The sequence below is a fragment of the Sphingomonas sp. P4_G3 genome (assembly GCF_056401105.1).
Window position 1 is genome coordinate 342879 of the sequence record NZ_JBFUJZ010000003.1, and the last position, 57671, is coordinate 400549.

Sequence of the window (57671 nt, forward strand, 5' to 3'; positions counted from 1 at the left end):
TGGATGAGAGCGCGAGCGGCACCTGGCGCGTGGAGGGCAATGTTGTCCTCCTGACGAGCGATCCAGTCACGCCGCCGAAGTTCACGCTGCTGGAGCAAAGACCCGCATCCGACGGGAAGACGCATCTCGTGCTCGATTTGCCCAAGGGCTGGACGAGGCAATATTTCGATGCCGAAATTAGGTTGGCCGACGGCCGCGTCGTCGGCGGCCAATTGTCCGACGACAGCGACGCGTTTCCGCTGGCGCCCGGCGATCGGCCGGTATCGCTGCGTCTGGCATTGGGCGTGTACGACCTCCGCAGCGACCCCTTTCATCTCGACGGCACGGCGGCCTCGCGTATCCACGTCCGGTTCGAGCCGCACGACCTCGGCAAGGTTGCGTTCGCCAAGACGCCGCTGCGGATCGATAACGGCAATTTGCTGCTCGAACGCTATGGCAGGTCAATCGTCTTCAAACGGGTGTACACGAGTACCGAAGCGAACTGACCGTCGCCTCTGCCGGCGACCGAGCCCGCCGCACCGTCGGCAACATTTCCTTACGCCCGCGCTGCACTGCGGCAAATTCAACACCCTAGCTCTTCCCGGCAACCAGCCAAGAGGAGCATCTGCCGTGAACGATCTGATCGGACGCGTTTTCGATTTCGAAAAGCGCGTTTTTCCCAGCAACGACCTCTATGCCAAGCTCGCGGTGGACGGGCAGAGCCCAAAGGCATTGATCATCTCGTGCGCCGACAGCCGCGTGGTGCCCGAGCTGATCATGCAGGCCGAGCCCGGCGACCTGTTCGTCTGCCGCAATGCGGGCAACATCGTCCCGCCGTTCGCGACACAGAATGGCGGCGTGTCGTCGACCGTCGAATATGCCGTGCTCGCGCTCGGCGTGCGCGACATCATCGTCTGCGGCCATTCCGACTGTGGCGCGATGAAGGCGCTGATGAACCCCGAATTGCTCGAGGGCATGCCTAACGTCGCCGCCTGGCTGCGCCACAGCCATGCCGCCGAAAGCGTCGTGCGCGCCGGCTATGGCCCGCTCACCAACAACGAGCGCGTTCGCGCCGCCAGCCTGGAGAATGTCGTCGTCCAGCTCGCGCACCTTCGCACGCACCCGGCAGTCGCGGCGGGGATCGCGCGTGGCGAAATCTCGCTCCACGGCTGGTTCGTCGATATCCATGAGGGCGTGATGCTCGGGCTCGACGGCGATACCGGGCGCTTCCTGCCGATCCGCGACGATCGCCCGCTTCCCGTGGCGCTGGCCGCCGCGCAGCGCCTGGCGATGGACGAGGATTTCGCGGAGGCGGCGGAATGAGCCTGGCCAAGCCGGCAAGCGGATTCCTCGTCCGCGACTTCACTGCCTCGATCGTCGTTTTCCTCGTCGCGATGCCGCTGTGCATGGGCATCGCCATCGCCTCGGGCGTGCCGCCCGAAAAAGGACTGATCACCGGCATCATCGGCGGCCTCGTCGTCGGCATGCTGGCGGGATCGCCGCTCCAGGTCAGCGGCCCTGCCGCCGGCCTGGCGGTGATCGTGTTCGAGCTTATCCGCGATCAGGGCCTGTCCGCGCTCGGTCCGATCCTGATCCTCGCCGGGCTGATCCAGGTCGTCGCGGGCATTTTCAAACTCGGCGGCTGGTTCCGCGCGATCTCGCCTGCCGTGGTCCATGGCATGCTCGCCGGAATCGGCGTGCTGATCGTGGTCGGTCAGTTCCACGTCTTGTTCGACGCCAAGCCACTGTCGAGCGGGCTCGAGAATCTCGCCGCCATGCCCGGCCGCCTGCTCGGCCTTGACCCAGCCAATGCCAAAGCCACTGAGCTCGCGCTGCTCATCGCGCTGCTGACGATCGTGGTGATGATCAGCTGGGAGAAATTGCGCCCAACCGCTTTGCGCCTCGTCCCCGGCGCGTTGCTCGGGGTGATTGCCGGCACGCTGGCTGCCTATCTGTTCGGGCTCGACGTCACCCGGGTCGACGTGCCGCAATCGATCGCCGCCGCGGTGTCGCTGCCCGACGCGTCCGTGTTCGCCACCTGGCTCAAGCCGTCGACGCTGGCCGCCGCGCTGGCCATTGCCTTCATCGCCAGCGCGGAAACGCTGCTGTCGGCAGCTGCGGTCGACAAGATGCACAACGGCGTCCGCACCGATTACAACAAGGAATTGCGCGCGCAGGGTATCGGCAACCTGCTGTGCGGGGCGGCCGGCGCCTTGCCGATGACCGGCGTCATCGTGCGCAGCTCGGCCAACGTTCAGGCAGGCGCGGTGACGCGGCTGTCGGCGATCCTGCATGGCGTCTGGATCCTGGGTTTCGTCGCCCTTCTGCCCTGGCTGCTGCGCGAGATTCCGATGGCTACGCTGGGCGCGGTGCTGGTCGTCACCGGCTGGAAACTGGTCAACGTGAAGCATGTTCGTGAGCTGTTCCGCCATCACGGCGTGCTGCCCGCGGTGATCTGGGCAGCCACCCTGGTGATCGTCGTCGCCGAGGATCTATTGACCGGCGTGCTGGTCGGCATCGCACTGTCGCTGATCGAAGTGATCCCGCACATCAAGCGCCTCAAGCTCGGCGTCGATCACCAGGAAGTGGACGAGCATGCCGCGATCAGCCTGTCGGGCACCGCGACCTTCGTCCAACTGCCGCGACTGAGCGACGCGCTCGACAAGGCGCCTGCCGACAAACCGCTGACGATCGACGTCCGCAGGCTGGCGGCGGTCGATCACAGTTGCGCGGAACTGTTCCGCGAGTGGCTGGCACGGCGCCGCGCGAGCGGGGCCAGTGTCACCCTGCTCGGCGCCGACGGACGGCTCGCTCGCCTCGCTGCGTAGGATTGCTCCAGCAATCTTTCGTTACGACCGGGACATGCGGCGCCGACCTCCCGCCGTTATCCCGGTTGTATCGGAACCGCCCACCCCAGCTTCCCTTTTGCATCGCAAGGGTGGGCGGTTCCGACCCCCAGATTGTTTGCCGGCAGTCTGAATACCCTAGTCCAGAGCCGAGCCTCCCTTTAGCATCGGCTTCCTTAGAGCGGGACATGGCGTTATCCGACGCCATGTCCCCTTTTTCTTCCGCCAGCGATCTGGTCGCCCGCGCCCGCGCCGCGTTTCAGTCCGGGCGCCATGCGGAGGCGGAAAAGCTGGCGGCCGAAGCGCGGTCGCAGGATCGAGCATCGCTCGATGCGATCGAAATTCTCGCTTTGACCCATAGCGGGCGCGGCGACGTGGCCGGTGCCGAACGGCTGTTGCGCGAAGCGATCGCGATCGACTCCCGCCCGCGCTGGCCGCATGACGACCTTGCCATGATGTTGTTCGACAGCGGACGCGTGGTCGCGGCGGAGGCAGCCTGCCGTGCCGCCATCGCCGCGGATCCCGGCAATCCGCAACCCGAAATGATGCTCGGCAATATCCTGTCCGAACGGGAGGAGCTGGTCGCCGGCGCCACCCATCTGCGCCGGGCGATCGCGCTGGCCGGCGAGCATCCGCAATTGCTCGCCAATCTCGGCCGCAATCTGCAGCGGCAGGGAGCGCTGTCGGACGCCGAGCCGCTGCTGCGCCGCGCCGTCGCCGCGATGCCCGACGCGTTGCCGCCGCTCGCCTGGCTGGCCGAGTTGCTCGAACAGGCCCGGCGGTTCGACGAGGCGGCGGCGATGCTCGACCGCGCCGAGCGGCTGGCACGAGCACAAGGCAGCGACGTTACCTTGCAGCGCGCAGCATTGCTGTCGCGCACCGAGGATTGGCGCGACGGGCTGGCGCTGCTCGATGCGGAGCCCGGCCTGTCGGGTGCCGCCCTGCTCCAGCGCGGGCGCATGCGCGATCGCGCCGGCCGCCACGCCGAGGCCTGGCGCGACTTCACCGACGGCAAGGCCGCGCTTTCCGCTGCGTCAGCCCGCCGCTATGCGCGCGCCGAGGTCGAGCGCCTGATCGCCGATCTCACCTCGTTTTTCCGGCCCGAGCGGTTTGCCGCACTGGCCCCCGCATCGGTCCGCGACGATGTACCGCAACCGATCTTCATCCTCGGCTTCCCGCGCTCGGGCACCACGCTGACCGAACAAGTGCTGGCGAGCCATTCCGGCGTCCGCGCTGGCGGCGAGCTGCCCTTCGCCGCCGAATTGGCGGCGATGGCGACGGAACGGACCCGCGGCGCCTTTCCCACGCATGTCAACGACCTCGACGCCGCAACCCGCGCCACATTGGCGATCGATCTGCGCGACCATTATGTTGCCCGCGCCGAAGCGTTCGGGCTGCTCGCACCCGGAACATCGTTCTTCACCGACAAGATGCCGCTCAACGAACTGTATCTGCCGCTGCTACGCCTCGCTTTTCCCGCAGCGCCTTTGGTCGCCGTCGGGCGTCATCCGCTCGACGTGATGGTGTCGGCGATGAGCCGCGATTTCACCCATGGCTTCAATTGCGGCTATCGGCTCGAGGATGCCGCGCGCCATTATGCGCTGATCGACACGCTGATGGCCGAGTGGCGGAAACTGCCGGGGATTGCGCCGCATCAGCTCCGCTACGAGAATTTCGTCGCTGCGCAGATGGGCGAAACCGAAGCGCTGATGGCGCATATCGGTCTGGCGATGGAGCCTGGTCAGCTCGCTTTCCACGAAAGCCAGCGCTTCGCCCCGACCCCGAGCTATGCGCAGGTCCAGGAACCGCTCAACGATCGTTCGATCGGGCGCTGGCGGCATTATGCGCGCGAACTCGAGCCGGCACGCGCCATCCTGGCCGAGGCAATTGCCAGGGGCGGCTACGCCGCCTGAAGCCCCGCCGCGACCGACGCGGCATCGGCGCCCAAAATCAGGTGCAGCGCATTGGCCGAGGGCCGTGCGATCATCCGCACGCCGAGTTGCCGCAGCGCCGCCTCGTCGGCGCGCGCCGGATCGGCGAGATCGACCCACAATCGGCTCGATGCCGCGCCAGATGCGGAAATATTGCCGCGTCCGCCCAACGCAGCGAGCCACGGCGCCGGATCGGCGGCCGTCACTGTCGGCCGGCTTTCGGCCACCGCTAGGGCAGCGGATAACGGCCCCGCCGCCGCGCGCATCTCCATCGCCACCGAATCGGCGATCGGACCGAGCACCACCTGCAGTCCCTGCGCGCTCGGGCGGATGAAGCCCCTGGCGCCGAGCTTCTTGAGCCGCGCTTCACTGACCTTCGCCTGATCGTTGACCACCAGGCGGAGCCGCGTCGTGCAGGCATCGATACTGGCGAGATTGCCCGCCCCGCCCAGTGCCTCGACGAACGCCAGTCCACGTTCGGCCGGCAGCGGGGCGGCACCTTCTTCCTCCGCCTCCTCGGGCTCGCGGCCTGGCGTCTTGAGGTCGAACTTCACGATCGCCCAGCGAAAGGTGCCGTAATAGATCGCGAAATAGGCCAGCCCGACCGGGAGCAACAGCAACGGCCGCGTCGACTTGGAGAAATTGAGCACGTAATCGAAGAACCCGGCCGAAAAGCCGAACCCCAGATGCACGCCCAGAATGTGCATCAGCGCCATCGCCACGCCGGTCAGGATCGTGTGCATGAAATAGAGCAACGGCGCGAGGAACATGAAGGTGAACTCGATCGGCTCGGTCACCCCGGTCAGGAAGGCCGTCAGTGCCATCGAGGTCAGCATGCCACCCACCGCCTGGCGCCGCTCGGGCAAGGCGGAGCGGTACATCGCCAGGCAGGCGGCGGGCAGGCCGAACATCATCACCGGGAAGAATCCCGACATGAACCCGCCCGCGCTGGGATCGCCGGCGAAGAAGCGGTTGAGGTCGCCGGTCTTGCCGTGGAAATCGCCGATGATGAACCAGGCGACGTTGTTGAGCACATGGTGCAGGCCGGTCACGATCAGCAGCCGGTTGAGCACGCCATAGACGAACAGCCCGATCGTTCCCGACTGGACGACGCCATAGCTCAGCCCGTCCACGCCCGCGTCAATCGGCGCGAAGCCGAAGCCGACGAAGGCCGCGAGCGCCAGCCCGGCGAACCCCGCCAGGATCGGCACGAACCGCCGGCCGCCGAAGAACGACAGATAATCCGGCAGTCTGATGGTCGAATAGCGATTGTAGAACGCCCCCGCGATCAGCCCGGAGGCGATCCCGATCGGCACCGCCAGTTTGGAGATCGCCTTGTCGCGCCACGCCGCCTCGGCCAGCGCGGCGATATCCTTGCCCATATTGGCAGTGATGTCGGGTGGCACATGAAGCAGTGTCATCGCCCCGCGCGTCGCGACCAGAAAGCAGACCAGGCCGGCCAGCCCCGCCGCACCATTATTGTCCTTGGCGATGCCGACCCCGATGCCGAGGGCGAACAGCAGGCCGAGATTGTCGAAGATCGCCCCCCCCGCCGCGGCGACGAACGGGATGTCGAGCAGATCGGGCTGGCCCAAGCGTAACAACAGCCCTGCGATCGGCAGGACCGCGATCGGCAGCATCAACGCGCGGCCGAGCGGCTGGAGCGATTGCAGCGAGAGCTTCATTGGCCTTGCTCCGACAGAGAAGAGACGAGCGAGCGCACCGCATCGGCATCGGGCGCGGTCAGCGCTTTCGCGGCGATCGCGCGGCATCGGGCGAGATCGAGCGTGCGGACCAATGCCTTGGTCTCGGCGACCGCCGCGCCCGGCACCGACAATTCGGTCACGCCCATTCCGATCAATAAAGGCACTGCCTCCGGATCGGCGGCGAGCCCGCCGCACACGCCGGTCCAGCGTCCGTGCACTGCACCCCCGCGCACCGTCTCGTCGATCAGCCGCAGGACCGCGGGATGCAGTCCATCCAACCCGGCGGCGACCGCCGGATTGGTGCGGTCGCGGGCGAGCGCATATTGCGAGAGGTCGTTGCTGCCGATCGAGAAGAAGTCGGCGTCGACCGCCAGTCCCGCCGCGGTCAGCGCTGCTGCGGGGGTTTCGACCATGATGCCAAGTTCAGGCGCTGCCACGCCAAGATCGTCGGCATGCCGCGCCAGCGCCTCGCGCGCCGCGGTCAGCTCGGCACGATCGGCGACCATCGGCAGCATCAGCTTGAGTGGCGCGTGCGCCTTCACCCGCAGCAAAGCACGCAACTGCGCATCGAGCAGATCGCGCCGCGCGAGCTGAAGCCGGATGCCGCGCAAGCCGAGCGCCGGATTCTCCTCGGCCGCGATCGTCAGATAGGGCGCCGGTTTGTCCGCGCCGATATCGAGCGTGCGCACGATCAGCGGCCGCTCGCCCAGTGCATCGGCGATCGCCTGATAGGCGGCGCGTTGCTCCTCCTCGTCGGGCGGCGTCGCGCGATCGAGGAACAGGAATTCGGTACGCAGCAACCCGCAACCCTCGGCGCCCTCCGCCACCGCAGCGCGCGCATCGGCGGCGGAGCCGAGATTGACGAACACCTCGATCCGCCTGCCGTCGGTAGTGACCGCGGGTTCGTCGGCATGCGCCAACGCTGCCTGGCGGCGCACCTGCCGCGTCTCGATCCGTGCGCGCACCGCCGCCACGTCCGCCGCATCAGGCGCGATCCGCAGCGCACCGTCCTCGATCACCAATTCGGTGCCCGGCTCGATCCGCCCCAGCGCGTCGCCGAGCGAGACCAGCATCGGCAGCCCCATCCCCGCCGCGATGATCGCGACGTGCGAGGTCGTCCCACCGCGCGAGGTCGCGATTCCAGCCAACCCCGCTTCGCCCAGCGCCATCAATTGCGAAGGATAGAGTTCATCGGCGATCAGGATCGCGCCGGGCGGCGGCGGGACCTGATCGGGTTCGCCGTGGATCGCCAGCACCACGCGGCGCCCGAGATCATTGAAATCGTCGATCCGTTCGGCGAAGCGCGCGTCGCCCGCGCCGCGCAATTGGTCGGCATAGAAATCGATCGCTTGCCGCCAGGCGAACCCCGCGCTCTTGCCCGCCACGATCGCCGTGTCCGCCGCGCTCGCCAGCTCGAGATCATCGAGCAAGGCGAGATGCGCCGCCGCGATGCCCGCGCGATCGCCCGCGCCTGCCGCATCCGCCGACAGCTCGGCACGCACACGATCCTTCGCCCCGGCCAGCGCCGCGCGCTCGGCCTCGATTCCCGAACCATTTTCGGAAATATCGGCGACCGGATCGACCGGACGGAAGGCGGGTCCGATCGCCGTTCCCGGCACCGCGGTCACGCCGTTCAGAATCGAGGGCAGCTCGGCAATTGCAGCGCTCGGCGCTGGTTCGGCAGGCCCGCCGACCGGCTTGAGCTCGCCCATCCCGGTCGCCAGCAAGTCCGCCACAGCCGCAACGCCGTCACCATCGCTACCGCGCACCGTGATCGCCGCGCCGTGCGCCAGCGCCAGCGCAAGCATCGCCACCGCGCTCCGCGCCGAGGCAGCCCGGCCCGACGACTCGACGATTTCGATCGTTCCAGGATAGCTAGCCGCGAGTTGCGCGATCCGCGCCGCCGGCCGCGCGTGCAACCCATAAGCGAGCGGCAAGTCGAGCGTTCGACTGATGGTCGCTGCCGTCGCCTCGGTCGCCGCGACCGCATCGCCGAGTGACCGGAAGCGCATCACCGTCTCGCCCGCCGCGATTGCGCGATCGCTCACCGGATCCTCGACCGCGAACGCGTCGCCATTGGTGACGATGACCGGCGTGATCAGGCTCTTCGCGGTCCGTGCCAGCCGATCGAGATCGAATTCGACCAGCAACTCGCCCGCCGCGACGCGCTGGCCGTCGGCGACCTTGGGCGCGAACCCCTCGCCGCCCAGCCCGACCGTTTCCAGACCGATATGCATCAGCAATACCGGTCCGGTATCGAGTTGCAGCGTCACCGCATGCCCCGCCGGGTGCACCGACACCACCACGCCCGCGCCAGGTGCTAGCAATCGCCCCTCGACCGGGTCGATCGCGACGCCGTCGCCCAGCATCTTCTCGGCGAACACCGGATCGGGCACCTCGGCCAATCGCGTCGCCCAGCCCGCCAGCGGGCTCGCGATGGCCAGGCTCATTTCGCCGGGCCCAAGGTCAGCCGGTCGAGCATCCACAGGGGATTGGGGCCGGTCTGGGTGAAAGTCATGCACAGATCGTGGCGTCCTTGTTGCGGCGGCAGCGATCCGTTGATCGTGCTGACGCCGGCATTGCGTATCGCGGCGCCGAGCGGAATGCTCGCGACCACCGGGCCATCGCAGCGATCGAGCCTGACCTCGAGCTCGCCGGTCGGCGTGCGCGGTTTGTCGAACACAACCTTGGTGAGGTCGGCGCCGATCGAGAAGTTGAACGGCACCTGGCCGACCTCCGCCGACAGCGAGGCGATGCCGTCGAGCGAGGCGCGCTTCCAGATCCAGCAGGGATGGAAGATGTCGCCCCAATGCACCCGGCGTAGCCCGTCGGTAACGCCGTCATCCTCGAGCCGCAGCGAGACCGCCGAGGTGCACAAGTCCATCTCAGTCGCGGCGCGAGTCCGCAGCAAGGCCGCGGTCAGCGTCCAGTCGCGCCCGGCGCCTAGCGGCTCGCTCCCGGCAAAGGCGCGCGCGCGGAGCCGGGTTCCCTCCGGCAAGGTCAGCGAACCTTCATAGACCAACGAGGCCGGGTTCGGCGCGCTTCCATCGATCGTATAGCGCAGTGTACCGACATCGGCCTGCTGGCGAAGCTTGATGGTCACTTCCCCATCCTTGCCATCGACACTCGCGAGCGGCTCGAGGGGAGTCATATTGTACCCGAGCCCCAGCCGCCGATAGCGCGCGAACTCCGCCGGCAATCGCGCGGCGAATCCCTTCCAGTCACGCTTCGCCGCCGGCGTCCAGCCGAGTTCGGCGAGCGCGGCCGCGCGCGGCCACAGCATGCGATCGGCATAGGCGGTGGTGCGGACATGCTCGGTCCACAGATTGACCTGCACGCCCAATAGATGCCGCCGCTCGTCCGCGCTCAGCGCATCGGGCAGTGGATCGAAGGTGTAGATATGCTTCCAGTCCATCACCCCGCCGCGCCCCGGCGGCTCGTCGCCTGAATCGCTCTGGATATGGTCGAGGTAGAAATCGGGCGAGGGCGACAGGATCGTGTCGTGCCCTGCCTTGGCCGCAGTGATCGCGCCGGACACGCCGTGCCATGACATCACCGTCGCCGAGGGTGGCACCTTACCCTCCAAGATCTCATCCCAGCCGACCAGCCGTCGGCCGCGCGTCTGGAGATAGTCGCCGATCCGCGCCATGAACCAGCCCTGGAGATGCTCTTCGTCCTTCAGCCCCAGCGCCTTCATCCGCGCCTGGATGCGCGGATCGGCCTTCCATTGATCCTTGACTGCCTCGTCGCCGCCGACATGGACATAGCGCGACGGGAACAGCTCGAGGACTTCGTCGAGCACATTGGCCAGGAAGGTGAAGGTCGCGTCATCGGTGTTGTACAGATTGTACATCACCCCCCAGTCGGAACTGGGAGCCTTGGGCGGCGTCGCGGTCGAACCGAGCGCAGGATAGGCAGCGATCGCCGCCGTGGCGTGCCCCGGCATGTCGACCTCTGGCACGATCGTGACGTGCCGCGCCGCGGCATAAGCGACGATCTCGCGAATCTCTGCCTTGGTGTAGAAGCCGCCATAGCGCACCTGCTTGCCGGTCTTCGGGTCGACACCGGCTGCGCCCGCCGGCTGGCGCCACGCGCCGATCGCGGTCAGGCGCGGATATTTGTCGATCTGGATCCGCCATCCCTGGTCGTCGGTCAGATGCCATTGCAGGATATTGAGCTTCTCCATCGCCAGGCGATCGATCAGCTGTTTGACATAGACCGGCGGCTGGAAATGCCTGGCGGAATCGAGCATCACCCCGCGCCAGGTGAAAGCCGGCGCGTCGTCGATCGTCATCGCGCCGATCCGGCCGTCGCGCGATGCGGCGATCAGCTGCCATAGAGTGGTCGCGCCATAATAGAGCCCGGTGTCGGTGGACGCCGATACCGTAACGCCGGCCGGCGTCACGCGCAGGCGATAGGCCTCATTCCCTTTGATCGACGCGTCGCGGCGGAACCGGATCGCGCCCCCTCTGGCCAGCGCCAGCTTCGGTCCGCCTGTGCGCGCGACAAGTTCGGCCAGGCGTCGCGCGGCGGCGGTGCCGCCGGCATCGTCGGCGGCGATCGTCGCGCGGGCAAAAGAAAAGCTGCCGACCTGCGACGTCACCGTCGCGGGCATCGGCAGCAGGGGGAGGTCAGGTGATGCCCATGCCGCCGCCGGCATGGTCGAGATCATGACGGCGGCGAACAGGGCGGTGCGCATCGGGTAATCCTATTCGGTCTTGCCGATGCGCGACAGGTCAGAAGTGGACTTTGCCACCGACCCAGAAGGTGCGGCCATTGTTGTAATAAGCGCGCGGGATCGAGGGGTCGCCGACAAAGTAATAGAGCTTGTGGTTGAGCAGATTCTGCGCGTCGGCGGTCAACGCGAAATATTTGGTCACGTTGAGCGTCAGCGAACCGTCGAGCGTGCCGAAATCGGCCTGCCACATCGGTGTCGAGCGATCGATGCCCGAGCGGAATTTCGAGCGGAACGTATAAGCGAAGCGGGTCGAGATCAGCGAATTCTCATAATAGGCCGTGACGTTGAACGTGTGCTTCGAATTGCCGTCGATGACACCGCCGTCCGCCGCCTTGGCATCGGCATAAGTGTAGTTCGCCAGCAGCCCGAACCCGCCATAGATCGGCTGTTGCCAATTGACCTCGACGCCCTTGTTGGTGCCGCCCTTTCCGTTGACCGGGCCGGTGATCAGGAAGTTCGCGCCTGCAGGATGCTGCTGCGTGATCAGGAACTGCGTCGTGGTGTTCGTCGTGATGTACGAGTCGATGTCGAGGTAGAACAAATTGACCGAGAACAGCGACTGCTTGCCGTAATACCATTCGGCCGCAAGGTTGAACTGCCAGGCACGAGTCGGATCCAGATAGGGATTGCCGCCCGAAGTACCGGTCAGCGCGAGGTCGCTGACGGTGAAGGCGCCAGCGAGCTGAGCATAGCCCGGCCGCGTCATCGTCTTGGCGGCACTTGCTCGGATCAGGAGGTTGGGCATCGCGTTCACGGTCAGGTTGGCGCTGGGCAAGAAATCCCAATAGCTACGATTGACGCGATTGGTGTCGCACCAGGCCTTCCCGTCCGACTGCGTCGGGCAGAACATCGAATAGACCGGATCGAGGCCGCCAGTAGCCAGCGGGTTCGGCGTGTATTGCGTGGTGTTGAGTTCGGTATGCACTGCACGAACGCCGATATTGCCGCGCCAGCCCTGGCTCTCGCCGCCCAGCTTGGCCATGGCATAGACCGCCTCGGTCTTCTCCTTCACCGAGAAGCTCGCCTGCGGATAGAAAGCGAATTGGCGGCCGCCCTGCGTCGCCAAGGTCGCCAGCACCTTGTCCTTGTCCGCGATCGAATAAGGCGGGAAGGCGACCAGTCCGTCGAGGAAATCGTCCGGCGTGGTGCCGCCGTTGAACACGGTGCCGAGTCCGACGCCCTTGGTGCCTGAATAGAGGCCGTTCCCGGCCCAGGAATAAGCGGTGTAGTTCACCTCACGCGTGTGGTCGGTATACCGGCCGCCGATCTTGATCGCCTTCAGGAAATCGCCGTCGAACTTATATTCGGCGTCGGCGCGAACATAGGTTTCCTTGTCGGGCGACAGGATGCGGCCGCCCCACGACCAGCTGTAATAATTGTTGAGATAGGCGGCCGACTTCGGGTCGGTCGGCAGTCCGGGATAGTTGACCGTCGCGCCCTTGCCGGCGAGCGCATAATTGACGCCGGTGTCCCAATAGGTTTCCCAGGCATAGGTGTCCTTGGTGGCACCCTCACCCTTGGTATAGCCGACCTCTCCGGTCAGCGTCAGGTGATCGGTCGGCTTCCACTCGGTTTCCAGGTTGATCACCCAGGTCGACGAATAGGCATCACGGAAGATATCGTCCTGAACGCGGCCCTGGATGGGATTACCGTTGACGTCCATGGCATTCCACGACGCTGCGGTCAGATAGCCGTTGGTGACGGTATAAGGGCCGAGCGCGTAAGGGCGTGGCAGAAACGTTACGGGGTCAATTCCCGGCGTCGAATTGCTGCCGATCACCCGGCTGATCCACGCCATCGAGTTGCGGTTGACGTTATTGGCGTCCATCCGCGTGTAGATGCCGTTGAGCGTCACCTCGAACTGATCGTTCGGCTTGTATTGCAGCGCGACGGTGCCGCCCTTGCGCACGCGCTTCTGGCTGAAATAGGCCGCGCCGATCAGATTTGGCGCGGTGACCGTCTGATTGGTGCCGGCGAAATTGTTATAGGTGGTGTAGCCGAGGAATTCCTGGCCATCGCGGCGGAACTCGCGCTCCTGATAATAGCCGGCAATCAGCAGACCGACCGTCCCCGCCTGGTTCTTCCAGCTATAGAGACCCGACACCTGCGGCTTCACCTTGTCGGCCAGGTCATTGTAATTGGCCTGGGCGGTCAGGCTGAACGAATTGGCCGGCAGATCGAGCGGGCGCCGGCTGTGAAGATTGATCGTGCCGCCGATGCCGCCTTCAGGCAGGTCGGCTTCGGACGATTTATAGACTTCCAGCTTGCCGACGATTTCCGACGGCAACAGGCTGAAGTCGAAGCTGCGCCCGCCGCTGGTCTGGTCGAGCACGAACCAGTCGCCGGTCGCGACCGAATGGCCATCGAGCAACGTCAGATTGAGCGTCGGATCGGTGCCGCGGATCGACACCGACTGATTCTCGCCGAAGCCGCCGGCATTGGCCGATCCGGTGACGACGTTGACGCCGGTCAGACGGCCGAGCGAGTCGGCGACGTTCTTGTCGGGAAACTTGCCGATATCCTGCGCGGTGACGACTTCGGAGACGACATCATTGGCGCGCTTGGAGTCGAGCGACGCCTGGATCGAGGCGCGGATGCCGCTGACGACGATGTCGTTGCTTTGGTCCTGCGGATCGGCAGTGGTGGCTTGACCGCTGCCCCCGACATCGGCAGGCGCCGCAGCCGCTGGCGCGGTCTGCGCAAAGGCAGGCGCCGCCATAGTCAGTGCGAGCATGCTTGCGGTACAGGCGAACATCGCCCGATGCGTTTTGGCTTGGAACGTGACCATGATCTTCCCCTTCAACCCCTGGATTGGACTGTACCAAAGTACGACCAACTGTCGCCAATTGCCCTGTCCGGTCTCATTTTTGGCCCGGATCAGGTCTGTTGCGAGTGTCATAAAGGCGCATTGGTCATTAAATTGCAATACCAAAATCAATACCAGTGCAAATATTTCGTACTTTGGTATTGAAATGGCATTATCCGATGGCTTAAGGAGCGTCGCGTCAAGGGGTTGTCCGCCATGTTCGTCGATCGCGTAGGAAGACTGCCGGAAGGGGATACCGCGCCGCTGTACCAGCAGCTGCAGCGCGTCCTGCGCTCCGCGATCGAGCGCCAGGTTCTTGCCCCCGACGAAGCGCTGCCGCCCGAACGCGATCTTGCCCAGGCCTATAACGTCTCACGCGTCACCGTACGCAAAGCGCTCGACGGACTGGTCGATGCGCGGATGCTGACCCGGCGCCAGGGCGCCGGCACCTTCGTCGCCGCGCGCGTCGAAAAGAATTTCGCGACGATCTCATCCTTCACCGAGGACATGCAGTCGCGCGGCCGCGTGCCGCACAGCGAGTGGCTGGCGCGCACCGAAGGCACGGTCGCGCCCGAGGAAGCGATGGCGCTGGGCCTCAGCCCCGGCAGCCAGGTTTATCGCTTCACTCGCATCCGCTATGCCGATGGCGTGTCGATGGCGCTCGAATATGCGACCGTCCCGGCGAGCTCGTTGCCCGGGCTCGATGAGGTGACCGAATCGCTCTACGACGCATTGGGCGATGACCGTCCTGTGCGTGTGCTGCAGCGCTTCCGTGCGGTGCTGTTCACCGACGAGCAGGCCGAGTTATTGGCGATCCCGCGCAACTCGCCTGGGCTCGAGATCGAACGCCGCGGCTATACCCAGGATGGCCGTACGGTCGAATTCACCAAATCCTGGTATCGCGGCGATGCTTACGACTTCGTCGCCGAACTCAACGTCCCGCCAGCCTGAGAGTCCCGTGCCGCTTCTTCCCCACAATACGCTGATGTTTGCCGAAGCCGCCGAAGCGGCGGACGCGGTTGCGCGCCAGGCGATCCGCCAGCGCGATGCGCGTATCGCCTTGGCCGCAGCGCTGCGTCAGGCGCCGCCGCGCGCGGTGGTGACCCTGGCGCGCGGCAGCTCGGACAATGCTGCAACCGTCGCACGCTATTTGGTCGAAACGCACCTACGCCTGCTGACCAGCTCGGCGGCGCCCTCGGTTTCCTCTGTCTATGATTCGGCACCCGATTATGCCGGCACCTTGATGCTGGCGGTCTCGCAATCGGGCCGCAGCCCCGATCTGATCGCCGCCGCCGAGATGGCCAAAACGGGCGGCGCGCGGCTGGTCGCGTTGGTCAACGACGAAAGCTCGCCGCTCGCAGCCCTTGCGGACACCTTCCTGCCGCTCGCCGCGGGCCCGGAAAAGAGCGTCGCCGCGACCAAGTCGTTCATCACCAGCGTCGCCGCGCTGATCCATCTGATCGCCGACTGGGCGGAGGATGACGAATTGCTCGCTGCGCTCGACGGGCTGCCGGCACTGCTGGAGCAGGCCTGGGCGCTCGATTGGTCGCCCGCGCTCGAGCCGCTGCGCAACGCCACCAATCTCTATGTCGTCGCGCGCGGCCCGGCCTTCGGCATCGCGCAGGAAATGGCGCTCAAGATCAAGGAGACTTGCGGCTTCCATGCCGAGGCGTTCAGCGCCGCCGAAGTCCGCCACGGCCCGATGGCGATCGTCGAAAAGGGCTTTCCGGTCCTGCTGCTCGGCCAGGATGACGAATCGCGCGACAGCGTCGCCGACCTCGCCCCCGAATTCGCCGAGCGCGGCGCGCTGGTGCTGAGTGCCGGGTTGAAGGATGCGCCGGGCCTGAGCTTGCCAAGCCTCGACGCGCATCCGGTGCTCCAGCCGGTTTTGCTCGTCCAGAGCTTCTACCGCCTCGCCAACGCGCTCGCCGTCGCGCGCGGCCGCGATCCCGACCGTCCTCCGCATCTCGCCAAGGTGACCGAAACGGTATGACCCGCACCGCGCTCACCAATGCCCGCGTGCTGCTGCCTTCCGGCCTGCGCGACGATGTCTGCGTCGTGATCGGCGATGGCGAGATTTGCGCGATCTCGTCCGCCTCGCCGCAGGATGCGCGGATCGTCGATCTCGGCGGCCGATTGCTGCTCCCCGGCTTCATCGACACCCAGGTCAATGGCGGCGGCGGGCGGTTGTTCAACGACGATCCCAGCGTCGAGACGATCCGCGTCATCGCCGAAACACACCGCCGCTTTGGCACCACCGGCCTGCTGCCAACCTTGATCAGCGACGATCTCTCGGTAGTCGAAGCCGGCATCCGCGCGGTCGATGCCGCGATCGATGCCGGACTGCCCGGCGTGCTCGGCATCCATATCGAGGGGCCGTTCCTGTCCAGCGCGCGGCACGGCATCCATTCGGTCGACAAGCTGCAGCCGCTCAAGGACGATTATCTCGATCTGCTGACCTCGGCCAAGCGCGGCAAGACGATGGTCACGCTCGCCCCGGAATGCGCGACGCCCGCGCAGATCGCCCATCTCGCCGCCAAGGGTGTGGTCGTCAGCGCCGGCCATTCGGACGCGCGCTATGAAACCGTCCGCGCCGCGATCGATGCGGGCCTGACCGGCTTCACCCATTTGTTCAACGCCATGTCGCAGCTCGCCAACCGCGCGCCCGGCATGGTCGGCGCCGCGCTCGAGGACGATTCCACTTATGCCGGGATCATCGCCGACGGGCACCATCTCCATGATGCCACGTTGCGCGTCGCGGTCCGCGCCAAGGGGCAACATCGCCTGATGCTGGTGACCGACGCGATGCCGAGCGTCGGCTCGGATGAGACGCGGTTCGTGCTCCAGGGCCGCGAGATCTGGCGCGACGGCGATACCTTGCATGGTGCGGACGGCGTGCTCGCGGGGTCGACTTTGACGATGGCGGGCGCGGTCAAGGGCATGATCGAGCGCGGCCGCGTCTCGCTGGCGGCGGCGGTGACGATGGCTTCGGCGACACCGGCGGCATTTCTGGGACTGAGCGGCCAGACCGGCACGATCGCCGCCGGCATGCGCGCCGATCTCGTTCTGCTGGAGGACGATTATACCGTGCGCGAAACGTGGATCGGTGGTGAGGCGAGTGGTGTGGTGCGGCCCTCCGCTGCGTTGACGAATTAGAGCTCCCCTCCCTGAAAAAGGGAGGGGAAACTACTAGATCGATTCGCGCCGACCCTACCGCGACATCATCTGCCCGAGCTGCCGCCGCACGCGAGCCTTGCTGTCCTCGCTCAGCGTCCCGCGAATGCCGCGCCGCTCCTCGGGCACATGATCGAGCGGCGGACCGAATACGAATTCGTCGAACATCGCCCGCCACGCCGCGCGCTGGTTTTCGGGCAGACCGGAAAAAGCCAGGATCGCGTGAACCATCGTGTCCAGCGGCGCGAGCCCGGGCTGCGGCGCGGGCGCTTCGTCCCACCAATAATTGACCAGGATGCTCACCGGATCGAGCGAGCGGACATGGTGCCACCACATATGGGGAATGAAGAGGGCATCGCCTGACTCGAGTTCGACGATCCGGGCACGCGCCATAGCCTCGCGCGCCAGCGGGAAGCGGTCGAAATCGGGTTCGTCGGGATCGAACAGACCGATCGGCGTGCCCGCAGGGGTAAATTCGATCGGACCGATGTAGAGATTGGCGACCTGATCGGGCGGAAACAAAGTGAAGCGTCGCCGCCCCGCCATCACCACGGCGATATTGCTGTTCATGTCATGATGCGTCGCGACCCGCACGCGATTGCCGATCCAGATGCGCGGCGCCACGCCCTCCGGCGCCAGCGGCATTCGGTTTTCCGCCTCGAAGCCCGGCAGCGCCTCGGGCACCGCCACCGCTTGCGCCGCGATCGCCGGCGGCGTTGACGCGGGTGCGGCGGTGTGGAGCCGCGCAAACAACGAGGCAAGCGTTCCCGAGTCGCGGACGAAGGTCAACGCCGACATGTCGGCATTATACCCCAGTCGTCCATTGGCCTCGGGCGGCGCGATCGCCACGCCGATCGGTTTGCCTGTGTCGAATTGCGCCAGATAGGCGCCAGGGTCGGCGGCCTTCACCGCCGGCCAGTCAGCGGCGATCCCGCGGAAAACCGCCGGCGCCGTGCGATCGGCCAGCACGATGGCGGCATCCGGCGCCAGTTCCTCGACCCTGTTCGTCATCAGCCGACTATGCCGCTAACCCGAGGGATGACAACCGCTCAAGCTGGGTAGGGCGCCGCTATGGACAAACACCGACTCGATAATTATCTACCGACCGATATGGAAACAGCCGTCCTCCGTGGCCGCCCCCGTGAATTCGACGTCGACCAGGCGTTGACGGCGGCTCTGCGCGTGTTCTGGAGCAAAGGGTATGAGGGCGCGTCAATGACCGACCTCACCGATGCGATGGGGATCACTCGTCCCAGCCTCTACGCCGCGTTCGGCAACAAGGAAGCCTTGTTCCGCAAGGCGCTCGACCTCTACGAGCGCGAGAAGCTGTGCTATATGGGCCAGGCGCTCGAGGCACCGACCGCACGCGGCGTCGCCCAGCGTTTGCTCCAGGGCAGCCTGGAAAACCAGACCAGCCGCGACGACCCACGAGGATGTCTCGGCGTGATCAGTTCGGTCGCGTGCGGCGCCGAAGCCGACTGCATCCGACAGGAAGTGCTCGAACGCGGCAGGATCGCGCACGAAGCGCTGATCGAGCGGATGGAGCGCGCGGTCGCCGAAGGCGATTTCCACACTCCGGTCGATGCCGAGGGCATCACCAAATACCTCACCGCGATCCTTCAGGGCATGGCGGTCCAGGCCGGCGCGGGCGCCTCACGCGAGGACTTGCGGCGGCTGGTCGATACCACGCTTGCTGTATGGCCAAGCCGCTGATTGACAAGCCAGGCTTCACGCCGCATTGCAAAAAATATCGCTCGGTACAGAATTTTCCCTTGAACCATTCCACCTGAGTTTCTATACTGCTCGGTATAGAAGATGGACGATCCTCCCCAGGGCGTCCTTCGGGTCGAAGGGAAGAGACCGGATGAACGGCCGAGCGGACACCCACTTCTAGCGTTTGCGTATTATAGGGATAAGCCCTCGCCCCCGAGCGCCGGATGCGGTGCCGGAGCGCGCGACTTGTCACATCTTCATCGGATCACCCCGGCGACTACCCCATCGCCGGGCATGGGCCGCCGCACGCCCCCTGCGGCGGCCCCAACAATAAGGAGGACACGCCATGGCCTATCTCGAATTCGCCCCCGCCGGCGGCGGCGCGCTGCTCGATCGGTCCCCCGTGGCACCCCGCAGCTTCACGCCGAAGCCGGCCGATTTTTCCGCGCTCGAATGGCAGGTCGTCGATCTCGCCCAGCGTGATCGGCTATCGTCGATCAACCGCCCAGGCGCGCTCGCCCGCGCGTTTCGCTGGGCATTTGGCGGCGTGGTCAAGACGGCCCTATCCGATCCGCGGCTCGAGGCATTGCGCCGCATCGCCGTGCTGAGCTGGTATCGCGGTTTCTCCGTCGCGCCGGCCGAAGTCCGCGCTTTCCTCGCCGCCGGCTTCACGCTCGAACAGTACGAAACCCTGCTCTTCCGGATCAATGCGATCCGCACCAATCTTCCCCGGAGCTTCCGCCGATGAACATGATCACCCCGATCAACGACGACGCTACCGCGCATCCGCTCGACGGTAGCGCGCCGGGACGCCGCCAGCTGTGGCAGCGTGCCGCCTGGGTCGCCGCTCCCGTTGCTTTGCTCGCCGCCGGCTATGGCCTGGTCCATCGCTCGGCCCCAGCGATGGCCGCACCGCCACCGCCGACCGTCACCGTCGCCACGCCGCTCGAACGCGACGTCACCGAATGGGACGATTATGTCGGCCGGTTCGAGCCGAGCCGCTCGGTCGAGGTGCGGCCGCGCGTCTCGGGCGCGGTGACCGCGATCCACTTCACCGACGGCCAGATCGTCCGCGCCGGCCAGCCGCTCTTCACGATCGACCCGCGTCCTTATGCCGCCGCTTTGGCGGAAGCGCGCGCCGGCGTCGCGACTGCCAGCAGCGACCTCGCGCTCGCGCGTGCCGATTACGACCGCGCGTCGCGGCTGGTCGACGTCGACGGCGTGTCGAAGAGCGAAATCGATCGCTTGCGTGCCCGCGTCCAGGCGACGACGGCCGCGGTCGCCGCTGCCCAGGCCCGCGTCCGCGCTCGTGCGCTCGACATGGAGTTCACCGTCGTTCGTGCGCCGATTTCGGGTCGGATCTCCGACCGCAAGATCGACGCCGGCAATCTTGTCGCGGCGGGCGAAGGCGGCAGCGCTACTTTGCTCACCACGATCAACGCGCTCGACCCGATCTATTTCAGCTTCGACGGATCGGAGGCCTTGTTCCTCAAGGCCAAGCGCGCCGGAGCCGGCGCCGCGTCGCCGATCGAGGTCAAATTGCAGGACGAGAGCGATTATCGCTGGAAGGGCAGGCTCGACTTCACAGATAACGGCCTCGACATGAAGTCGGGGACGATCCGCGGCCGCGCCGTGCTCGACAACCCGAACCTGTTCCTGACCCCAGGCATGTTCGGCAACATGCGCCTGGCGACCGGCGGCCGCAGCCGCGCGCTGATGGTGCCCGACACCGCGATCGTTACCGACCAGGCGCGCAAGACCGTGCTGGTCGTGGCCAAGGACGGCAGCGTCGCCGCCAAGCCGGTCCAACTCGGCCCGGTGGTCGATGGCCTCCGCGTCATCCGCGGCGGGCTCGCGACGAACGACCGGGTGGTGATCGTCGGCACGCAGATGGCACAGCCGGGGACCAAGGTGCAGACGCTCGCCGGCAAGATCGCGCCGGTCGCGCCCACTGCCACCGCGCCCCAACTGGCAGCGCCGCCCGCGGGTCAGGCCACGCTCGCCCAGTAAGACTCTACTCTTCCCTCGTTCGCCCGGGCGTATCGACGGGCGCCGAGCCTCCTCGTGCTTCGCTGGCTCGGCACGAACGGGGGAGGAGACATCCGGAATTTTCGCCTCTTTCTTCGAGGAACAGGAATCATGCGCCTGTCGCGCTTCTTCATCACGCGCCCGATCTTCGCCGCGGTCATCGCGGTGATCATCACCATCGTCGGCGCGATCGCCTGGGTCAGCCTGCCGGTGTCGCAATATCCCGACATCGTCCCGCCAACCGTCACGGTCAGCGCTTCCTATCCCGGCGCCTCGGCCGAGACGGTGGCGGAAACCGTCGCCGCGCCGATCGAGCAGGAGATCAACGGCGTCGACAACATGCTGTACCAGTCGAGCCAATCGACCGGCGACGGCAACGTCACGATCACCGTCACCTTCAAGATCGGCACCAATCTCGATGCCGCGCAGGTGCTCGTCCAGAACCGCGTCGCGATCGCCGTGCCGCGCCTGCCCGAGGAAGTGCAGCGTCTCGGCGTCGTCACGCGCAAGACCTCGCCCGACTTCCTGATGGTGGTGAACCTGGTCTCGCCCGACAATTCGCTCGATCGCGGCTATCTCTCCAATTACGCGCTGACCCAGGTGCGCGACCGGTTGAGCCGGATCGATGGCGTCGGCGACGTCCGGCTGTTCGGCAGCCGCGATTATGCGATGCGCGTCTGGATCGACCCCAATCGCGCCGCCGCACTCAACCTGACCGCGGGCGAGATCGTTCAGGCGCTCCGCGCGCAGAACGTCCAGGTCGCCGCCGGCTCGCTCGGCCAGCCGCCTTATGCCCAGGGCAACGCCTTCCAGTTCAACGTCGAGACGCAGGGCCGGCTGACCGACCCGGCGCAATTCGCTAATGTCGTTGTCCGCTCGGATCCCGATGGCCGCCAGGTCCGCGTCTCCGACGTCGCGCGCGTCGAGCTTGGCGCCGCCGATTACAATTCCAACACCTATCTGTCGGGCAAGCCGACCGTCGTGCTGGGCATCTTCCAGCGGCCCGGATCGAACGCGCTCGCCGCCGCCGAAAAGGTGAAGGCGGAAATGGACGCGATGTCGGCGAAATTCCCCAAGGGGCTAGCCTATAGCGTCATCTGGAACCCGACCGACTTCATCCAGCAATCGGTCACCGCGGTGATGCACACCCTGCTCGAGGCAATCGTGCTGGTCGTGCTGGTGATCGTCGTGTTCCTGCAGAAATGGCGCGCTGCGATCATCCCGGTAGTGGCGATTCCGGTGTCGCTGATCGGCACCTTCGCCGTCCTCGCCGCGTTCGGCTTTTCGCTCAACAACCTCTCACTGTTCGGCCTGGTGCTGGCGATCGGCATCGTCGTCGATGACGCGATCGTCGTGGTCGAGAATGTCGAGCGCAACCTCGAACACGGGCTCAGCCCATTGGAGGCGGCACGCACGTCGATGGACGAAGTGTCCGCCGCCCTGGTCGCGATCGTCCTCGTGCTCTGCGCGGTGTTCGTGCCGACCCTGTTCCTGACCGGCCTGTCGGGCGCCTTCTACCAGCAATTCGCGGTGACCATCACCACCGCGACGATCATCTCGCTGCTGCTGTCGCTGACCCTGTCGCCTGCGCTCGCCGCTTTGCTGCTGCGCCCGCGTGCACAGGACGCCAAAGGCGGCCGCTTGCACCAGTTCGTGCTGGCGGCGGGCGATCGCTTCAACCGTGGCTTCGAGCGGATGAGCAATGGCTATGCGCGGCTCACCGCGCGCCTGGTCGCGCGGCCGAAGCGGATGATGACCATCTATGCCGGCCTGATCGCCGCGACGGGCGCTCTGTTCTGGGCGACGCCGACCGGCTTCATCCCGGCGCAGGATCAGGGCTACTTCCTGACCGTCATCTCGCTGCCGCCCGGTGCCTCGGTCGAGCGCACCGATGCGGTGATGCGCAAGGTCGCCGACCGCATCCTGCCGCTCAAAGGCGTCAAGGGCGCGGTGATGTTCGCCGGGTTCGACGGGCCGTCGCAGACGCTCGCGCCAAATTCGGCCGCGGCCTATATCCCGCTCAAGTCGTTCGAGGATCGCGAGAAGCTCGGCGTCACGCTCGCGAGCATCATGGGCGAGGCGCGCAAGGCGACCGCCGACATCAACGAGGCGCGGCTGATGATCGTGCCCCCGCCGCTGATCCAGGGCATCGGCTCGGCCGGCGGCTATCGCCTGATGGTCGAGGATCGTGGCGGGCACGGTTATGCCGACCTTGCCGCCAAGTCCTACGGTCTGATCGGCAAGGCCAATCAGACGCCGGGCCTCAATCAGATCTATACCTTCTTCGACACCAACACGCCGCGCGTCTTCGCCGATATCGACCGGGCCAAGGCCGACCTGATCGGCGTGCCGCCCGAGCGCGTGTTCGAAGCACTCAACGTCTATCTCGGCTCGGCCTATGTGAACGACTTCAACCTGCTGGGACGCACCTATCGCGTCACCGCCCAGGCCGACGCCCCGTTCCGTGCGACCGTCGCCGACATCGCCAACCTAAAGACGCGGTCGAATTCCGGCGAGATGGTGCCGATCGGATCGGTCGCCAATTTCAGCGACAAGACCGGCCCGTATCGCGTCGTGCGCTACAATCTGTTCCCCGCGGTCGAGGTCGATGGCGACACCGCGCCGGGCTATTCGTCGGGCCAGTCGCTGAAGACCTTCGAGAAGCTCGCTGCGGAAAATCTCCCCGCCGATTACGGCACCGAATGGACCGGCATCGCCTATCAGCAAAAGGCCGCGGGCAGCACGGCGGGCGTGGTCTTCGCGCTGGCGGTGGTGTTCGTGTTCCTGGTGCTGGCGGCGCAGTACGAAAGTCTCGTCCTGCCGCTGTCGATCATCCTGATCGTGCCGATGTGTCTGCTCGCCGCGATGGTGGGCGTGAACCTGAGGGGAATGGACAATAACGTCCTGACCCAGATCGGCCTGGTCGTGCTGATCGCGCTGGCAGCGAAGAACGCGATCCTGATCGTCGAGTTCGCCAAACAGGGCGAAGAGCAGGAAGGCCTGTCCCCGGCCCGTGCCGCGATCCAGGCGGCGCAGACCCGGTTGCGGCCGATCCTGATGACCAGCTTCGCCTTCATCCTGGGCACCGTGCCGCTGCTGATCGCGAGCGGCGCGGGATCCGAACTCCGCCAGGCGCTCGGTACCGCCGTGTTCTTCGGGATGATCGGCGTCACTGCCTTCGGCCTGCTGTTCACCCCCACTTTCTACGTCGTGTGCCGAGCGCTGGGCGACCGCATCGCCCGCGCACGCGGCAAGCGGCCGGCCGCCGGCCCGGACCTGTCCGGATCGCTGCAGCCGGCTGAATGAGGAGGAATTCGATGCGTTCGTTTGATGTGAAGCAAACACTCCCTCTCCCCTCTGGAGGGACGGTTACCGAAGCTTGGCCCGCCGACGCAGTCGGCGCGCCTAGCGAAGGTTGGGAGAGGGGTAGGAAGCACTCCGGACAGCGTGCTTCCTCACCCCTCCCCCAGCTCCGACTAAGCCCGCACTTCGCGCGCGCTAAGTCTGCGCAACCCTCTCCCCTTCCGGGGCGAGGGAGGAAACTGCGGCTGGTTCTCACCGCTGTTTCCGCGCTGTCGCTCGCCGCCTGCGCGGTGGGGCCGAACTACGTCGCCCCGATCACGCCGCCGACCGCGGCCGGCCAGTTCGTCTCGGCCAATTCTCCCGCGCTCAGCAATGATCCGGCGGCGTCGAATTGGTGGCGGCTCTATCAGGACCCCGTCCTCGACGGGCTGATCGCCGATGCGCTCAAGTCGAACACCGACATCCGCGTCGCGGTGGCGAATCTCGAACGCGCCCGAGCCTCGTTGCGCGGCGCGCGCGGCGACCGGCTGCCGTCGACCGGCCTCAATGCCGGCGCGACCTATGGCCGCCTGCCCGAAAGCCAACGCGCGCCCGGCAGCCCGCGTGAGGATTGGTCGATCGATACCGGCTTGTCGGTGTCGTACGAGGTCGACCTGTTCGGCCGCGTCAAGCGCGGGATCGAGGCCGCGCGTGGCGACGAAGCCGCCGCCGCGGCCGATGCCGATGCGGTCCGCCTCGCGGTGGTCGCCGACACCACGCGCGCTTATGCCGACGCCGCCTCGGGCGCGGCGCGGCTCAAGGTCGCCAATCAGATCGTCGACCTGCTCGACAAATCGCTGCTGCTGACCCAGCGGCGGCACGAGGCCGGCCTTGCCACCCAGCTCGACGTCTCGCGTATCGCCACGCTCCGCCAACAGCGTGCGGCCGACATTCCGGCGCTCGAAGCCGATCGCCAGGCCGCCCTGTTCCGCCTCGCGACCTTGACGGGTCGGCCACCGGCCGACCTTCCGACTGCCGCCGCCGAACGCGTCGTCGGGCTCGAGATCACCCAGCCGATTCCGGTTGGTGACGGCGCTGCCCTGCTCAAGCGCCGCCCCGACGTCCTCGCCGCCGACCGCCGGCTCGCTGCCGACACCGCGCGGATCGGGGTCGCCACTGCCGATCTCTATCCGCGTATCAGCCTGGGAGGATCGATCGGTTCGACCGGTCCCAATATCGGTGACGTGTTCGGCGGCGGGCCGCTGCGCTGGCTGCTTGGGCCGTTGATCAACTGGGCCTTTCCCAACCAGGAAGGCGCGCGCGCCAAGATCGCCGCCGCCAAGGCCGACACCCAGGCGTCGCTCGCGACCTTCGATGGCACCGTGTTGCGCGCGCTCGAAGAGACCGAGACCGCGCTCAACAGCTACGCCCGAGCGCTCGACCGCCGTACCGCGCTCAAGGCGGCGCGCGACGAAGCGGCACGCGCCGCGGCGATCACGCGCGCGCAACAGCGGGAAGGCGCAGTCGACTCGCTCGCCTGGCTCGACGCCGAGCGGACCTATGCCGAGACCGAGGCGACGCTCGCCCAGCAGGACGCGCGGATCGCCGACGCCCAGATCGACGTGTTCCGCGCCCTGGCAGGCGGCTGGTCGTAAGCGACCGGCCGGCCCTCCCAAGGCAGTTCAGTCGGTCGCTCCCGCCAGGGCCGCCTTCAGCGCATCGAATTCCGCTTGCAGGCAACCGCCGACGAGTTCCACGCCCTTGGACGTCAATCCGACCAGCGTGCGGCGCGCATCGTCCGGGTCCGGTACTCTGGTGACATAACCCGCTTCCATCAGGAAGATGAGGTGACGCAGCGCGGTCGAATGCGGTGCCGAACTGGCGAGACAGGCATCGCCGGTCGGCACCGCCCGCCGCTCGAAGGCGGAAATGAACAAGTCGAGCAGGATACTCCACTGCGCGCTGACCAGGCGGAGGTCCGACGCTACCTTCGTCCGTCGTCCCGCCGTCTTGAGCAGGAACTTGGCGTAGGCGATTAGACCGGAATCGGCGGGCGAGGCCCGGAGTTCATGCCGCCTGACGTCTCCCACACTCGACGTTGCCGATGCGCGGAAATCACTCCGATCAACAGGCTCACCAGCAGTGGCAGTGCCCAATAGGGTTGCGTGCTGACGTAGAGTTCCTTGGGAAATGCCGGATTCATGATTGCGGGAAAGTGCGCGAGGCACCCTCCCAATTGAGATGCTGCTGTCCATAGCGGCCAGAACCTTGTGCTTTGACGCGCGATCACGACGAGGATGATCAGGAATATGACGTCGACGACGATCACGCCCCAATTGGGTCCATGCCAATGGTTGCCGAACAGGCCGGCGGAGATCGAGGCGATGGCGGCAATCATATAAGAGGTTGCCACCCGTCGCTCGGTCACGCCGCCTCGAAACCATGCGAATACGCATAGTGCCGGAAACGCGATGACGTAGACGACAAGACCGATATAGAGATAGAGTTGCATAGGATCCGATTCCTATATCGGTCGACGAATTTACGCAGCCCTAGCCTTGCGGCCTGCCCCCATCAGTTTGTCGGTCCCGCAGCCGACATCGGACCCGTCCAGCCCCAGTACATCACGTGTGACGGCGAGACGCTGATGGCATTTGATCGTGTCCTCGCGAGCCTCGAATAGATGGGCGAGCGAATGCGCCGCCAGAACCGCCGCGTCGTGACCCACCTCAATCGACGCGCCCATTTCCATACGGCCACGGACGATCGAGCCGATCAGGTCGGTTTGGGCGATGATCGCGCTGTCGATGCCGGTTTCTGCCGGCAGCAACGCACGCATGATCCTCCGTGCCACTGCCAGGTTGGTTGTCGGAATGTCGGCGAGACTGCTAGTTTGCATTGATGCAACGGACATGATTCCCCCTCCGCCGGGACCACTGGTCCGGCCAATCAAAAATCGACTGCTGGATGCGCGCCTAGAGGCGCTCGATGAGCATGCGGATGGCGAGCATGTAGAGAGACACTGCCGTCACCATCAGCGACGCCGCGATTAGGATGGCGGCGATCGTCCCAGGATAGTTCAAGTCATTGGTCGGCCTTTCTCGCGTCGGGAACGGCCAGGGCAGCCGTCCGAGCCACGAGGAAGGCGCGTTAGAAACCTCATTCTCAACGCCGGAAATTGCCGATGAGGAAAAACCCCCTACCATCGCGCTACTGCTCATCAGTGCCCGAACCGCGCTGTCGCGATCGGAGAAACCGAGCTTTCGCACCGCATTGGCAATGTATGCGTCGACCGTTTTGGGGGAGAGTTGCAGGTCGGCCGCAATGTCCTTGGTGCGCTTGTGTTGCGCGACACCCTTCAAACATTCGATCTCCCGAGGGGTCAACGAAGAGAAGCGCGAATCATCCATGATGCTAAGCTAGCCCAATGCTGAACCATTTTGGACCGTTTAGTATTTTTGCGATACCAAGAAATAGTCGCGGTCAGCGTCCCCGGCCCTTTCCGGAGAGCGAGCACCCGACAGGCACCGCGCTATTCAGCTTCGCGGGAGAAGGTGTTTGAGCATCGATATGCTGGTTTGGCCGCTCCCGACGACGGTCGCGAGGAAGTCCGGGAAGGATGGGGCCATTGATTCGCTCGAATGAGTTCTGCTTCGACCAAAACACTGCCGCTCTTGCCGATAGCCGACACCAATTACATAGATCGACGATGGCACCTGTTCATCATTGGCCGCGCCGAACGGCGCGACGGCTATCGGCATGATCTCCATCCTGGCCCTTTCGCTCGCACTGGCACCGGCGACCGACGCGCTGGTTCGTCCCGGCATGATTTCGACCGCCGCGGCGGAAGTGCGAATCGCCCATAGCCCCGATGGCAGACGTATTTTGTGGGGCACGATCGGACGCGATGCCGCGGCAGACCAGCAGGATATCTGGGAAATCCACCGCATTCGCGGGGGATGGTCGGCGCCGGCACGGGTGTCGTTCGATACCGACGCGGCCGAATTCGATCCCGCTTTCTCGCCGGACGGCCGTTGGGTGTACTTCCAGTCCGACCGCGCCGGTGGCCTGGGCGGTAGCGACCTCTATGTCGTGTCGATCGATCCGGTCAGCGGCCGCTTCGGCACGCCGCGCAACCTGGGCCCGCAGGTCAACACACCCGGAGAGGAATGGGCCGCGACGCCAACGCCTGCGGGCGGGCTGATCTTTTCCTCAAACGGCTGGGGCGGCCGCGGCAAGCACGATCTGTACGAGGTCGATCTTCGCACGCCCGGTGCAAAGCCGGCCAATCTAGGCGATGTGATCAACGGCCCGCTCGACGAACTCGATGCCGCGGTTACGCCCAATGGCCGCACGCTTGTTTTCAGCGTTGGAGACATGGATGCGGATACGGCCGACGTGCGGCTGTTCGTATCTTATCGTACGCGATCGGGTTGGACGTCGAGGCGCCCGCTGGGCATCGGTTGCTCGCCTTTCATCCTCGGCGCGGCGATCGACCGGCGAACGCCGGAGCGGCTTTATTATGCGGCGCATTGTGCGGACAGTCCGGGCCGCATGGACGTGCACGTAGCCAATCTCAGGCGAGTCGTGGGGACGCCGGCGATGCCAGCCAGCAACGAAAGCCAGCGCTAAGCTTGTCGCCCTATCCAGGCGGTGCCGAGCGCAGCAGGGCGTGCTCGCTTGCCAGGTCGTTGCGGATCGTGGTCGCCGCTACACCGCCTTCGCCCATCGCGTGGCTGATCTGGTCGAGCCCCTTGACCACGTCTCCCGCGGCATAAAGGCGCGCGACATTGGTGCGTTGGTGCGCGTCAACGATCAGGCAGCCTTCCTCCGACCGCGCCGCGCCGAGGCCAGCGGCCACCCCCGAATTGATGTCCGAGCCGAGCGCCGGATAGAGGCTGTCGAAGCGCCAATCGCGGTCGGCTGCCCGCAGGCTGATCTTGTCACTGTCGATCGCAAAAGCAGTGGCCGGACCGTGGACCGTTGGCACCCCGCATTGCGCCAATAGTGCGCGTTCGGCAGTGGTGAGGTCGTGCCTTCCCGCCGGTGCGATCAACGTCACGTCGGCGGTGTAACCGCGCAGGAACACCGCTTCGCGCGTGCCATGATCGCCAGTGCCGAGCACGCCGACGCGGCGATCGGTGACTTCATAGCCATCGCAGATCGGGCAATAGCGCAGCAATCCCCGCGCCAAGGCGGTCGCATGCAGATCGTCGGGCATCGGCGGGCGGCGATTGACCACCCCGGTCGCGAGCAAGACACTCCGCGTCGCGATGACCTCGTCACCGACCGAAACGTGCAGGCCGTCGACAACCGCCTTTAGCCCGGTGACCTCGGCCCGCACCAACGCCGCGCCATAGCGCCGGGCTTGCGTCCGCATGCGGTCGAGCAGATCGGTGCCGGCAATGCCATCGGGAAATCCGGCATGGTTGCGCGTCATCGGGATTGCCGCCGCGCGGCTGTTACCGGCATCGATCACGCGCACGTCGAGATGGAAGCGCGCGAGATAGATCGCCGCGGTCAGCCCGGCCGGGCCGCCGCCCACCACCACGCAGTCAAGCATGGCAACACGACGGCCCGGTTCGTGACGAACGGACGGGCGCGGCGGTCAGACGGTCGCCTCGGTGAAGGTGGTGGTTTCGGGCTTGGCGAGCCCGCCCGCTTTGTACCCGGCGATCAATTCTTCCTTCCGTGCGCGGAGTTGATCGCCGAGCGCATCCATGTCCAATCCGGCGTGGCGCGCCTGGCTGAACATGCCTTCCATCCGCTTTTCTTCCTCTTCGACATGGTGCTCGATCTGCTCCGACAGCACCTTGACCTTGGCGTCGTAGAAGTCGTCGCTCGGCGCGCCCGCTTCGATCTCGGCGATCAGCACCTTGGCGCCGTCATGTTCGACATAGGCTTCCTTGAGCAGATCTTCCTCAACCTTACCCTCGCAAGCGGGGTAGAATATCTCTTCCTCGATCTGGGCATGGACCGTCAGCTCGAGGCAGATTTCGAGCGCGATCTTCTGCTTGCGACCCTCACCGCTCGCCTTCTCGAATTGCTCGAACAGGTCTTCGACCTTGCGGTGATCGGCTTTCAGCAGCGCGATCGCATCCTGTTTGTCGACCATGGTGTCTCTCCTGAATTTCCCCCATCAACTGCGTCGAGGTCGGGTTCGTTCCAGGAGTCGCTTTGTTGCGAGTCGTTTGCAGGCTAGGCCGGATCCCGTGCAACGACCCGCAAAACGCTCGTCGCGTTCGCTTATTCGTCGCTCATCGCTCCCGCCGCCGCCAGCACTTCACGCACGCGCGCCAGCGCAGCGCCGTGCGGATCGTGTTCCTCGAGCAGCGCGAACGTGCCGTTGAGCGCGAACACGCAATGGCCATGCACAGTGGCGAGCAACGATCGCGCCAAGGCGGCGGAGCGATCGCGGCGGTCGTCGGGCAGCACTGCGGCGATTTCACCTCGCAGGATGTCGGTCAGCACCCCGCGCTGACGCGCATAACGTTCGGGAAGCGGTACGCCGACCGGCAGGCGGTGGTCGTAGATCGCCATCCAAAGATTGCGGTTGCTCGTCGCGAAATCGAAATAGGAGGCGACCAGCAATGCGATGCGATCGGGACCGGCATTCTGCAGCGACCGGGCGATCGTTTCCGCCCAGATCAGGAAGGTGCGGCCGTTGATCGCCAGCATGAGGTCGTCGAGGCTGTCGAACACATTGTAGATCGTGCCGACCGAATAGCCGATCCGTTTCGCCACCTCACGCGCCGAGAAGCGCTGATAGCCGACCTCGGCCAGCAAGGTATGCCCCGCGCCGATTATCAGCTGTTCGAGTTCGTCGCGCGTATGATCTGACCGCCGTCCCATGGAGTCCGCCTAAAAGCTTAATTGAACACTGTCTAATATTTTTATTGAACACCGCTCAGTTTATGCTATCCAGCGCGCCATCCTGGAGGAGGCTCGGGCAATGACGGCGTTGGTGCTGATCGGTCTGATCGTGGTGGCAGCGGTTTTGTGGCAGCGCGACGATGCGCTCAAACTGCGGATCGCCTCGCTTGAGCTCGCGCTCGATCGCGGGGAGCGGATCGCGCGAGATGCCATGTCTGATCAGGCAAGATTCGCGCGCGCCGACTGGATTGCGCCGGAGCCGGGACCGCCGTCATCTGCCGAGGCAGAGCCAATCCCCCAAGCGATCGCCGAGACCGAACCGGTGACGCGCTATGCCGCGCCCGAATCCGAAACCCTCCCCTCTGCCCCGGCTATCGAACCGGTGACGCACGTCGCCGCGCCGGTCGAACATTACGCAAGGCGCTTCGGGTTCGAGGATATCTTCGGGCGCTACCTGCCGATCTGGGCGGGCGGCATCACGCTCGCGGTGGCCGGGTTCCTGATCGTCAAATATTCGATCGATGCCGGGCTATTGTCGCCGCCAGTGCGTGTGATCCTGGGCCTGGCGTTCGGCAGCGCCCTGATCGCCGGCGCGGAACTCGCGCTGCGCCGCGACGACGTGGCGCGCGATCCGCGCATCCGCCAGGCTTTGTCGGGCGCGGGCATCGCGACGCTCTATGCCTCCGTCCTGGTCGCGGCGAACCTCTATCATTTGATCGGGCCGATGACCGCCTTCGCCGGGTTGGCCGCAATCACCTTGCTCGCCGGGTTGCTGTCGGTCCGCTTCGGCGCCCCGAGCGCAATATTGGGGCTGGTCGGCGGTCTCGCCGCGCCGGCGCTGGTCGGATCGGCTTCCCCAGACGTGCCGTTGCTGGCGAGCTGGCTCGCGTTGACCGCCGGCGGATTGTCGATGCTCGGGCGGCGCCAAGGCTGGTGGTGGCTCGGCGCGCTCGCGGTGGCGGGCGGATTCGGCTGGGGTCTGGTGTTGATCGCCACCGGGTTGCACGACATCGCATCATTGCTGTCGACCGGCATGCTGATCCTGATGCTCGCGATCGTCTTTCCGCTTGCGATGGCCGGTGATCCCGGGCGCGTGGTCCGCGTGATCGCCGCCTTGTTCGGTTGCGCGCAAATGGCGGCGATCGTTGCGCTCGGCGGTTTCACCCCGCTTGACTGGGGCCTGTTCGCCTTGCTGTCGGCGGCGATGATCTGGCTGGCACGACGTGAGCCCAGCTTTGCCGAATTGCCGCTAGCCGGATTGGTGGTCGGGCTGCTGCTCACCGCTGTCTGGCCAGGCCCTGACGGCATGATGCTGGCGCTGGTGCTGGCCGGCGGGTCGGCGATCTATGGCTTGCCCGCCTTGTGGCGGCTGTGGCGCCCCGACGGCCGGTTGAGCGACGCGGCACAGGTCGCGGTGCTCGGCTTTGCCGGCGTATTGATCCCCGCGAGCCATTTCTGGCTCCAGCAGCCGCGCGCCGATTTCGCCCCGCTGGCGCTCGTCACCGCGATCGTGACCGGCGCAGCAGCCGGCTGGGGCTGGCGGATAGTCGATCGGCGCGATGATGCGCGGTTCGCGATCCTGGGTATTAGCGCGGTCGTGTTGGCGGGGCTCGGCGCCAGCCTGACGGTGCCGGTATGGGCGATCGGGCCGATCGTCGCGCTGGGTGCGGCCGCTATGCTGTTGCTCGGCCGCACCGCGGACGATGCTCGTATCGGCAACGCGTCGTTCGTGGCGGGAATGACTGCCATGGCGTTGCTCGTCGGCTATGACGCCAATGAGATCGGACGCGCGGTCGGCCTGGTGCAGGATCGCGATGCCGGCATCGCCTTGCTGCGCTGGACCGTCGGGGCGGCAGCGGCGACAAGCTTCGCCCGCTGGTCGATCGACCGGGGAGCACGTCAGGTCAGTGCCGCGATCGCCGTCCTGCTCGTGTATGTCGCCGCGGCGCAGATCGTGCCGGCAACTTGGCTGGCGCTGGTGCCAGCGGCGATGCTTGCCGGCGCGGCGCTGGCGGGCCGGCGCGCACCGCTGACCGTGGCGCCTACGGCTGCCTTGTTGTCGATCGGCTGGGCGGTGCAGCCGCTGCTGATCTGGGCAACCGGCGCGGGCGGAGCGGTTGTCGGCATACCCTTCCTCGTCACGGCGACCCCGGCGATCGACATGACGCTGATCCGCGTCGCCGTGCCGGCCAGCGTGCTGATCGCCCTGCTGCTCCGTAATATCCTGCCCGAGCGGCTGCGCGAGATCGGATCGATTGTCGCGATCGTGCTCAGCCTGATCGCCACCCACTCGCTGTGGAAGCATGTCCTGGCGATCGCCGACGCGGCGCGATTCGCCGCTGCCGGCATGGCCGAGCGAAGCCTGTGGGAAGCCTTGCTCGCCGCCACCGCTTTCGGCGCCTGGCGGCTCGGCGCCCAGCGCATCGCGATCGGACTGGGCGTCGCGGCCTTGCTCCACTTCGCGTGGTTCACCGGCGCGATGCACAACCCGTTATGGACCGACCAGTGGGTTGGGCCCTGGCTGGTGCCGGCTTATAGTCTGGCTTTCGTCTTGCTGTGGCTGTCGAGCCATGCCTTCCCCGAGCCGGGCGCGGACCGCGCACGCGATGGAATACGGATGGCGCTGATCCTGATGCTCGCAGCGTCGCTGCTCCGCCAGGCGTTCCACGGCTCGTTGCTGTCGGAAGCGGGGGTGAGCCAGGCTGAGGATATTGGTCGGTCGCTGACCGCGATCGTGATCGCGATCGGCTTCCTGCAACGGGGCATCCGTCGTGCGTCGCGCGACTGGCGGATCGTCTCGCTGGTGCTGATGCTGGCGGCAGTGGGCAAGGTGTTCCTGCTCGACGCCGCGGGTCTTGACGGACTGCTGCGCATCGCCTCGTTCGCCGCGCTTGGCTTCAGCCTGATCGGGGTGGGATGGCTCTACAGCCGCTATCTTCCCGATGCAGCATTGACCGACGCCGCGTTGACCGAAGAGTCATACTCGGCCGATACCGTTCCTGCCGACACCCGGGGGTAACATGTCCGCACCTGATTTCTCGCTGCTCGCGAAGCGCCGCTTCGGGCCGATGTTCGTCGTCCAGTTCATCGGCGCGTTCAACGACAACGCGCTCAAATATGCGATGCTCTTCCTCGTCACCTTCACCCTCTACAAGGGCGACGAGAATGGCGCGGCGTCGCTTGCGGCGCTCGCCACTGGCCTGTTCATCCTGCCCTATTTCCTGTTCTCCGCGCTGGCCGGGCAGATTGCCGACGGGTGGGACAAGGCGAAATTGATGCGCATCGTGAAGGGCGCGGAAATCGTCTTCATGGCGCTCGGTCTTGCGGGGCTTGCACTGCAATCGGTGCCGCTGCTGCTGACCGTCTTGTTTCTGATGGGGTGCCATTCGACCATTTTCGGCCCGGTCAAATATTCGATCCTGCCTCAGCATCTCGGCCCCAACGAGATCATGGGCGGCACGGGCATGATCGAGGCCGGGACGTTCCTGGCGATCCTCGGCGGCCAGTTGATGCCCAATTTCATCCCGCCCTGGGAAGCCGGGCTGGTCGCGACCGGGATGGCGGTGCTGGGATTCCTTGCCAGCCTGGCGATCCCGCCGGCACCGGCCGCGCCAGGCGTCGTCCGGGTCGAGCGCAATGTGTTCCGCAGCACATGGCATGTGCTCAAATCGGCGCATGACGGGCGCGACGCCTGGCTGTGCATCCTGGGAATCAGCTGGTTCTTCGCGATCGGCGCGGTGCTGCTCAACGATTTCGCGCCGCTGGTGACCAATCGGCTCGGCGCGGACAAACCGGTCGTGACCCTGTTCCTGTTGGTCTTCTCGATCTCGATCGCGATCGGCTCGCTTGCGGTCAACCGCTTGCTCAAGGGCAAGGTATCGGCGCGCTACGTGCCCTTGTCGGCGCTGCTGATGGCCGGGTTCATGATCGACCTGTGGCTGGCCACGCGCGGCTTCGTCGTCACCGCGCCCGGTGCCGATATCGCGCGCTTCGTGGCAGCGCCGGGCAGCTGGCGCATCCTGATCGACCTCGCCGGCCTCGCCTTTGCCGGCGGCATGTTCATCGTCCCGCTCTACGCGTTGCTCCAGACCAACAGCCCGGTCGCCGAGCGGTCGCGGATCATCGCCGCCAACAATATCGTCAATTCGCTCGTCATCGTGCTGGTCATGGCGGTGGTGATCGCGATGGCGCATTATGGTGCAGCGATCCCCGCGGTGATCGCGACGATGGGCTTCGCGACATTGATCGTCGCCTTGGTCAGTTGCTGGCTCCTCCCCGAAACGGTGATCAAGCGGCTGATCCGGACCGTGCTGGAGATCGCCTATCGCGTCGAAGTCCATGGTGCCGAAAATATGCCCAGGCCCGGCGAGCGCGCGGTCGTCGTGGTCAACCATGTGTCGTGGCTCGACGGCCTGCTGCTCGCGGTGTTCCTGCCGGGCAAGCCGGTGTTCGCGGTACACAGCGCGGTGGTCGCGAGCTGGTGGATCAAGCCTGCGCTCAAGCTGTTCCGCGCTTTTCCGGTCGACCCGACCAACCCGATGTCGACCAAGGCGATGGTCAAGGCGGTCAAGGACGGCAACACGCTGGTGATCTTCCCAGAGGGACGGATTACCGTCACCGGCGCGCTGATGAAGGTGTTCGACGGCCCCGGCATGGTCGCCGACAAGGCCGATGCGCCGATCATCCCGGTACGCATCGACGGGGCGCAATATTCCACCTTCTCCAAGCTGCGCGGCAAGGTCCGATTGAAGTTGTTCCCCAAGATCACGCTGACCGTACTGCCGCCGCGGCGGTTCGAGATCCTGGGCGAGATGACCGCGCGCGCGCGCCGCGCGATCGCCGGGCGCCGTCTCTATGACGAGATGAGCAACATGATCTTCGCGACGTCGGACACGGACACGACGTTGTTCCAGGCGCTGCTCGATGCCAAGGACGTCAATGGCGGCAAGTCGGCGATCGTCGAGGACATCAAGCGCGAGCCGATGACCTACAAGAAACTGGTCGTCGGCAGCATGGCGCTGGGCCGCGCCTTCGATCCGATGACGAAGCAGGGCGAAGCGGTCGGCGTGCTGCTGCCCAATGTCGCGGGCGTGGTCGCGACCTTCTTCGCATTGCAGCGGATCGGGCGCGTGCCGGCGATGCTCAACTACACTGCCGGGCTGACCAATTTGAAGGCGGCGTGCCAGGCGGCTGAAGTCAAAACGATCATTACGGCACGCGCCTTCGTCACACAGGGCAAGCTCGAGCCGATCGTCGAAGGACTTGAGGCCGATGGCCGCACAATCGTTTATCTCGAGGATATCGGCGCGGGCATCGGCACGATCGCTAAGCTGCGCGCCTTGGTCGCGGCGCGCTGGGCGGGGCGGCTGCATCGCCGCCGCAAGGTCTCGCCCGACGACGCCGCGGTGATCCTGTTCACCAGCGGGTCGGAGGGGCTGCCCAAGGGCGTCGTGCTGACCCACTGCAACCTGCTGTCCAACTGCAAGCAATTGTCGGCGCGGATCGATTTCAATTCGTCCGACCTGGTGCTCAACGCGCTGCCGGTGTTCCACAGTTTCGGGCTGACCGGGGGAACATTGCTGCCGATCCTGAGCGGAATCCGCACCCTGCTCTATCCCAATCCGCTCCACTACCGGATCGTCCCGGCGTTGGCCTATGATGCCAATGCGACGATCCTGTTCGGCACCGACACGTTCCTGGCCGGCTATGCGCGGATGGGGCACAGTTTCGACTTCTATTCGGTCCGCTACGTCTTTGCCGGCGCCGAGCGCGTCCGCGACGAGACGCGCAAGGCGTGGGCCGAGAAATTCGGCGTGCGCATCTTCGAAGGCTATGGCGCGACCGAGGCGTCGCCGGTGATCGCGGTCAACACGCCGATGCATTTCAAGGCGGGCAGCGTCGGGCGCCTGCTGCCGGGGATCGAGGCCAAGGTCGAGCCGGTCGAGGGTATCTGGGAAGGCGGCAAATTGTCGATCCGCGGGCCCAATATCATGGCCGGCTATATGAAGGCCGACCGCCCCGGCATGCTGCAGCCGCCGGTCGAGGGCTGGCACGATACCGGCGATATCGTGACGATCGACGAGATGGGGTTCATCACCATCCGTGGCCGCGCCAAGCGCTTCGCCAAGATCGGCGGGGAGATGGTCTCGCTGCCCGCGGTCGAGGGCTATGCCGCCGCGGTGTGGCCCGACGCCGACCATGCCGTCGTGACGCGCGCCGATCCGCGCAAGGGCGAGCAACTCGTGCTGTTCACCACCGCCAAGGGCGCGAAGGCGCCGGAGTTGCAGGCCTGGGGCAAGGGCAACGGTATCGCAGAACTCGCCATCCCGCGAGACGTCAGGGTGGTCGAGGCATTGCCGGTGCTGGGAACGGGCAAGCTCGATTATGTGACAATGGGGACGATGGCGGCCGCCAACTAAATCCCCTCACTGGAGGGGAAGGAAAACTCGGGTGCGGCCGCCTGTCTCCTAACGTCACCCCGGCCTTGTGCCGGGGTCCGCCGGGAGGCAGGCGCTGGACAAGAGGCTCTCGCTTCGCGGACGGCGGCACCGTGGATCCCGGGACAAGCCCGGGATGACGATGTAGTGATGGCGGCCATATGCGTATTCTGCTGACCGTCTTTTTGCTTTTCTTCGCGGTTCTGCCCAGCATGGCGAACGCGCAGACCATCGAAACCCAGGCGGAAGCTCTGACCCGCGACGCCGCCGAATACGCCAGGCTGTTCGCCGTCCCGCAGGATGAAGCCGAACGCCGCCTCATCGCGCTCGACGCCAGCGTCCCCGTCACCGACGCAATCGAAGCCAAATATCGCGACCGCATCGCCGGCATCTCGATCCAGCACCGACCCGACTTCCGTATCAACGTTTATCTGACCGGCAGCGACGCCGTTCCCAACGAGACGCTGCGACTGGGCGGGATGACCGTTCCCGTCACCTTCCGCACCGGCGCGCGCGCCTCGCGCGACCGCGTGATCTGGGCGGTGACCTGGCACCAGGCGCAGATCCGCGCGATGTTCTCACGCCCGCCCGCCATGGGCCTCGACCCGCGTACCGGCGAATTGGTCGTGCTGATCACCAGCGGCGAGGCGAAGAGCGGTGTCGAGCAATGGCGCCAGAAGGTCGAGCGCGTGGCGGGCGTGCCGGTCAGCATCCGCGTGGCCGATCAGGTCGACGTCAACCTGGGCGCTGCGGTCGGCGGCGCGCGGCTCGAAGGTACCAGCCCCGACGACGGCAAGCGTTATCTGTGCACCAGCGGCTTCGTCGTCACGGATGGCGCGCGCTACGGGGTCGCCACCGCCGCGCACTGCCTCGACAAGATGAGCTTCATCGCCCCCGACCACAGTGAGGTGCCACTCGATTTCGTCGGCCAATGGGGATGGGGCTATCACGACATCCAGATCGGCACCGTGCAGGGGCCGCTCGCCGGGCTATTCTACGCCGATACCGCCAAGACGATCGAGCGCCCGGTGACGGGATCGCGCACCCGCGACCAGACGCGTGCGGGCGACTTCGTCTGTCATCGCGGCGAGCGCACCGGCTATAGTTGCGCATTGGTCGAGCTGACCGATTTCGCGCCGGCCGGCGATCTGTGCGGGGGCGCCTGCCTGCCGACCTGGGTCACGGTTTCGGGACCGACCTGCAAGGGCGGCGACAGCGGGTCGCCGGTGTTCTCGGGCACCACCGCGCTCGGCATCCTCAAGGGCGCGACCTATCGCCCCGACGGCAGCTGCGCCTTTTATTTCTACATGTCGGTCGACTATCTGCCCCAGCCTTGGTCGCTGGTCCTGGGCACCGCGCCTCAGATCCCTCCCATACCCCCTGTCGCACCGCCGGAGTTTGGTGCAAGGGAACAGCCATGACCGCGATAGGGATTCTGGGGAGCGAGGGCCGGATGGGCCGCGCGATCGCCGCGATCGCCGCCGATTTTGGCGCGACCGTGGCGGGGGGCGTCGATGCCGGCGGCAACCCGTTGACGCTGGCGCGCGGTGCCGATGTCCTGGTCGATTTCACCGCGCCGTCCGCGCTCGAAGCCAATCTGGCGGCGGCATGCGAGGCGGGGACGCCGATCGTCGTCGGCACGACCGGACTGGGCCCGCAGCATCACGATTTGATCGACAATGCCGCCGCGCGCGTCGCGGTGCTGCAGACCAGCACGACCTCGCTCGGCATCACGCTTCTCACCCGACTTGTCGCCGATGCCGCCGCGCGGCTCGGGCCCGATTGGGACATCGAAATCGTCGAGGCGCATCATCGCCACAAAGTCGACGCGCCGTCGGGCACCGCCCTGCTGCTCGGCGAAGCAGCAGCCGAGGGGCGCGGCGCCGCGCTCGCCGATCTCAAGGTCGTCGACCGCGCCGGGCTGAGCGGGGCACGGAGCGAAGGGACGATCGGCTTCTGCGCGATCCGCGGCGGGTCGATCGCGGGCGATCACCAGGTGATTTTCGCCGGACCCGGCGAGCGGTTGGAACTGATCCATCGCGCCGAAAGCCGCGAGATGTTCGCGCGCGGTGCGGTCCGCGCGGCTTTGTGGCTCGCCGACCAGCCGGCCGGGCGCTATACGATGCCCGAGGTGTTGGGCCTGTGACGCAAACGGTGAGGGCCGCATGAACAAGGCCGACGTGGTCGAGTTCTTCAGCCGCCTCGCCGCCGACAATCCGCATCCCGAAACCGAACTCGAATCGGGCAATCCCTATCAATTGCTCGTCGCGGTCGTGCTGTCGGCGCAGGCGACCGATGTCGGGGTCAACAAGGCGACGCGCAAGCTCTTCCAGGAGGTCCTTACCCCCGCGCAGATGGTCGCGCTCGGCGAGGAGAAGCTCAAGGAGCACATCAAGACGATCGGGCTGTTCAACACCAAGGCGAAGAACGTCATCGCCTTGTCCGAGCAATTGATCGCCGATCACCAGGGCGAAGTCCCCGCCGATCGCGACGAACTCGAGAAACTGCCCGGGGTCGGGCGCAAGACCGCCAATGTCGTGATGAACGTCGCGTTCGGCGCCGAGACCTTCGCGGTCGACACCCACATCTTCCGCGTCGGCAACCGCACCGGCCTGGCGCGCGGCAAGACCCCGCTGGCGGTCGAACTCAAGCTGGACAAGGCCGTGCCGCAGCCGTTCCGGCTGCATGCTCATCACTGGTTAATCCTGCACGGCCGATATGTCTGCAAGGCGCGCACGCCCGAATGCTGGCGATGCGTCGTTGCCGATCTTTGTGCGTTCAAGCCCAAGACGCCGCCGCCCAAATCGCGCCCGGCCTGATACTGGAGTAGAAGCAAATGCGCCCGCTGCTGTTCGCCCTCGCCGCCGCCGCGATCGTCGCCCCGCTGAGCGCGAAGGACAAGGAAGTCCCGCCCGCGACCCCCGCCGGTCCCGCGGTCGATTGCGTCAATTTGAGCCAGGTGCGCGAGACGCATGTCCGCAGCGACAGCGTGATCGATTTCGAGATGAACAACCGCAAGATCCTGCGCAACACCTTGCCCAATGCCTGCCCAAGCCTCGGCTTCGAGGAGCGGTTCGCCTATTCGGTCTCGACCAACCAATTATGCTCGGTCGACACAATCACCGTGCTGCAATCGGGTGGCGCCGGCCCCGGCCCGCGTTGCGGCCTGGGCAAGTTCCAGCCGGTCACCATCACGAAATAGGCGCGAAATAGAATCGCTGGCGCGGCCGGCGATGCTTTGCTAGGCGCACCCGGCTCGCACCCGTAGCTCAGCTGGATAGAGCGCTGCCCTCCGAAGGCAGAGGCCACAGGTTCGAATCCTGTCGGGTGCGCCAGTTTTCCCATGGCCTGGCGTTAATTGGCAGGTTCGTGCGGAAACGTATTCTGCCCATCACTTCCGTCCTTCCGATGCTGGTCCCCGCGACACGGGTCGCAAATCAACCGCTCATCCGAGATGTTCCGGAGCGCCGCTCGACCCTCTGATCACGAGCGAATGTTCGGCATAAATCGTGGAAATGGCCGGAGCCAGTCTTGCCTGGGAATCGCCGAGCATCGCTATCAGCGATTCGACGGCAATTGCCGTCATGTCCACGATCGGCTGTCGGATGGTTGTCAGGGCCGGCCAGATCTTGCGCGAAATCGGACTGTCGTCGAAGCCCACGATCGAAAGCTGATCAGGCACGCGAATATCGCGACGATGGGCGACAGAAACGACCGCCGCCGCCATGTCGTCGTTGCTCGCGAAAATCGCGGTGGGCGGATCGCGCAAGGACAGCAATTGCTCCGTTGCCGCCAGACCCGAATCGAAGGTGAGATCCCCATCGACGACGAGGTCGGGATCGAGGTCCACGCCATGCTCGGCCAAAGCGAGACGATAGCCCTCGAACCGCGTCCTGCTGATGACGTGGTTTTGCGCGCCGCGCACGAAGCCGATGCGGCGATGGCCGAGGCCGATCAGATAGTTGGTCATGTCGCGCGCCGCGGCAACGTCGTCGACGCGGACCGAGGACATGTCGGGCAGTTCGTCGCCGGAACAGAGCGCGATGACCGGTACCTTCAGTTGCTCGACCAGGCCGGTGCCACTGATCGCCTCGCAATGCGGGGCCGGCAAGATGAGCGCGTTGGCGCCGCCCGCGACCATGTCGAGCAGGATATCGGCGAGCGAACGCGCCTCGTCGAACCGGCGGATCAGCAATTGCGCGCCGAAGCGCGACGCGGCATCGAGCGCCCCCACCAGCAAGGCACTGACGAACGCGCTCTCGGCACTGTGATACAATAAACCGATGCGCGTGATCGTCGCGCTCGCCAGCGCGCGGGCGGCGACATTCGGCGTGTAATCGAGCTCCTCGATCGCCCGCAATACCGCCTCGCGCGTTGCCGGCCGAACGGTGCGTCCGTTGATCACGTTGGAGACGGACATCGGCGATACGCCCGCACGAACGGCGACGGTGTGCATGGTCACCGCGTTGCTCGATTTCCGAGATCTGTCCTTGTCACCCACATCCGCATCCTCTCAGAAACCAACTTGTTGCGCTACACAAAGTTGTTGACTCGCCTCAAACCGCAGATCATGTAGCGCTACATCTGACGTAGATCAGAGCCGAGGGGATAGCGGGCGCCATGCCTCCAGCATCCCGAATTTGGCCGTCACACATGGGCGGCATCGGAAAAGGAGGATGCCGCAACATGGCCGATCTTCGTAGCTTCTATCGCCTCTCCAGCGCGGCGGGCGCGCTCGCCATTTCGCTGGCCATCGGCGCCTTTCCCGCCCATGCGCAGTCCGCACCGGCGCCGACCCCGACCCCGGCGAGCCCCGCGGCGCCAAGCGACGACCAGGCGTCCGCGCAGGATTCGTCGAACGACATCATCGTCACCGCCCAAAAGCGGAGCGAAAGATTGCAGGACGTGCCGCTCGCGGTAACCGCGGTCAGCGGGGAAACGCTCGCCAGCCGTCAGATCAACGACACCACGGCGCTGACGCGGGCAGTCCCCTCTCTCACCTTCCAACAGGGCAACCACCCGGCGAACACCACCTTCCGTATCCGCGGCGTCGGCACCGCCTTGTTCGGTCAGGGGGTCGAATCGTCGGTCGCTGTGGTCGTCGACGGCGTCCCGATGGTGCGCGCCGCCCAGTCTCTGTCGGACATCGCGGACGTCGACCGCATCGAAGTGCTGCGCGGACCGCAAGGTACGCTGTTCGGCAAGAATGCGAGCGCCGGCGTGCTCAGCATCGTGACCGCCCGCCCCACGTCGACTTTCGAAGCGAAGGGCGATGTGACGATCGCCGAGGACAATGAATATCGCGTCAAGGGCACCCTGTCCGGCCCGATCTCGGACACGCTACGCGTGCGCGTCGGCGGCTTTTACAACAATGTGCAGGGGCCGGCGTACAACGTCACGCTGAAACGCCATGTCAACGGTCAGGAGAGTTGGGGCCTACGCGGCAAGATCGAATGGGAGGCGGCGCCCAATCTGACCTTCCTGCTCGGCGCCGATTATCGCGAGACCTATTCGAGCTGTTGCACCTATTCGTCGATCAGCGTGGTCAACCCGGTGATCGCCCGGCTCGAAGCCCCGGTGGTAGCCTCTCCGACCAATCGCCTGGTCTCGGAGGATACCCCCAACAAGGCCAATAGCCGCCAGACGACAATCTCGCTGCAGGGCGACTGGGATCTGGGCGCGGCCACGATCACGTCGATCACCGCCTATCAGAAATATCACCTGCTGGTGAACCAGCCGGTCGATCGCATCGATTCGAACCCGGTGCTCTATGTCGGCCCATCCGCTTACGCGTCGTGGAATTTCAACCAGGGCATCGTCGATCTGAACCAGATCTCGCAGGAGCTTCGCATCGCCTCCAACGGCAATCGCGACTTCACCTATGTGGTCGGCGCCTTTTACAGCCATGGCGAGGTGAAAAGGCCTTACGCACGCCGCCGCGCGGTCTGCGCGAGCGGCACGATCGGCCAGCCTTGCGCCGCGCCGACCTATCAATCCTCGTCGAGCTTCGCCGACCTCAAGACCGATAATATCGCGGCATTCGGCCAGGCGGAATATCGGGTCGTCGGCGGACTCAAGCTGATCGGCGGGCTGCGCGTCCAATATGAAACGGGCACCAATTTCGGCACGCAGCTTGGCGTCACCAACGCCGGTGACACGTTATTGCCGGGCGTGGCCGCCGTCTCGACGGGAACCCTCAGGGACAGCGACACCGCGGTGACCGGCAAGGCCGGCCTGCAATATGAGTTCAGCCGCAACCTGCAGACCTATGCGACCTATACCAGGGGGTACAAAGGCATCGGCTACAATATGGAGGCCGGCACCGACTTCGCCCATCAGACCGACCTCAAGCCCGAGCACGTCAATGCCTATGAGATCGGCCTCAAGGGCCGGACCGGAGACGGGCTGCTCAGTTTCGCGCTCGCCGTCTATCGCGCGGATTATACGAACCTGCAGGTGCAGGCCAACCGCAGCGACCCCATCACCGGCGTCATTTCCTTCATCTCGACCAATGCCGGCAAATCGCGCAGCCAGGGCGTCGAGCTGGAAGCCACGCTGCATCCCCTGGCGAAACTCGATATCCAGGCATCGCTGGCCTATACCGACTCGACGGTGAGCATCGACGGTCTGAATTGCCCGTTACAATTCCAGGCTGCGGCACCGACCCTCACCGGCAACTTCCCTACCAACAGCTGTTATCGCGCCAGCACGACGGTGAACGGCGTGACGACCGTTTCGGGCCCGCGCCAGGATTTGCGCAACGCGCCCTTGCCGGCCTCGCCCAAATGGCGGTTCACGGTGGCGCCGCGTTACGATTTCGATGTCGGCAGCGCCTTTGGCGGCTTCGCGCAGGTGGCGGTGAGCTATCAGAGCAAGCAAGGCTTCGCCATCGAGCAGGATCCGCTGCTCATCCAGAAGGCCTATACGATCGTCGACCTCAGCATCGGCGCCTATACCAGCGACCGCCGCTTCAGCCTGACATTGTTCGCCAAGAACCTGTTCGATCAGAATTACTATTCGACCATCGCGCACAACTCGCTGCTCGCCACGACGACGAATTCGAAAGACATCGTCGCGACCTTCAACAAGGATGCCGACCGCTATGTGGGGGCGACCTTCGCGGTGCATTTCTGAGGATATGACCGGCGGGATTTTGAAGGAACCAAGCGATGGATCGTCGTCAGCTTCTCGGGTCGGCAGCGGCATTGCTGGCCAGCCAAGCCCTGTCCGGCCCGCTGGGCGCGCGCGGTTCCAAACGGCCGCCCAACTTCATCGTCATCCTTTGCGATGACCTTGGTTATGGCGATATCGAGCCGACGGGTGGACGCCGTATCCCGACGCCCAACCTCAATCGGCTGGCCGCGCAAGGCCTCACCTTCACCGATTATTACGCGCCCGCCAATGTATGCACGCCATCACGTGCCGGGTTGCTGACCGGACGCTATCCGGTCCGCGCCGGCCTTGGCTATCAGGTCATCATGCAGAACGACACGCGCGTTTTGCCTCAATCCGAAGTGACGATCGCGCAGGCGCTCAAGCCTGCCGGTTATGTCTCCGGGCTGTTCGGCAAATGGCATCTCGGTCATACCGGCGACCATTGGACCCCGATCGCGCACGGCTTCGATTACTTCTTCGGTATTCCCTACAGCCACGACATGGCGCCGCTGCCGCTCTACACGATCGACGGCGACGGGCCGGTGCGCGAAGAGAAGCCAGACCTGCCCCAATTGCAGCAACGTTTCTATGCCGAAGCCGAGCGCTTCATCGAGCGGAACGTGTCCCGCCCCTTCTTCGTCGAACTGGCGTTGAGCGCCCCCCATTTGCCGGAATATCCCAACAAGGCCTTTCGGGGACGCGCCGCGGTCGGCTCCTATGGCGATGTCGTCGCGGAGATAGACGATATCGTCGGCCGGCTGGTCGCCAAGCTCAAGGCGAGCAAGCTCGATCGCGACACGGTGATCCTGTTCACGTCGGACAACGGTCCCTGGTTCGAGGGTTCGGCAGGAGGTCTGCGCCAGCGCAAGGGCGGCGGCGGCTATGATGGCGGCTATCGCGTTCCGCTGATCGCCTGGGCGCCCGGGCTGATTCCCGCCGGACGCCGCACCGATGCGATCGCCATGGGAATCGATTTCCTGCCGACGTTATGCAGGCTCGCCGGCGCATCGTTGCCGCAGGTCGAGCTCGACGGTCGCGACCTCACGCCGGTTCTCGACGGGTCGGCGGCGCGGACGCCGCACGATGCATTGCTGTTGTTCAACAACGAGGATCTCGTCGGCATCCGTACGCAGCGGTGGAAATATGTGGCGTTCGATTATTATCGCGGTCACCTGATCTCGACCGACGCCAAATATCCCCAACTCTACGATATCGCCGCCGATTCCAGCGAAAGCTACAGCGTCGCCGATCGCTATCCCGAGGTGCTTGCCGACATGCGCGCGCGCTTCGCCGCCGCGCGCGCGCGTTTCGCCGGATTCAAGAAAGGCGTTCCGGCGGTTTTCCGCGACTTCACGCCGCCCGGCCTGGCCCAGCCCGATTGATGGGCGAGGAGTCGACCAGCGTGGACGTCTGGCCACCGCAGCGAACGGCCTGGTTCGTCGCGATCGTGCTGATGCTGGCGAACACGCTGGCGTTCGTCGACCGTCAGGCGCTCGCGCTGCTTGTGCAGCCGATCAAACAGGATCTGCATGCCTCCGATACGGCGATGAGCCTTCTCTATGGATTGAGCTTCACGCTCTTCTATGTCGGCGTCGGCATTCCGGTCGCACGGCTGGCCGATCGCTCCAACCGGCGCAACATCATCGCGGCATCGATCTTCGTGTGGAGCCTGGCGACCGCGGCGTGCGGGCTCGTTCGATCGTTCGGCGCCTTGTTCGTGGCGCGCATCGGCGTCGGCGCGGGCGAGGCGGGATTCAGCCCGTCCGCTTATTCGTTGCTGTCCGACTATTTTCCCCGCGAACGGCTCGCCTCGGCGATGGGCGTCTATCAGATGGGCGTCTATCTCGGCGGTGCGCTGGCATTGCTCATCGGCGGACTGGTCGCCGGCGTGCTTCCGCCGGAAAGCTCGTTCACGCTCCCGGTGATCGGCGCGGTGAAGGGATGGCACGTCGTCTTCCTCGCACTGGGTGTGCCGGGCTTGCTCCTGTCGCTGTTGGTATTGGCGATCCGCGAACCCGCGCGCCGCGGGCTGACGTCGGATTCCGGTTCGGTGCCGCTTGCAACGCTGTTCAGCCATGTCCTGTCGCGCAAGGCGGCCTATTTCGGAATCGGCCTGGGCTTTGCGATGATGATCCTGGTCGGCAACGGCACGGGCGCGTGGATCCCCGCCTTTTTCGGGCGCAAGTTCGGTTGGACGATCGCTGAGATCGGGGCGCGGTACGGATTGATCGTCTTCTTCTGCGGGACGACCGGCGCCTTGGCCGGCGGCTTCTGCGCCAGCTGGCTGCATCGCCTCGGCTTCTCGCGGGGTAATTTGTTGGTGGCGTTGACCGGCTTCGTCGCGCTGGTGCCGCTCACGATCGGGTTTCCGCTGGTCGCGGCGCCGTGGCTGGCCCTGGCGATGATCGGCGCAATGAACTTCTTCGCGGGCTTCAACCTCGGCGGCGGCCTCGCCGCGCTCCAGGACCTTACGCCCAATCGCATGCGAGCGCTCGTCTCCGCCGGCTACATGCTGCTGGTCAACCTCGTCGGCGGCGTTCTCGGGCCGATGGTAGTGGCGCTCATCACCGATTACGGCTTCCACGATCCGCAGCGCCTGCCCGAGGCCATCGCCATCACCTGCGCCGTTTTCTCACCGCTCGCGGTGGCCTTTCTCCTGCTCGGCATGCACGGGCTCAAGGCCACGCAATCGATCGAGGGCACCGAATGACCCCCGAACTCGTGGTCATGCCACCCATGACCGATCAGCCCGGCGCCATGCCGGATCCGCTCGCGCTTCTCCCGGTGGACCGGCAATGGGTGGAACGCACCCGCGACGGCCTGAACACCGAAGCGCGTATCGCACAGCTTTTCGTGCTGTCGAGCCGCGAAGACACCGCCGAGGAGACCGCGGCGCTCTCCGCGCTCGCTCCCGGCGGCATCCACCGCTTTCCGGCCGGCGATCTGGCCGCCGCGTGGCGCGCGACCCGCGACGCGCTGGACGGCGCGGAGGTTCCGTTGATCCTTTCGGGCGATATCGAAGGCGGCACGACCAGCTATCCGTTCGTCACGCCCGTTCCCAACCAGATGGGGATCGCGGCCTGCGACGATCTGACGCTGTCCGAGGAGATCGCCGCGATCGTCGCGAGCGAGAGCCGCGCGCTCGGCTACAATTGGTCGTTCACGCCCGTCGTCGACATCAATCGCGCTTTCCGCAACGCCGTGGTGGGGACGCGGTCCTACGGCGCGAACACGGACACGATCATCGCGCAGGCGCGGGCCTATGTCCGGGTGTTGCAGGCGCATGGCATCGCCGCGACCGCAAAGCACTGGCCGGGCGACGGGATCGACGACCGCGACCAGCATCTTACCACCACCGTCAATCCGCTCGATCTCGCGGAGTGGGAAGACAGTTTTGGGCGCATCTATCGTTCGCTGATCGGCGATGGCGTGATGACGGTGATGTCGGCGCACATCGCGCTGCCCGCCTTCGTGCGGTCGCTGATCCCCGACGCGGGCCGCGAGGCTTTCCGTCCGGCGTCGGTCTCGCGCCTGCTCAACCAGACATTGTTACGCGATGGCCTGGGTTTTCGCGGACTCATCGTGTCGGACGCGACCCCGATGGGTGGGCTCACCAGCTGGATGGACCGCGAAGAGGCGGTTCCGGCGGTCATCGAGAATGGCTGCGATGTGTTCCTGTTCAGCCGCGACCCGCGATCCGACCTGGCGCTGATGCTCAAGGGGTTGCGGGAGGGCCGGTTGAGCGAGGCCCGGCTCGACGAAGCGGTAACCCGGATGCTGACATTGAAGGCGAAGCTCGGCCTGCACCGCGCCACCGTGGAGGAGCGGCTCCCACCACTCGATATGGTCCGCGCGCGGCTGCGACGGCCGGCCGATCTCGCCACCGCGCGGCGGGCGGCTGGCGAGGGGCTGACGCTGGTCAAGGATACGCAAGCGCTGCTGCCGCTCGACCCTGTACGCCATCGGCGCGTGACGATGATCGCCGAGCGAGGCTGGAGCTTTTTCTCAGGCGCGCCCGAGCGCAGCTTCGCGCCGTTCGTCGAAGAGATGGAGCGGCGCGGCTTTGAATTGCGCCTGTACGATCGCGATCACTTTCCGACGCCGGCCGACACCGATTTGCTGGTCTATCTGATCGGCCAGGAAGCGACGCCGAGCCTTGGCCATATCTTCCTCGACATGGCCAAACTGCATGGCGGGTCGCGCAAGGCGATGGCCCAGTTCAACCGCGAGGTTCCGACCCTGCTGGTGTCGTTCGGCCAGCCTTATTATCTCTACGACGCGCCCAATTTCTCGACCTATATCAACGCTTATTGTTCGCTGGCCGACAACCAGCGCGAGTTGGTTCGCCGGCTGGTCGGCGAGGCGGGGTTCACCGGACGCAGCCCGGTCGACGCCCTTTGCGGTCAGGAGCAGTTGCGATGGTGACACCGGCGTCCGTCACGACAGGTGAAAGCATCGCGTCGACCGCCGGCATGCGTCATCTGGACGGCGGCGTCTTCAAGATGGGATCGCAGCGTTTCTACCCGGAAGAGGCGCCGGTGCGCCTGGTGCGCGTCGACCCCTTCTGGATCGATGAAGCGCCAGTCACCAACCGCGAATTCGCCCAATTCGTCGCCGCGACCGGTCATCGCACGCTGGCCGAGATCGCTCCCGATCCGGCGGACTATCCCGGCATGCCCATCGAGATGGCGCAACCCGGGTCGCTGGTGTTCGAGCCGACCACGGGACCGGTCGACCTGCAGGATTTCTCCTTGTGGTGGCGCTTCGCCTTCGGTGCGGACTGGCGCCATCCGCTCGGACCGGACAGCGGGATCGACGATCTGGCCGATCACCCCGTCGTCCATGTCGCTTATAGCGATGCGGAAGCTTATGCCGCCTGGGCCAGCAAAAGCCTCCCGAGCGAGGCGGAATGGGAATATGCCGCGCGCGGCGGCCTGGACGGCACCGAATTCGCCTGGGGTGACGAGCTGGCGCCCGAGGGCCGAATGCTCGCCAATTACTGGCAAGGTGCCTTTCCCTTTGCCAACCAGTTGCTCGACGGATGGGAGCGCACGTCGCCGGTCGGCACCTATCCGCCCAACGGCTACGGACTGTTCGACATGATCGGCAATGTCTGGGAGTGGACCGCGGACTGGTGGGCGCTTCCGACGATCGAGAAAAAGAAGCGTGGCAACGCCTGCTGCGTTCCGGCCAATCCGCGTGGCGGCCGCGAGCGCGACAGCCGCGATCCGGTCACGCCGGACGTGCGGATCGGGCGCAAGGTGCTGAAAGGCGGATCGCATCTTTGCGCCGCCAATTACTGCCAGCGCTATCGCCCGGCGGCTCGGCACGCCCAGGCGATCGACTCCTCCACCAGTCATATCGGCTTTCGATGCGTGCTACGCAGAAAGGACAGACCATGACCGTCCGTCGCCGCTTTCGCCTGAGCATCGTCGCGCTGGGGGCCTGCACCCTGGCGCTCTCTCCGCTGTCCGCCCGAGGACCCGCAACGGTATCTCCGGCGGGAAAACCCAAGCCGGCAAGGCCCGTACCGGCGAAACCCGAAAACATCATCTTCGTGCTGGTCGATGATCTTCGCTTCGATGCGATGGGGTTCCTCACTCCTGGCCTGCGGACTCCCAATATCGATTATCTGGCGAAGAACGGGGTCTATTTCCCCAATGCCGTCGTCACCTCGTCCTTATGCTCGCCAAGCCGCGCGACGATCCTTACCGGGCAAACGGCGCGCAATCACGGCGTGATCGACAACAACAATTCGTCGGAAAAAGGCCTGATCTTCTTTCCCGCCTATCTGCAGCAGGCCGGGTATCAGACCGGCTTCTTCGGCAAGTGGCATATGGGCAACGACACCGACGCGCCGCGTCCGGGATTCGACAAATGGGTCAGCTTCAAGGGCCAGGGAACCTATTTCCCGACCGATCAGCTATCGCCAGCCCAGATCGCGGCGGGCGAGCGCCAGACGCTGAATGTCGACGGAAAGGTCGTCAAGCGAACGGGCTATATCACCGACGAGCTGACCGATTATGCGATGGACTGGCTGGAGAAGGGGCGCGATCCGAGCAAGCCGTTCTTCCTCTATCTGAGCCACAAGGCCGTCCATTCGGACGCGGTGCCGCCGGATCGCTACAAGACGCAATATAGCAATCTCGAGATCAAGCTGCCGGCCAGCATGGCGAACACGCCCGAGAATAATCGCGGCAAGCCGATATGGGTGCGTAACCAGCGCAACAGCTGGCATGGCGCCGGCTTCCCGTATCATACCGATCGCAAGCTGACCGAGCAGGTGCGCGATATCTACCGCACGCTGTCGCCGGTCGATGAGAGCCTGGGTCGAATCATCGCCTATCTCAAGAAGGCAGGCCTCGAACGGAACACGATGATCGTCTTCTATTCGGACAATGGCTTCCTGATCGGCGACCATGGCCTGATCGACAAGCGCAATGCCTATGAGCCATCGGTCCGCGTCCCGATGATCGCTTATGCTCCGGGCATGCTGCCGCGCGGCGCGGTCAACCCTGCCCTGGTGCGCAACCTCGATCTGGCACCAACTTTCCTCGATGTCGCCCATCTTGCCGAGCCGAAGCAGATGGAAGGAAAGAGCTGGCTCGCATTGGCCGAAGGCAAAGTGAAACCGGCCGACTGGAAGCCCGGCGATTTCGTCTATGAATATTATTGGGAATGGACCTTCCCGCAAACGCCGACCACCTTTGCCATCGAGCGCGATCGCCTGAAATACATCCAGTATCAGGGGGTATGGGATATTGAGGAACTGTACGACCTCTCCAAAGATCCCGACGAGATGAACAATCTGGTCGACGATCCCGCCTATTTCGATCGCAAGTTGGTGCTGCGCCACGCGCTGTTCGAGCAACTCTCCAACAGCAGGGGGCAGCATGTCGTGCCCTATACCGAGAAGACCAGTAGCGGGCTGGTCAACCGCGACGTGAACGGCACTCGCGCGGCCGATTTTCCGCCGCAATGGTACGTCCAGCCCAATTTGCCGACCAAGATGAACGACCTGTTCCCCGATACGCCGGCCAAGGCAGCAGCGGACAAGGCCGGGCGGCCTTATGTCCCGGATCGCACGACCAAGCGGTAAGCGGGACGCTCCTCACGTCATCACGCTCTAACGTTGCGCGTCGGCCGCTTTCGTCCCGGCGACCTGCGCCATCGCCATCCCAGGCGGCGCGACGGCCTCCCCGACGATGATCAGCGTCGGGCGATCGTCGGCGATTGCAGCGACCGCGAACGGCAGCAGGTCGAGCCGGGTCTGCAGCCTGGTTTCTCCCGGCAGGCTGATATCGCACGCCACGATCACGGGCGTCGCCGCGGCAAGCCCGGCGGCGATCAGGTTTCGGCTGATGTCGGCCGCGGCGCCGCGCCCCATGTAGAAAGCGATCGTCGCTTGCGGATCGGCCAGCCGGCGCCAATCGAGCTCGAGCGGGCGGCCCGGCGCGGCGTGCGCGGTGACGAATTCGACCCGCCGCGCCTGGCCGCGCAGCGACAACGACAGTCCCGCCGATGCCGCGGCGGCGCTTGCCGCGGTGATGCCGGGGCATATCCGAACAGCGATCCCCTCGCCGGAGAGCGCGGCCATTTCCTCGGCGGACCGCGCGAACAGGGTCGGATCGCCTCCCTTGAGGCGGACGACCCGCTCGCCGTCGCCGGCCGCCTCGATCAGCAGGCGGTTGATCGCCTCCTGGTCGCGCGAATGGCGCCCGGACCTTTTGCCGACCGAGACCAGCCGGACATGGTCGGGAATGAGAGCCAGCACGCCAGGTCCGACCAGGGCGTCGTGGAACACGACCGAGGCGCGGCGCAACAGCGCCTCGGCCTTGCGCGTCAGCAAATCGGGGTCTCCGGGACCCGCGCCGACCAGCCAGACGCTGCCTGGCGGAAAGTCATCGACCGACATTGACACTCTCCCGATTGGCGTGATCGGCGATCAATCCGGCGATCGCCGGGCGGCACGATCCGCAATTGGTTCCCGCGCGCAGCGCCGCGCCGACGGCGGCAACGTCCGCCAGGCCATCCGCGCGGATCGCATCGGTGATCGCGCGCGCGCCGATATCGAAACAGACGCAGACGATCGGGCCGCGATCGACGCTCGGCCCGGGTGCGCGGCCGGCGAGCAGGGTCGGTGCGACCGCGGGCGCCGCCAATTGCGCGATCAGCCAGTCGCGCGATGGCAGCACGCCCTCCGACGTGACGAACAGCAATGCCGCCAGCCGCTCCTCGCGGATGACGGCAATGCGGCGCGATCCCTTGGCTGGATCGAACGCTTCGATGCGGTCGCCTTGCGGCAAGAGGCGCTCGATCGCCGCGGCGTCGCCGTCGCCGGCCAGTTCCCACAATGTCCCTTGCGGCACCGCGACGCGGGTGGCCCACAGGCAGTCCGGCATCGCGGCCGGCTCGCCGCGCATGAGCAGGAAGCCGTGCCACGCGGTAGCCACCGGCGCGATCGCCGCCGGCGTCGTCTTGAAGCCGGGCTGGCCCGAATGCGGATCGACCAGCGGGCGCGGCAGCAGCCCGGTGCGTCCGCCGGTCGACCCGCGATCGGTCCAATGGATCGGGACGAACAATTCGCCGAGCCGCTGCGCGTCCGTCACGGCAACGCGATAGAGGCTCTCGCCGCGCGGCGTCGACACCCGGGCCAGGGCGCCATCGGCAATGTCCAACCGCGCGGCATCGTCGGGATGGATCTCGACCAACGGCTCCTCGCGATGGCGTGCGAGCTTGGGGGCGAGCCCGGTGCGCGTCATCGTATGCCATTGGTCGCGATACCGCCCGGTATTGAGCGTCATCGGCCAGCGGTCGAGCGGCCGCTCGCTGGAACGCTGGGTGACGGTGATCAGCCGCGCCCGTCCGTCCGGCGTCGGATAGACGCCATCGGCAAAGGCGTCGTCGCCCCAGCGGAACGGCTCCATCGTCTCATAATCACTATTGCCCGGCGTCGCGCGGTCGAGGCGGAAGCGGCGCGCACCGTCATTCTGATAGGCGCTCAGCCGGACATGTTCGCGCCACACGTCCACCGGACGGTCGAAAGCGAAGGCCGACCGCCAGCCCATGCGACGGCCGACTTCCTTGACGATCCACCAATCGGGCCGCGCCTCGCCCGGCGGCGCGAAGATCGGACGCTGGCGGCTGATGCAGCGCTCGGAATTGGTCACCGTGCCGTCCTTCTCGCCCCAGGCCGTCGCCGGCAGGCGGACATGCGCGAAGCGGCTGGTATCGGTATCAGCGATGACATCGGACACGACGACGAACGGGCATCCAGCCAGTGCCTCGCGCACCTGGCCGGCATCGGGCATCGAGACGGCGGGGTTGGTCGCCATGATCCACACCGCCTTGATCCGTCCCTCGCCGACGCCGCGGAACAGGTCGACGGCCTTCAATCCGGGCTTGGTCGCCATGTTGGGCGCGGCCCAGAAACGGCCGACGCGCGCGACATTGTCAGGCGCGAAGTCCATATGCGCCGCCAGCGTCGAGGCGAGCCCGCCAACTTCGCGCCCGCCCATCGCATTGGGCTGGCCAGTGATCGAGAACGGCGCCGCGCCGGGCCTGCCGATCCGGCCAGTCGCGAGGTGCAGGTTGGTGATGGCATTGACCTGATCGGTGCCGCTGACCGACTGGTTGATACCCTGGCTGAACATCGTCACCGTGCGCGGATTGGCGGCGAACAGATCGTAGAAACGTCTGAGGTCGGCGGGTTGGACGTCGCACGTCCGCGCCGTCGACCACAGATCGTTCCCCTCTCCAAGCTTGTCCCAGAAATCGCCGGGAACATTGACATGCCCGGCGAGATAGTCGTGATCGATCAGCCCCGCGTCGCGGCACCAGGCGAGCAGCCCGTTCATCAGCGCGACGTCGCTGCCCGGCCGGATCGCCAAATGGAGGTCGGCCTCGGCCGCGGTTTCGGTGCGGCGCGGATCGATCACCACCAGCTTCGTCCCGCGAGCGGCGCGCGCGGCCATGATCCGCTGATAGACGATCGGATGGCACCAGGCGGTGTTCGACCCGACCAGCACGATCAGGTCGGCCATGTCGAGATCGGCATAGCTTGCCGGCACCACATCCTCGCCGAACGCGCGGACATGGCCGGCGACCGCGCTCGACATGCACAACCGCGAATTGGTGTCGATATTCCCCGAGCCGATGAACCCCTTCATCAGCTTGTTGGCGACGTAATAATCCTCGGTCAGCAATTGGCCGGAGACGTAGAAAGCGACGCTGTTCGGCCCATGGCGCGCGATCGTGTCGCGAAAGCGCCGCGCGACCAAGTCAAGCGCGCGATCCCAGCCGACGCGCTTGGCCCCGATCATCGGATGGAGCAGGCGCCCTTCCAGCCCGACGGTCTCGCCGAGATGCGTGCCCTTCGAGCATAGCCGACCGGCATTGGCGGGATGATCGGGGTCGCCGGCAATCTCCACGCTGCGCTCGCCGGTCCGCCGCGCGACGACGCCGCACCCCACTCCGCAATAGGCGCAGGTGGTGCGGACCGCTTCCATGTCAGGCGGCGGCTTTCAGCGTCGAGGTGCGGCACAGCAGCACGCGGCCGGCATCGACCTTGACCGGGATCGTCGGCGCGCAGCCTTTGTCCTCGCCCTGCGCCTCGCCGGTCGCGAGCGCGATCCGCCAATTGTGCAGCGGACAGGCGACGCTGTGGCCGTGGACGATGCCCTGGCTGAGCGGTCCGCCTTTATGCGGACAGCGATTGGCGAGCGCGAAGACGCGATTGTCGGCGGTGCGGAACACCGCGACTTCCTCGCCGCCCGAAACGGTGACGGTGCGGCTGCCGCGAACCGGAATTTGATCGAGCCAGCCAATATCGAGCCAATCGCCGATCATTCCGCGACCTCCAATGCCAAAGGTTGAAAATGCGCCATATGCGCATGTTGTTCGCGCGCCGCGCCCGAGGCGCGTTCGGCCCAGGGATCGTCCTGGCTGAATTTCTGCGAATACCAGAAGCGCTCGGCGAGCGCGTCGCGGCCGGCTTCGTCCTCGACCACGCGATCCTTGATATGTTGCAGCCCGACGCGCTCGATCCACGGCGCGGTGCGCTCGAGATAGCGCGCCTCCTCGCGGTAGAGCTGGACGAAGGCGGCGGCGACGTGGATCGCCTCTTCCTCGCTCGCGACTTTGGTCAACAGATCGGTCGCGCGGACATGGATGCCGCCATTGCCGCCGACATGGAGTTCGTAGCCCGAGTCGACGCAGACCACGCCGAAATCCTTGATCGTCGCCTCGGCGCAGTTCCGCGGACAACCGGAGACCGCCATCTTGAACTTGTGCGGCATCCAGCTGCCCCAGAAACCGCGCTCGAGCTTGACGCCCAGCCCGGTCGAATCCTGGGTGCCGAAGCGGCACCATTCAGAGCCGACACAGGTCTTCACCGTGCGCAGCGCCTTGCCGTAGGCATGGCCCGAGACCATGCCGGCGGCGTTGAGGTCGGCCCAGACCGCAGGCAAATCCTCTTTCTTGATCCCGAAAATGTCGAGCCGCTGGCCGCCGGTCACCTTGACCATCGGCGCGTCGTATTTCTCGACCACGTCGGCGATCGCGCGCAGCTCGCGCGGGCTGGTGATGCCGCCCCACATGCGCGGGACGACCGAATAGGTGCCGTCCTTCTGGATGTTGGCGTGGAGGCGTTCGTTGACGAAGCGGCTCTGCTGGTCGTCCTCATACTCGCCGGGCCAGGCGCAGAGCAGATAGTAATTGAGCGCCGGGCGGCAACTCGAACATCCATCCGGCGTCGACCAGTGGAGCTTGTGCATCACCTCGGGGATCGAGCGCATGCCTTGCGCGACGATCTCGCGCCGGACGTCGTCATGGCCGAAGCTGGTGCATTTGCACATCGTCTTCGGGCCCGCCTCGACATCCTCGCCGAGTGTCAGTGCGAGCAGGGTCTCCACCAGCCCGGTACACGATCCGCAACTCGCGCTTGCCTTGCAGCCCGAGCGTACCGCATCGAGGCTGTGCGCACCTTTGGCGATGCAGGAGACGACCTGACCCTTGTTGACGCCGTTGCAGCCGCAAATCTCCGCTCCGTCGGAGAGTGCCGCAACGGCCGCCTTAGGGTCCGCTTGCCCCCCTCCCGAGGCGAAGGCCTGGCCGAAGATCAACAGGTCGCGCGTGGTGGAGATATCCTCCCCTCGCTTCATCAGGTCGAAATACCAGCCGCCATCGGCGGTATCGCCATAGAGCACCGCGCCGACCACGCGGTCGTCCTTGAGCACGACGCGTTTGTAGACGCCGCGGCTGGCATCGCGCAGCACGATGTCCTCGCATCCTTCACCGCCGGCGAAATCACCCGCCGAGAATACGTCGAGCCCGGCCACCTTGAGCTTGGTCGAGGTGACGCTGGCGCGATAGCCGCTCGGCCGCTCGACCAGTCCGTCAGCCAGCGCCCGGCACATATCCCAGAGCGGCGCCACCAGCCCGTAGACCTGACCGTCATGCTCGACGCATTCGCCGACCGCGAGCACGTCGGGGTCGCTGGTGACCATATGGTCGTCGACCTGGATGCCGCGCCCCACCGCCAGGCCGGCCGCGCGCGCCAAACCGACCGCGGGTCGGATGCCGACCGCCATCACTACCAGGTCGGCAGGGATGTCGCGTCCGTCCTTGAGCCGCACCGCTTCGACCTTGCCGTCGCCCAGGATCTCGGCGGTGTCGGCGCCGGTCAGGACGGTCTGGCCGCGCGCCTCCAGCGCCGATTTGAGCAGCCAGGCTGCCGCTTCGTCGAGCTGGCGCTCCATCAGGGTCGGCATCAAGTGGAGCACGGTGACCTTCATCCCGCGCAGCGACAGGCCGTGCGCCGCCTCCAGCCCCAGCAGCCCGCCGCCGATCACCACCGCGCTGCCGCCGCGATCGGCCGCCGCCAGCATATGATCGACGTCGTCCATGTCGCGGAAGGTGATCACGCCGGGCAGCTCCTTGCCCGGCACCGGAATGATGAACGGGTCGGATCCGGTCGCGATCAGCAATTTGTCGTAGCGCACCG

Annotated in this window: 43 protein-coding genes and 1 tRNA gene (2 of these 44 cut by a window edge); 26 read left to right on the plus strand and 18 right to left on the minus strand. The window is 65.9% G+C overall.

The window, feature by feature from the left end; genetic code table 11:
• From AC1DQQ_RS09695 to AC1DQQ_RS09710, 4 genes are all read left to right on the plus strand, one after another.
• A protein-coding gene (locus AC1DQQ_RS09695; protein ID WP_478045029.1) for a hypothetical protein crosses the window boundary here: on the plus strand, window positions 1-485 show its 3' portion. Its footprint begins 226 nt before the window's first position; only the last 485 of its 711 coding nucleotides appear in the window; its start codon lies beyond the left edge, outside the window; its stop codon occupies window positions 483-485.
• A 124-nt stretch (window positions 486-609) separates the two neighbouring features.
• On the plus strand, window positions 610-1302 hold the full coding sequence (locus AC1DQQ_RS09700; RefSeq protein WP_478030893.1) for a carbonic anhydrase: 693 nt from the start codon (window positions 610-612) through the stop codon (window positions 1300-1302).
• Window positions 1299-2807, plus strand: a complete 1509-nt coding sequence (locus AC1DQQ_RS09705) for a SulP family inorganic anion transporter (RefSeq protein ID WP_478045030.1) — start codon at window positions 1299-1301, stop codon at window positions 2805-2807. The genes AC1DQQ_RS09700 and AC1DQQ_RS09705 overlap by 4 nt, the downstream gene beginning before the upstream one ends.
• Window positions 2808-3013: 206 nt before the next feature.
• The gene (locus tag AC1DQQ_RS09710) at window positions 3014-4738 is read left to right on the plus strand and encodes a sulfotransferase family protein (protein WP_478045031.1); all 1725 of its coding nucleotides are present in this window, start codon (window positions 3014-3016) and stop codon (window positions 4736-4738) included.
• Here the strand turns inward: AC1DQQ_RS09710 and nagE are convergent.
• The 4 genes from nagE to AC1DQQ_RS09730 are packed head-to-tail and all read right to left on the minus strand — an operon-like array spanning window position 4726 to window position 13988.
• Entirely contained in the window at window positions 4726-6441 is a 1716-nt protein-coding gene (gene nagE / locus AC1DQQ_RS09715; RefSeq protein WP_478045032.1) for an N-acetylglucosamine-specific PTS transporter subunit IIBC, read from the minus strand. The genes AC1DQQ_RS09710 and nagE overlap by 13 nt on opposite strands.
• Window positions 6438-8912: a phosphoenolpyruvate--protein phosphotransferase gene (gene ptsP, locus AC1DQQ_RS09720; RefSeq protein WP_478042584.1), complete on the minus strand. Its 2475-nt coding sequence runs from the start codon at window positions 8910-8912 to the stop codon at window positions 6438-6440. Before ptsP ends, nagE begins: the two co-directional genes overlap by 4 nt.
• Entirely contained in the window at window positions 8909-11161 is a 2253-nt protein-coding gene (locus AC1DQQ_RS09725) for a family 20 glycosylhydrolase (protein WP_478045034.1), read from the minus strand. Before AC1DQQ_RS09725 ends, ptsP begins: the two co-directional genes overlap by 4 nt.
• A gap of 37 nt (window positions 11162-11198) precedes the next feature.
• Window positions 11199-13988: a TonB-dependent receptor gene (locus AC1DQQ_RS09730; protein ID WP_478045036.1), complete on the minus strand. Its 2790-nt coding sequence runs from the start codon at window positions 13986-13988 to the stop codon at window positions 11199-11201.
• A gap of 234 nt (window positions 13989-14222) precedes the next feature.
• On the opposite strand from AC1DQQ_RS09730, the gene AC1DQQ_RS09735 reads away from it, so the two are divergent.
• The 3 genes from AC1DQQ_RS09735 to nagA are packed head-to-tail and all read left to right on the plus strand — an operon-like array spanning window position 14223 to window position 17162.
• A complete protein-coding gene (locus AC1DQQ_RS09735) occupies window positions 14223-14957 on the plus strand; it encodes a GntR family transcriptional regulator (protein ID WP_478045038.1) in 735 nt (244 codons plus the stop codon).
• Window positions 14958-14991: 34 nt separating this feature from the next.
• Complete coding sequence (locus AC1DQQ_RS09740) at window positions 14992-15999, plus strand: SIS domain-containing protein (RefSeq protein WP_478045277.1); 1008 nt, start codon at window positions 14992-14994, stop codon at window positions 15997-15999.
• On the plus strand, window positions 15996-17162 hold the full coding sequence (nagA, locus tag AC1DQQ_RS09745; RefSeq protein WP_478045040.1) for an N-acetylglucosamine-6-phosphate deacetylase: 1167 nt from the start codon (window positions 15996-15998) through the stop codon (window positions 17160-17162). Before AC1DQQ_RS09740 ends, nagA begins: the two co-directional genes overlap by 4 nt.
• A 54-nt stretch (window positions 17163-17216) precedes the next feature.
• Here the strand turns inward: nagA and AC1DQQ_RS09750 are convergent, their stop codons facing one another.
• A complete protein-coding gene (locus AC1DQQ_RS09750) occupies window positions 17217-18191 on the minus strand; it encodes a cupin-like domain-containing protein (protein ID WP_478045041.1) in 975 nt (324 codons plus the stop codon).
• Between the two features lie 60 nt (window positions 18192-18251).
• Here AC1DQQ_RS09750 and AC1DQQ_RS09755 point away from each other — a divergent pair, with 60 nt between their 5' ends.
• The 5 genes from AC1DQQ_RS09755 to AC1DQQ_RS09775 all read left to right on the plus strand — a co-directional run bounded on the left by AC1DQQ_RS09755 (window position 18252) and on the right by AC1DQQ_RS09775 (window position 25858).
• Complete coding sequence (locus AC1DQQ_RS09755) at window positions 18252-18893, plus strand: TetR/AcrR family transcriptional regulator (RefSeq protein WP_478045043.1); 642 nt, start codon at window positions 18252-18254, stop codon at window positions 18891-18893.
• A 346-nt stretch (window positions 18894-19239) separates the two neighbouring features.
• A complete protein-coding gene (locus AC1DQQ_RS09760; protein ID WP_478030914.1) occupies window positions 19240-19641 on the plus strand; it encodes a hypothetical protein in 402 nt (133 codons plus the stop codon).
• Complete coding sequence (locus tag AC1DQQ_RS09765) at window positions 19638-20903, plus strand: efflux RND transporter periplasmic adaptor subunit (RefSeq protein WP_478042592.1); 1266 nt, start codon at window positions 19638-19640, stop codon at window positions 20901-20903. Before AC1DQQ_RS09760 ends, AC1DQQ_RS09765 begins: the two co-directional genes overlap by 4 nt.
• 129 nt (window positions 20904-21032) lie before the next feature.
• A complete protein-coding gene (locus AC1DQQ_RS09770; protein ID WP_478045045.1) occupies window positions 21033-24227 on the plus strand; it encodes an efflux RND transporter permease subunit in 3195 nt (1064 codons plus the stop codon).
• A 236-nt stretch (window positions 24228-24463) separates the two neighbouring features.
• A complete protein-coding gene (locus AC1DQQ_RS09775) occupies window positions 24464-25858 on the plus strand; it encodes an efflux transporter outer membrane subunit (protein WP_478045278.1) in 1395 nt (464 codons plus the stop codon).
• Between the two features lie 27 nt (window positions 25859-25885).
• On the opposite strand, the gene AC1DQQ_RS09780 is transcribed toward AC1DQQ_RS09775, so the two are convergent.
• The 5 genes from AC1DQQ_RS09780 to AC1DQQ_RS09800 form a co-directional block, all read right to left on the minus strand.
• Window positions 25886-26293: a winged helix DNA-binding protein gene (locus AC1DQQ_RS09780; RefSeq protein WP_478030919.1), complete on the minus strand. Its 408-nt coding sequence runs from the start codon at window positions 26291-26293 to the stop codon at window positions 25886-25888.
• Complete coding sequence (locus AC1DQQ_RS09785; RefSeq protein WP_478030921.1) at window positions 26239-26715, minus strand: hypothetical protein; 477 nt, start codon at window positions 26713-26715, stop codon at window positions 26239-26241. Before AC1DQQ_RS09785 ends, AC1DQQ_RS09780 begins: the two co-directional genes overlap by 55 nt.
• A gap of 30 nt (window positions 26716-26745) precedes the next feature.
• Window positions 26746-27042: a hypothetical protein gene (locus AC1DQQ_RS09790; protein WP_478030922.1), complete on the minus strand. Its 297-nt coding sequence runs from the start codon at window positions 27040-27042 to the stop codon at window positions 26746-26748.
• Between the two features lie 136 nt (window positions 27043-27178).
• Window positions 27179-27613 carry a helix-turn-helix domain-containing protein gene (locus AC1DQQ_RS09795; protein WP_478030923.1) on the minus strand — a complete coding sequence of 145 codons (435 nt, stop codon included), beginning with the start codon at window positions 27611-27613 and terminating at the stop codon, window positions 27179-27181.
• Between the two features lie 126 nt (window positions 27614-27739).
• On the minus strand, window positions 27740-27973 hold the full coding sequence (locus tag AC1DQQ_RS09800) for a hypothetical protein (protein ID WP_478045047.1): 234 nt from the start codon (window positions 27971-27973) through the stop codon (window positions 27740-27742).
• On the opposite strand from AC1DQQ_RS09800, the gene AC1DQQ_RS09805 reads away from it, so the two are divergent.
• Window positions 27963-28835 carry a TolB family protein gene (locus AC1DQQ_RS09805; protein ID WP_478045048.1) on the plus strand — a complete coding sequence of 291 codons (873 nt, stop codon included), beginning with the start codon at window positions 27963-27965 and terminating at the stop codon, window positions 28833-28835. The genes AC1DQQ_RS09800 and AC1DQQ_RS09805 overlap by 11 nt on opposite strands.
• A 10-nt stretch (window positions 28836-28845) precedes the next feature.
• On the opposite strand, the gene AC1DQQ_RS09810 is transcribed toward AC1DQQ_RS09805, so the two are convergent.
• From AC1DQQ_RS09810 to AC1DQQ_RS09820, 3 genes are all read right to left on the minus strand, one after another.
• Window positions 28846-29766 carry an NAD(P)/FAD-dependent oxidoreductase gene (locus tag AC1DQQ_RS09810; RefSeq protein WP_478045050.1) on the minus strand — a complete coding sequence of 307 codons (921 nt, stop codon included), beginning with the start codon at window positions 29764-29766 and terminating at the stop codon, window positions 28846-28848.
• 45 nt (window positions 29767-29811) lie between these two features.
• Entirely contained in the window at window positions 29812-30318 is a 507-nt protein-coding gene (locus AC1DQQ_RS09815; protein WP_478045052.1) for a hemerythrin domain-containing protein, read from the minus strand.
• Window positions 30319-30449: 131 nt separating this feature from the next.
• Window positions 30450-31055, minus strand: coding sequence for a TetR/AcrR family transcriptional regulator (locus AC1DQQ_RS09820; protein ID WP_478030929.1), 606 nt, complete (start codon window positions 31053-31055; stop codon window positions 30450-30452).
• 100 nt (window positions 31056-31155) lie between these two features.
• Between AC1DQQ_RS09820 and AC1DQQ_RS09825 the strand changes: the two genes are divergently transcribed.
• The 7 genes from AC1DQQ_RS09825 (at window position 31156) to AC1DQQ_RS09855 (ending at window position 40848) form a co-directional block, all read left to right on the plus strand.
• On the plus strand, window positions 31156-34095 hold the full coding sequence (locus tag AC1DQQ_RS09825; RefSeq protein ID WP_478045054.1) for a DUF2339 domain-containing protein: 2940 nt from the start codon (window positions 31156-31158) through the stop codon (window positions 34093-34095).
• 1 nt (window position 34096) lies between these two features.
• Entirely contained in the window at window positions 34097-37495 is a 3399-nt protein-coding gene (locus tag AC1DQQ_RS09830) for an acyl-[ACP]--phospholipid O-acyltransferase (RefSeq protein WP_478042600.1), read from the plus strand.
• A 179-nt stretch (window positions 37496-37674) separates the two neighbouring features.
• Window positions 37675-38934, plus strand: a complete 1260-nt coding sequence (locus tag AC1DQQ_RS09835) for a chymotrypsin family serine protease (RefSeq protein WP_478042601.1) — start codon at window positions 37675-37677, stop codon at window positions 38932-38934.
• Window positions 38931-39659, plus strand: a complete 729-nt coding sequence (gene dapB / locus AC1DQQ_RS09840; RefSeq protein ID WP_478042603.1) for a 4-hydroxy-tetrahydrodipicolinate reductase — start codon at window positions 38931-38933, stop codon at window positions 39657-39659. The genes AC1DQQ_RS09835 and dapB overlap by 4 nt, the downstream gene beginning before the upstream one ends.
• Before the next feature lie 19 nt (window positions 39660-39678).
• Complete coding sequence (gene nth, locus AC1DQQ_RS09845; RefSeq protein WP_478042604.1) at window positions 39679-40332, plus strand: endonuclease III; 654 nt, start codon at window positions 39679-39681, stop codon at window positions 40330-40332.
• A gap of 17 nt (window positions 40333-40349) precedes the next feature.
• The gene (locus AC1DQQ_RS09850) at window positions 40350-40715 is read left to right on the plus strand and encodes a hypothetical protein (protein ID WP_478042606.1); all 366 of its coding nucleotides are present in this window, start codon (window positions 40350-40352) and stop codon (window positions 40713-40715) included.
• 56 nt (window positions 40716-40771) lie between these two features.
• Window positions 40772-40848, plus strand: a tRNA-Arg gene (locus AC1DQQ_RS09855).
• Between the two features lie 110 nt (window positions 40849-40958).
• Here the strand turns inward: AC1DQQ_RS09855 and AC1DQQ_RS09860 are convergent.
• Window positions 40959-41969 (minus strand): LacI family DNA-binding transcriptional regulator, encoded by a 1011-nt coding sequence (locus AC1DQQ_RS09860; protein ID WP_478045279.1) that lies wholly within the window; start codon window positions 41967-41969, stop codon window positions 40959-40961.
• A gap of 230 nt (window positions 41970-42199) precedes the next feature.
• On the opposite strand from AC1DQQ_RS09860, the gene AC1DQQ_RS09865 reads away from it, so the two are divergent.
• The 6 genes from AC1DQQ_RS09865 to AC1DQQ_RS09890 are packed head-to-tail and all read left to right on the plus strand — an operon-like array spanning window position 42200 to window position 51767.
• Entirely contained in the window at window positions 42200-44647 is a 2448-nt protein-coding gene (locus AC1DQQ_RS09865) for a TonB-dependent receptor (protein WP_478045055.1), read from the plus strand.
• Window positions 44648-44682: 35 nt separating this feature from the next.
• Window positions 44683-46050: a sulfatase family protein gene (locus AC1DQQ_RS09870; RefSeq protein WP_478030949.1), complete on the plus strand. Its 1368-nt coding sequence runs from the start codon at window positions 44683-44685 to the stop codon at window positions 46048-46050.
• A gap of 20 nt (window positions 46051-46070) precedes the next feature.
• Window positions 46071-47378, plus strand: coding sequence for a spinster family MFS transporter (locus tag AC1DQQ_RS09875; RefSeq protein WP_478030951.1), 1308 nt, complete (start codon window positions 46071-46073; stop codon window positions 47376-47378).
• Window positions 47375-49093: a glycoside hydrolase family 3 protein gene (locus tag AC1DQQ_RS09880; protein ID WP_478030953.1), complete on the plus strand. Its 1719-nt coding sequence runs from the start codon at window positions 47375-47377 to the stop codon at window positions 49091-49093. Before AC1DQQ_RS09875 ends, AC1DQQ_RS09880 begins: the two co-directional genes overlap by 4 nt.
• A 47-nt stretch (window positions 49094-49140) precedes the next feature.
• Window positions 49141-50070 (plus strand): formylglycine-generating enzyme family protein, encoded by a 930-nt coding sequence (locus tag AC1DQQ_RS09885; protein ID WP_478045280.1) that lies wholly within the window; start codon window positions 49141-49143, stop codon window positions 50068-50070.
• Window positions 50067-51767 (plus strand): sulfatase family protein, encoded by a 1701-nt coding sequence (locus AC1DQQ_RS09890; protein ID WP_478030954.1) that lies wholly within the window; start codon window positions 50067-50069, stop codon window positions 51765-51767. Before AC1DQQ_RS09885 ends, AC1DQQ_RS09890 begins: the two co-directional genes overlap by 4 nt.
• A gap of 27 nt (window positions 51768-51794) precedes the next feature.
• Here AC1DQQ_RS09890 and cobA read toward each other — a convergent pair whose 3' ends face one another.
• The 4 genes in view from cobA to nirB are tightly spaced (at most 1 nt apart) and all read right to left on the minus strand, a layout consistent with a single transcriptional unit that may run on beyond the window.
• Window positions 51795-52583: a uroporphyrinogen-III C-methyltransferase gene (gene cobA, locus AC1DQQ_RS09895; protein ID WP_478030956.1), complete on the minus strand. Its 789-nt coding sequence runs from the start codon at window positions 52581-52583 to the stop codon at window positions 51795-51797.
• A complete protein-coding gene (locus AC1DQQ_RS09900) occupies window positions 52570-55176 on the minus strand; it encodes a molybdopterin-dependent oxidoreductase (protein ID WP_478045056.1) in 2607 nt (868 codons plus the stop codon). Before AC1DQQ_RS09900 ends, cobA begins: the two co-directional genes overlap by 14 nt.
• A gap of 1 nt (window position 55177) precedes the next feature.
• The gene (gene nirD / locus AC1DQQ_RS09905; protein WP_174543173.1) at window positions 55178-55516 is read right to left on the minus strand and encodes a nitrite reductase small subunit NirD; all 339 of its coding nucleotides are present in this window, start codon (window positions 55514-55516) and stop codon (window positions 55178-55180) included.
• Window positions 55513-57671, minus strand: partial view of a nitrite reductase large subunit NirB gene (gene nirB / locus AC1DQQ_RS09910; RefSeq protein WP_478030959.1) — the 3' portion only. Its footprint extends 358 nt past the window's final position; 2159 of the gene's 2517 nt are visible here — the last part of the coding sequence; the start codon falls outside the window, past its right edge; its stop codon occupies window positions 55513-55515. The genes nirD and nirB overlap by 4 nt, the downstream gene beginning before the upstream one ends.

What these genes read in the sequence shown, in the direction of transcription:
- nagE (WP_478045032.1), bottom strand. Translation starts at nt 6,441, where the DNA reads ATGAAGCTCTCGCTGCAATCGCTCCAGCCGCTCGGCCGCGCGTTGATG.
- AC1DQQ_RS09880 (WP_478030953.1), top strand. Translation starts at nt 47,375, where the DNA reads ATGACCCCCGAACTCGTGGTCATGCCACCCATGACCGATCAGCCCGGC.
- AC1DQQ_RS09860 (WP_478045279.1), bottom strand. Translation starts at nt 41,969, where the DNA reads ATGCACACCGTCGCCGTTCGTGCGGGCGTATCGCCGATGTCCGTCTCC.
- AC1DQQ_RS09820 (WP_478030929.1), bottom strand. Translation starts at nt 31,055, where the DNA reads ATGGGACGGCGGTCAGATCATACGCGCGACGAACTCGAACAGCTGATA.
- cobA (WP_478030956.1), bottom strand. Translation starts at nt 52,583, where the DNA reads ATGTCGGTCGATGACTTTCCGCCAGGCAGCGTCTGGCTGGTCGGCGCG.
- AC1DQQ_RS09725 (WP_478045034.1), bottom strand. Translation starts at nt 11,161, where the DNA reads ATGCGCACCGCCCTGTTCGCCGCCGTCATGATCTCGACCATGCCGGCG.
- AC1DQQ_RS09815 (WP_478045052.1), bottom strand. Translation starts at nt 30,318, where the DNA reads ATGGTCGACAAACAGGATGCGATCGCGCTGCTGAAAGCCGATCACCGC.
- nth (WP_478042604.1), top strand. Translation starts at nt 39,679, where the DNA reads ATGAACAAGGCCGACGTGGTCGAGTTCTTCAGCCGCCTCGCCGCCGAC.
- AC1DQQ_RS09805 (WP_478045048.1), top strand. Translation starts at nt 27,963, where the DNA reads ATGATCTCCATCCTGGCCCTTTCGCTCGCACTGGCACCGGCGACCGAC.
- AC1DQQ_RS09900 (WP_478045056.1), bottom strand. Translation starts at nt 55,176, where the DNA reads ATGGAAGCGGTCCGCACCACCTGCGCCTATTGCGGAGTGGGGTGCGGC.
- ptsP (WP_478042584.1), bottom strand. Translation starts at nt 8,912, where the DNA reads ATGAGCCTGGCCATCGCGAGCCCGCTGGCGGGCTGGGCGACGCGATTG.
- AC1DQQ_RS09740 (WP_478045277.1), top strand. Translation starts at nt 14,992, where the DNA reads ATGTTTGCCGAAGCCGCCGAAGCGGCGGACGCGGTTGCGCGCCAGGCG.
- AC1DQQ_RS09755 (WP_478045043.1), top strand. Translation starts at nt 18,252, where the DNA reads ATGGACAAACACCGACTCGATAATTATCTACCGACCGATATGGAAACA.
- AC1DQQ_RS09770 (WP_478045045.1), top strand. Translation starts at nt 21,033, where the DNA reads ATGCGCCTGTCGCGCTTCTTCATCACGCGCCCGATCTTCGCCGCGGTC.
- nirD (WP_174543173.1), bottom strand. Translation starts at nt 55,516, where the DNA reads ATGATCGGCGATTGGCTCGATATTGGCTGGCTCGATCAAATTCCGGTT.
- AC1DQQ_RS09865 (WP_478045055.1), top strand. Translation starts at nt 42,200, where the DNA reads ATGGCCGATCTTCGTAGCTTCTATCGCCTCTCCAGCGCGGCGGGCGCG.
- AC1DQQ_RS09795 (WP_478030923.1), bottom strand. Translation starts at nt 27,613, where the DNA reads ATGGATGATTCGCGCTTCTCTTCGTTGACCCCTCGGGAGATCGAATGT.
- AC1DQQ_RS09705 (WP_478045030.1), top strand. Translation starts at nt 1,299, where the DNA reads ATGAGCCTGGCCAAGCCGGCAAGCGGATTCCTCGTCCGCGACTTCACT.
- AC1DQQ_RS09890 (WP_478030954.1), top strand. Translation starts at nt 50,067, where the DNA reads ATGACCGTCCGTCGCCGCTTTCGCCTGAGCATCGTCGCGCTGGGGGCC.
- AC1DQQ_RS09735 (WP_478045038.1), top strand. Translation starts at nt 14,223, where the DNA reads ATGTTCGTCGATCGCGTAGGAAGACTGCCGGAAGGGGATACCGCGCCG.
- AC1DQQ_RS09765 (WP_478042592.1), top strand. Translation starts at nt 19,638, where the DNA reads ATGAACATGATCACCCCGATCAACGACGACGCTACCGCGCATCCGCTC.
- AC1DQQ_RS09710 (WP_478045031.1), top strand. Translation starts at nt 3,014, where the DNA reads ATGGCGTTATCCGACGCCATGTCCCCTTTTTCTTCCGCCAGCGATCTG.
- AC1DQQ_RS09830 (WP_478042600.1), top strand. Translation starts at nt 34,097, where the DNA reads ATGTCCGCACCTGATTTCTCGCTGCTCGCGAAGCGCCGCTTCGGGCCG.
- AC1DQQ_RS09800 (WP_478045047.1), bottom strand. Translation starts at nt 27,973, where the DNA reads ATGGAGATCATGCCGATAGCCGTCGCGCCGTTCGGCGCGGCCAATGAT.
- AC1DQQ_RS09785 (WP_478030921.1), bottom strand. Translation starts at nt 26,715, where the DNA reads ATGCAACTCTATCTCTATATCGGTCTTGTCGTCTACGTCATCGCGTTT.
- AC1DQQ_RS09790 (WP_478030922.1), bottom strand. Translation starts at nt 27,042, where the DNA reads ATGCGTGCGTTGCTGCCGGCAGAAACCGGCATCGACAGCGCGATCATC.
- AC1DQQ_RS09870 (WP_478030949.1), top strand. Translation starts at nt 44,683, where the DNA reads ATGGATCGTCGTCAGCTTCTCGGGTCGGCAGCGGCATTGCTGGCCAGC.
- AC1DQQ_RS09825 (WP_478045054.1), top strand. Translation starts at nt 31,156, where the DNA reads ATGACGGCGTTGGTGCTGATCGGTCTGATCGTGGTGGCAGCGGTTTTG.
- dapB (WP_478042603.1), top strand. Translation starts at nt 38,931, where the DNA reads ATGACCGCGATAGGGATTCTGGGGAGCGAGGGCCGGATGGGCCGCGCG.
- AC1DQQ_RS09885 (WP_478045280.1), top strand. Translation starts at nt 49,141, where the DNA reads ATGCGTCATCTGGACGGCGGCGTCTTCAAGATGGGATCGCAGCGTTTC.
- AC1DQQ_RS09750 (WP_478045041.1), bottom strand. Translation starts at nt 18,191, where the DNA reads ATGACGAACAGGGTCGAGGAACTGGCGCCGGATGCCGCCATCGTGCTG.
- AC1DQQ_RS09850 (WP_478042606.1), top strand. Translation starts at nt 40,350, where the DNA reads ATGCGCCCGCTGCTGTTCGCCCTCGCCGCCGCCGCGATCGTCGCCCCG.
- AC1DQQ_RS09760 (WP_478030914.1), top strand. Translation starts at nt 19,240, where the DNA reads ATGGCCTATCTCGAATTCGCCCCCGCCGGCGGCGGCGCGCTGCTCGAT.
- AC1DQQ_RS09835 (WP_478042601.1), top strand. Translation starts at nt 37,675, where the DNA reads ATGCGTATTCTGCTGACCGTCTTTTTGCTTTTCTTCGCGGTTCTGCCC.
- AC1DQQ_RS09810 (WP_478045050.1), bottom strand. Translation starts at nt 29,766, where the DNA reads ATGCTTGACTGCGTGGTGGTGGGCGGCGGCCCGGCCGGGCTGACCGCG.
- AC1DQQ_RS09730 (WP_478045036.1), bottom strand. Translation starts at nt 13,988, where the DNA reads ATGGTCACGTTCCAAGCCAAAACGCATCGGGCGATGTTCGCCTGTACC.
- nagA (WP_478045040.1), top strand. Translation starts at nt 15,996, where the DNA reads ATGACCCGCACCGCGCTCACCAATGCCCGCGTGCTGCTGCCTTCCGGC.